This is a genomic window from Flavobacterium rakeshii, assembly GCF_009741375.1.
Taxonomy (GTDB): Bacteria; Bacteroidota; Bacteroidia; order Flavobacteriales; family Flavobacteriaceae; genus Flavobacterium; species Flavobacterium rakeshii.
This window is the reverse complement of record NZ_WOWP01000024.1, coordinates 171,906-229,576: the sequence shown is the minus strand read 5'-3', so window position 1 is coordinate 229,576 and position 57,671 is coordinate 171,906. Positions and strand designations below refer to the sequence as shown.

General features: G+C 37.9%; 55 protein-coding genes (2 of these 55 cut by a window edge). 31 read left to right on the top strand and 24 right to left on the bottom strand.

What is annotated here, in order from left to right; translation table 11 throughout:
* The 10 genes from porV to GN157_RS08450 form a co-directional block, all read left to right on the top strand.
* Positions 1–1,160, top strand: the 3' portion of a protein-coding gene (porV, locus tag GN157_RS08490; RefSeq protein ID WP_157482912.1) for a type IX secretion system outer membrane channel protein PorV. The gene continues 58 nt to the left of window position 1, outside the view; 1,160 of the gene's 1,218 nt are visible here — the last part of the coding sequence; its start codon lies beyond the left edge, outside the window; the stop codon is at positions 1,158–1,160.
* A gap of 208 nt (positions 1,161–1,368) precedes the next feature.
* Positions 1,369–2,370, top strand: coding sequence for a pyruvate dehydrogenase (acetyl-transferring) E1 component subunit alpha (pdhA, locus tag GN157_RS08485; RefSeq protein ID WP_157482910.1), 1,002 nt, complete (start codon positions 1,369–1,371; stop codon positions 2,368–2,370).
* A 2-nt stretch (positions 2,371–2,372) separates the two neighbouring features.
* A complete protein-coding gene (locus GN157_RS08480) occupies positions 2,373–4,010 on the top strand; it encodes a 2-oxo acid dehydrogenase subunit E2 (protein ID WP_157482908.1) in 1,638 nt (545 codons plus the stop codon).
* A 79-nt stretch (positions 4,011–4,089) separates the two neighbouring features.
* Positions 4,090–4,662: a leucine-rich repeat domain-containing protein gene (locus tag GN157_RS08475; RefSeq protein ID WP_157482906.1), complete on the top strand. Its 573-nt coding sequence runs from the start codon at positions 4,090–4,092 to the stop codon at positions 4,660–4,662.
* Between the two features lie 110 nt (positions 4,663–4,772).
* Positions 4,773–5,726, top strand: a complete 954-nt coding sequence (locus tag GN157_RS17835) for a M28 family metallopeptidase (protein ID WP_197429422.1) — start codon at positions 4,773–4,775, stop codon at positions 5,724–5,726.
* Positions 5,727–6,404 carry an SDR family NAD(P)-dependent oxidoreductase gene (locus GN157_RS17830; protein WP_197429421.1) on the top strand — a complete coding sequence of 226 codons (678 nt, stop codon included), beginning with the start codon at positions 5,727–5,729 and terminating at the stop codon, positions 6,402–6,404. It begins immediately after the preceding gene.
* Positions 6,405–6,419: 15 nt separating this feature from the next.
* A complete protein-coding gene (locus GN157_RS08465; protein WP_317163522.1) occupies positions 6,420–7,019 on the top strand; it encodes a SprT-like domain-containing protein in 600 nt (199 codons plus the stop codon).
* 82 nt (positions 7,020–7,101) lie between these two features.
* Positions 7,102–8,166 (top strand): mannose-1-phosphate guanylyltransferase, encoded by a 1,065-nt coding sequence (locus tag GN157_RS08460; protein ID WP_157482904.1) that lies wholly within the window; start codon positions 7,102–7,104, stop codon positions 8,164–8,166.
* Between the two features lie 447 nt (positions 8,167–8,613).
* Positions 8,614–9,246, top strand: coding sequence for a hypothetical protein (locus tag GN157_RS08455; RefSeq protein ID WP_157482902.1), 633 nt, complete (start codon positions 8,614–8,616; stop codon positions 9,244–9,246).
* Positions 9,247–9,259: 13 nt separating this feature from the next.
* The gene (locus GN157_RS08450) at positions 9,260–13,015 is read left to right on the top strand and encodes a gliding motility-associated C-terminal domain-containing protein (RefSeq protein ID WP_157482900.1); all 3,756 of its coding nucleotides are present in this window, start codon (positions 9,260–9,262) and stop codon (positions 13,013–13,015) included.
* A gap of 53 nt (positions 13,016–13,068) precedes the next feature.
* Here GN157_RS08450 and GN157_RS08445 read toward each other — a convergent pair whose 3' ends face one another.
* From GN157_RS08445 to GN157_RS08430, 4 genes are all read right to left on the bottom strand, one after another.
* Positions 13,069–13,872, bottom strand: coding sequence for an ABC transporter ATP-binding protein (locus GN157_RS08445; RefSeq protein WP_157482898.1), 804 nt, complete (start codon positions 13,870–13,872; stop codon positions 13,069–13,071).
* Positions 13,872–14,612: an MlaE family ABC transporter permease gene (locus tag GN157_RS08440; RefSeq protein WP_157482897.1), complete on the bottom strand. Its 741-nt coding sequence runs from the start codon at positions 14,610–14,612 to the stop codon at positions 13,872–13,874. The genes GN157_RS08445 and GN157_RS08440 overlap by 1 nt, the downstream gene beginning before the upstream one ends.
* A gap of 82 nt (positions 14,613–14,694) precedes the next feature.
* On the bottom strand, positions 14,695–15,543 hold the full coding sequence (locus GN157_RS08435; protein ID WP_157482895.1) for a glycosyltransferase family 2 protein: 849 nt from the start codon (positions 15,541–15,543) through the stop codon (positions 14,695–14,697).
* A 95-nt stretch (positions 15,544–15,638) separates the two neighbouring features.
* Positions 15,639–16,163: a methyltransferase domain-containing protein gene (locus GN157_RS08430; protein ID WP_157482894.1), complete on the bottom strand. Its 525-nt coding sequence runs from the start codon at positions 16,161–16,163 to the stop codon at positions 15,639–15,641.
* 101 nt (positions 16,164–16,264) lie between these two features.
* Here GN157_RS08430 and GN157_RS08425 point away from each other — a divergent pair, with 101 nt between their 5' ends.
* A complete protein-coding gene (locus tag GN157_RS08425) occupies positions 16,265–17,734 on the top strand; it encodes a lipopolysaccharide biosynthesis protein (protein ID WP_157482892.1) in 1,470 nt (489 codons plus the stop codon).
* A gap of 65 nt (positions 17,735–17,799) precedes the next feature.
* Here the strand turns inward: GN157_RS08425 and GN157_RS08420 are convergent, their stop codons facing one another.
* The 3 genes from GN157_RS08420 to gcvP all read right to left on the bottom strand — a co-directional run bounded on the left by GN157_RS08420 (position 17,800) and on the right by gcvP (position 22,314).
* Positions 17,800–18,858 carry a 3-oxoacyl-ACP synthase III family protein gene (locus GN157_RS08420; protein WP_157482889.1) on the bottom strand — a complete coding sequence of 353 codons (1,059 nt, stop codon included), beginning with the start codon at positions 18,856–18,858 and terminating at the stop codon, positions 17,800–17,802.
* A gap of 120 nt (positions 18,859–18,978) precedes the next feature.
* Entirely contained in the window at positions 18,979–19,350 is a 372-nt protein-coding gene (locus GN157_RS08415; RefSeq protein WP_157482887.1) for a group III truncated hemoglobin, read from the bottom strand.
* A gap of 114 nt (positions 19,351–19,464) precedes the next feature.
* Positions 19,465–22,314: an aminomethyl-transferring glycine dehydrogenase gene (gene gcvP / locus GN157_RS08410; RefSeq protein WP_157482885.1), complete on the bottom strand. Its 2,850-nt coding sequence runs from the start codon at positions 22,312–22,314 to the stop codon at positions 19,465–19,467.
* 137 nt (positions 22,315–22,451) lie between these two features.
* On the opposite strand from gcvP, the gene GN157_RS08405 reads away from it, so the two are divergent.
* Entirely contained in the window at positions 22,452–23,270 is an 819-nt protein-coding gene (locus GN157_RS08405) for a hypothetical protein (RefSeq protein ID WP_157482884.1), read from the top strand.
* On the opposite strand, the gene GN157_RS08400 is transcribed toward GN157_RS08405, so the two are convergent.
* The 6 genes from GN157_RS08400 to GN157_RS08375 all read right to left on the bottom strand — a co-directional run bounded on the left by GN157_RS08400 (position 23,265) and on the right by GN157_RS08375 (position 26,262).
* A complete protein-coding gene (locus tag GN157_RS08400) occupies positions 23,265–24,167 on the bottom strand; it encodes a TIGR01777 family oxidoreductase (protein ID WP_157482882.1) in 903 nt (300 codons plus the stop codon). The two genes, GN157_RS08405 and GN157_RS08400, sit on opposite strands and share 6 nt — an antisense overlap.
* A gap of 29 nt (positions 24,168–24,196) precedes the next feature.
* Positions 24,197–24,553, bottom strand: a complete 357-nt coding sequence (locus tag GN157_RS08395; RefSeq protein WP_157482880.1) for a hypothetical protein — start codon at positions 24,551–24,553, stop codon at positions 24,197–24,199.
* 70 nt (positions 24,554–24,623) lie between these two features.
* Positions 24,624–25,010, bottom strand: a complete 387-nt coding sequence (locus tag GN157_RS08390; protein WP_157482878.1) for a hypothetical protein — start codon at positions 25,008–25,010, stop codon at positions 24,624–24,626.
* Between the two features lie 11 nt (positions 25,011–25,021).
* Positions 25,022–25,372, bottom strand: a complete 351-nt coding sequence (locus GN157_RS08385; protein ID WP_157482876.1) for a hypothetical protein — start codon at positions 25,370–25,372, stop codon at positions 25,022–25,024.
* Positions 25,362–25,697 (bottom strand): hypothetical protein, encoded by a 336-nt coding sequence (locus GN157_RS08380; RefSeq protein ID WP_157482874.1) that lies wholly within the window; start codon positions 25,695–25,697, stop codon positions 25,362–25,364. The genes GN157_RS08385 and GN157_RS08380 overlap by 11 nt, the downstream gene beginning before the upstream one ends.
* A 61-nt stretch (positions 25,698–25,758) precedes the next feature.
* A complete protein-coding gene (locus GN157_RS08375; protein WP_035129682.1) occupies positions 25,759–26,262 on the bottom strand; it encodes a GbsR/MarR family transcriptional regulator in 504 nt (167 codons plus the stop codon).
* Positions 26,263–26,351: 89 nt separating this feature from the next.
* On the opposite strand from GN157_RS08375, the gene GN157_RS08370 reads away from it, so the two are divergent.
* On the top strand, positions 26,352–26,978 hold the full coding sequence (locus tag GN157_RS08370) for a hypothetical protein (protein ID WP_157482872.1): 627 nt from the start codon (positions 26,352–26,354) through the stop codon (positions 26,976–26,978).
* A gap of 46 nt (positions 26,979–27,024) precedes the next feature.
* Here GN157_RS08370 and GN157_RS08365 read toward each other — a convergent pair whose 3' ends face one another.
* The 4 genes from GN157_RS08365 to GN157_RS08350 form a co-directional block, all read right to left on the bottom strand.
* Positions 27,025–29,055: a M3 family metallopeptidase gene (locus tag GN157_RS08365; RefSeq protein WP_157482870.1), complete on the bottom strand. Its 2,031-nt coding sequence runs from the start codon at positions 29,053–29,055 to the stop codon at positions 27,025–27,027.
* Positions 29,056–29,174: 119 nt separating this feature from the next.
* Positions 29,175–29,399 (bottom strand): hypothetical protein, encoded by a 225-nt coding sequence (locus GN157_RS08360; protein ID WP_157482869.1) that lies wholly within the window; start codon positions 29,397–29,399, stop codon positions 29,175–29,177.
* A 7-nt stretch (positions 29,400–29,406) separates the two neighbouring features.
* Complete coding sequence (gene purE, locus GN157_RS08355; RefSeq protein ID WP_157482867.1) at positions 29,407–29,889, bottom strand: 5-(carboxyamino)imidazole ribonucleotide mutase; 483 nt, start codon at positions 29,887–29,889, stop codon at positions 29,407–29,409.
* 19 nt (positions 29,890–29,908) lie between these two features.
* Positions 29,909–31,063: a 5-(carboxyamino)imidazole ribonucleotide synthase gene (locus GN157_RS08350; protein ID WP_157482865.1), complete on the bottom strand. Its 1,155-nt coding sequence runs from the start codon at positions 31,061–31,063 to the stop codon at positions 29,909–29,911.
* Positions 31,064–31,261: 198 nt separating this feature from the next.
* Here GN157_RS08350 and GN157_RS08345 point away from each other — a divergent pair, with 198 nt between their 5' ends.
* Together GN157_RS08345 and GN157_RS08340 are read left to right on the top strand one after the other, a co-directional pair.
* Positions 31,262–32,725, top strand: a complete 1,464-nt coding sequence (locus GN157_RS08345) for a glycoside hydrolase family 130 protein (protein ID WP_157482863.1) — start codon at positions 31,262–31,264, stop codon at positions 32,723–32,725.
* 71 nt (positions 32,726–32,796) lie between these two features.
* Positions 32,797–34,077: an MFS transporter gene (locus GN157_RS08340; protein ID WP_157482861.1), complete on the top strand. Its 1,281-nt coding sequence runs from the start codon at positions 32,797–32,799 to the stop codon at positions 34,075–34,077.
* Positions 34,078–34,083: 6 nt separating this feature from the next.
* Here GN157_RS08340 and GN157_RS08335 read toward each other — a convergent pair whose 3' ends face one another.
* Positions 34,084–34,647, bottom strand: a complete 564-nt coding sequence (locus GN157_RS08335; protein ID WP_157482860.1) for a hypothetical protein — start codon at positions 34,645–34,647, stop codon at positions 34,084–34,086.
* A 108-nt stretch (positions 34,648–34,755) separates the two neighbouring features.
* Complete coding sequence (locus tag GN157_RS08330; RefSeq protein WP_157482858.1) at positions 34,756–36,741, bottom strand: T9SS type A sorting domain-containing protein; 1,986 nt, start codon at positions 36,739–36,741, stop codon at positions 34,756–34,758.
* A gap of 188 nt (positions 36,742–36,929) precedes the next feature.
* Between GN157_RS08330 and GN157_RS08325 the strand changes: the two genes are divergently transcribed.
* Positions 36,930–37,538: an acyloxyacyl hydrolase gene (locus tag GN157_RS08325; protein WP_157482856.1), complete on the top strand. Its 609-nt coding sequence runs from the start codon at positions 36,930–36,932 to the stop codon at positions 37,536–37,538.
* A gap of 35 nt (positions 37,539–37,573) precedes the next feature.
* Here the strand turns inward: GN157_RS08325 and GN157_RS08320 are convergent, their stop codons facing one another.
* Positions 37,574–38,458, bottom strand: coding sequence for a T9SS type A sorting domain-containing protein (locus GN157_RS08320; protein WP_157482854.1), 885 nt, complete (start codon positions 38,456–38,458; stop codon positions 37,574–37,576).
* A 276-nt stretch (positions 38,459–38,734) separates the two neighbouring features.
* Here GN157_RS08320 and hpt point away from each other — a divergent pair, with 276 nt between their 5' ends.
* The 7 genes from hpt (at position 38,735) to GN157_RS08290 (ending at position 47,501) form a co-directional block, all read left to right on the top strand.
* Complete coding sequence (gene hpt / locus GN157_RS17930) at positions 38,735–39,262, top strand: hypoxanthine phosphoribosyltransferase (protein ID WP_317163526.1); 528 nt, start codon at positions 38,735–38,737, stop codon at positions 39,260–39,262.
* Between the two features lie 18 nt (positions 39,263–39,280).
* Positions 39,281–39,853 (top strand): adenylate kinase, encoded by a 573-nt coding sequence (locus GN157_RS17925; protein WP_035129706.1) that lies wholly within the window; start codon positions 39,281–39,283, stop codon positions 39,851–39,853.
* Positions 39,854–39,868: 15 nt separating this feature from the next.
* Positions 39,869–41,149, top strand: a complete 1,281-nt coding sequence (locus GN157_RS08310; protein WP_157482852.1) for a hemolysin family protein — start codon at positions 39,869–39,871, stop codon at positions 41,147–41,149.
* Positions 41,150–41,232: 83 nt separating this feature from the next.
* Positions 41,233–42,234: a GTPase ObgE gene (gene obgE, locus GN157_RS08305; protein WP_157482850.1), complete on the top strand. Its 1,002-nt coding sequence runs from the start codon at positions 41,233–41,235 to the stop codon at positions 42,232–42,234.
* A gap of 891 nt (positions 42,235–43,125) precedes the next feature.
* Positions 43,126–45,270 (top strand): S46 family peptidase, encoded by a 2,145-nt coding sequence (locus GN157_RS08300; RefSeq protein ID WP_157482848.1) that lies wholly within the window; start codon positions 43,126–43,128, stop codon positions 45,268–45,270.
* A gap of 184 nt (positions 45,271–45,454) precedes the next feature.
* Complete coding sequence (locus GN157_RS08295) at positions 45,455–46,813, top strand: UDP-N-acetylmuramate--L-alanine ligase (protein ID WP_157482846.1); 1,359 nt, start codon at positions 45,455–45,457, stop codon at positions 46,811–46,813.
* 67 nt (positions 46,814–46,880) lie between these two features.
* Positions 46,881–47,501 carry a hypothetical protein gene (locus tag GN157_RS08290; protein ID WP_157482845.1) on the top strand — a complete coding sequence of 207 codons (621 nt, stop codon included), beginning with the start codon at positions 46,881–46,883 and terminating at the stop codon, positions 47,499–47,501.
* Between the two features lie 12 nt (positions 47,502–47,513).
* On the opposite strand, the gene GN157_RS08285 is transcribed toward GN157_RS08290, so the two are convergent.
* Positions 47,514–48,098, bottom strand: a complete 585-nt coding sequence (locus GN157_RS08285) for a DUF1287 domain-containing protein (RefSeq protein ID WP_157482843.1) — start codon at positions 48,096–48,098, stop codon at positions 47,514–47,516.
* An 86-nt stretch (positions 48,099–48,184) separates the two neighbouring features.
* Here GN157_RS08285 and radC point away from each other — a divergent pair, with 86 nt between their 5' ends.
* Complete coding sequence (gene radC, locus GN157_RS08280; protein WP_157482841.1) at positions 48,185–48,883, top strand: RadC family protein; 699 nt, start codon at positions 48,185–48,187, stop codon at positions 48,881–48,883.
* Positions 48,884–48,898: 15 nt separating this feature from the next.
* Here radC and GN157_RS08275 read toward each other — a convergent pair whose 3' ends face one another.
* Positions 48,899–49,453, bottom strand: coding sequence for a hypothetical protein (locus GN157_RS08275; protein ID WP_197429420.1), 555 nt, complete (start codon positions 49,451–49,453; stop codon positions 48,899–48,901).
* A gap of 462 nt (positions 49,454–49,915) precedes the next feature.
* Here GN157_RS08275 and GN157_RS08270 point away from each other — a divergent pair, with 462 nt between their 5' ends.
* The 5 genes from GN157_RS08270 to GN157_RS08245 are packed head-to-tail and all read left to right on the top strand — an operon-like array spanning position 49,916 to position 53,830.
* Entirely contained in the window at positions 49,916–50,548 is a 633-nt protein-coding gene (locus GN157_RS08270) for an ABC transporter ATP-binding protein (RefSeq protein WP_231749095.1), read from the top strand.
* Positions 50,545–51,927 (top strand): ABC transporter permease, encoded by a 1,383-nt coding sequence (locus GN157_RS17920; protein ID WP_231749094.1) that lies wholly within the window; start codon positions 50,545–50,547, stop codon positions 51,925–51,927. Before GN157_RS08270 ends, GN157_RS17920 begins: the two co-directional genes overlap by 4 nt.
* The gene (locus GN157_RS08255; RefSeq protein ID WP_157482838.1) at positions 51,920–52,426 is read left to right on the top strand and encodes a hypothetical protein; all 507 of its coding nucleotides are present in this window, start codon (positions 51,920–51,922) and stop codon (positions 52,424–52,426) included. The genes GN157_RS17920 and GN157_RS08255 overlap by 8 nt, the downstream gene beginning before the upstream one ends.
* A gap of 7 nt (positions 52,427–52,433) precedes the next feature.
* Positions 52,434–53,117: a YjjG family noncanonical pyrimidine nucleotidase gene (locus GN157_RS08250; protein ID WP_157482836.1), complete on the top strand. Its 684-nt coding sequence runs from the start codon at positions 52,434–52,436 to the stop codon at positions 53,115–53,117.
* 2 nt (positions 53,118–53,119) lie between these two features.
* Positions 53,120–53,830 carry a hypothetical protein gene (locus GN157_RS08245; protein ID WP_157482835.1) on the top strand — a complete coding sequence of 237 codons (711 nt, stop codon included), beginning with the start codon at positions 53,120–53,122 and terminating at the stop codon, positions 53,828–53,830.
* Between the two features lie 2 nt (positions 53,831–53,832).
* Here GN157_RS08245 and GN157_RS08240 read toward each other — a convergent pair whose 3' ends face one another.
* The gene (locus tag GN157_RS08240; protein WP_157482833.1) at positions 53,833–55,110 is read right to left on the bottom strand and encodes a replication-associated recombination protein A; all 1,278 of its coding nucleotides are present in this window, start codon (positions 55,108–55,110) and stop codon (positions 53,833–53,835) included.
* 109 nt (positions 55,111–55,219) lie between these two features.
* Between GN157_RS08240 and GN157_RS08235 the strand changes: the two genes are divergently transcribed.
* Positions 55,220–56,053 (top strand): hypothetical protein, encoded by an 834-nt coding sequence (locus GN157_RS08235; RefSeq protein WP_157482831.1) that lies wholly within the window; start codon positions 55,220–55,222, stop codon positions 56,051–56,053.
* A 55-nt stretch (positions 56,054–56,108) separates the two neighbouring features.
* Positions 56,109–56,972 carry a rhomboid family intramembrane serine protease gene (locus tag GN157_RS08230; RefSeq protein ID WP_157482829.1) on the top strand — a complete coding sequence of 288 codons (864 nt, stop codon included), beginning with the start codon at positions 56,109–56,111 and terminating at the stop codon, positions 56,970–56,972.
* Here the strand turns inward: GN157_RS08230 and rlmB are convergent.
* Positions 56,969–57,671, bottom strand: the 3' portion of a protein-coding gene (rlmB, locus tag GN157_RS08225) for a 23S rRNA (guanosine(2251)-2'-O)-methyltransferase RlmB (RefSeq protein ID WP_157482974.1). Its footprint extends 32 nt past the window's final position; the window shows 703 of its 735 coding nt (coding positions 33–735); the start codon falls outside the window, past its right edge — the gene reads right to left on this strand; it ends in the stop codon at positions 56,969–56,971. The two genes, GN157_RS08230 and rlmB, sit on opposite strands and share 4 nt — an antisense overlap.

The window sequence follows — 57,671 nt, the reverse complement described above, 5'->3', positions numbered from 1 at the left end:
AAACAACGACTCAGAGAGTAATTACTACAGGTGTTCCTTTTTTACTGATTGCTGCAGATGCCAGAGCAGCGGGTATGGCAGACCAAGGGGTTGCTACCTCTACAGATGTTTATTCACAGCAGTGGAATCCGGCAAAATATGCTTTTGCGCTTAAAGAATATGGAGGTTCTGCGAGTTATACTCCTTACCTTACTGATATTGCAAACGATATTTCATTAGCCCAGCTAACATTTTATAATAGGTTTAACGAGAGAAGTGCCTTTGGTGCAAGTCTTCGTTATTTTGGTTTAGGTGATATTGAGCTTAGGCAAAATCCTGATGATGAGGCTGTGGTAAGAAGTCCTAATGAACTTGCTTTAGATTTATCGTATTCACTAAAACTTAGTGAGCGTTTCTCTATGGCGGTTGCAGGTCGTTTTATTAGCTCTAATTTAAGAATTCCTGAAACAGCAGGAGGTGGTGATGCCAGTGCGGCAACAACATTTGCTTTTGATGTGGCGGGTTACTATCAGTCTGAAGAGATTCCTTATTCTGATTTTGACGGTAGATGGAGGGCTGGTTTTAACTTTCAGAACATGGGGCCAAAAATCAATTATAATAATGATGACAGCGAAGAAAATGCAAACTTCCTTCCGGCTAACTTAAGATTAGGTGGTGGGTTTGATTTTATCTTTGATGAGTATAATAAAGTTGGGGTAAATGTAGAGTTAACTAAACTTTTAGTTCCTACACCTCCTGCACTTGTTGAGGCGGTAGATGCTAACGGTGACGGAGAGATTACTCAGGATGAGCAGGCAACGGCTAATGCACAATATGCTTCAGATCTTCAGGATTACAGAAACACTGGTTGGGTTTCGGGGATGTTTAAATCGTTTGGAGATGCTCCCGATGGTTTTAGCGAAGAGCTTAAAGAGGTTACTTATTCTATTGGGGCTGAATATAGCTACCAGGATGCATTTATGTTTAGAGTAGGTTATTTTAACGAAAGTGAAATGAAAGGTGCGCGTAAGTTTTTATCACTTGGTGCAGGTTTTAGGTATAATGTAGTTAAAATAGATGTTTCTTATTTATTCTCTGCTTCGCAGGTAAGAAATCCTCTTGAGAATACACTTCGTTTCTCATTATCATTTAATTTTGGAGACGACTACGACGAATATTAGTAGTTAATCATAACAGTAAATAAAAAAGGGATTTGTTGCAAATCCCTTTTTTATTTTGTAGTGCAAAAAAAAGCCTAAAATACTTTGATTTATTTTTTTAGTTATTAACGGGATGTGTTATTTTTGCAATTCGCAAATTTGTGTGAGGAAACTTTTTGCGTCACAATCAAATTTTTTAAAGAACACATTTAGCAACATCTATTAGGAAATGAAAGAAATTACAAAAGAAGTTTATCTGAAATGGTATGAAGACATGCAGTTTTGGAGAAAGTTTGAAGACAAACTTGCTGCTTTATACATACAGCAGAAAGTTAGAGGTTTCCTTCACTTATATAATGGCCAGGAGGCAGTACTTGCCGGAGCCCTTCATGCAATGGACCTTTCAAAGGATAAAATGATTACTGCTTACCGTAACCACGTTCAGCCAATAGGTATGGGTGTAGACCCAAGAAGAGTAATGGCAGAACTTTTAGGTAAAGGTACAGGTACATCAAAAGGTCTTGGAGGATCTATGCACATCTTCTCAAAGGAGCATGGGTTTTATGGAGGTCATGGTATTGTAGGAGCTCAAATTCCTGTTGGAGCAGGTATCGCTTTTGCCGATAAATATTTTGAAACAGGTGGTGTAACCCTTACTTATTTTGGTGATGGTGCTGCGCGCCAGGGATCACTTCACGAAGCTTTCAACATGGCAATGCTATGGAAACTTCCTGTAGTGTTTATTGTAGAGAACAACGGTTATGCAATGGGTACTTCTGTAGAGAGGACTGCTAACCATACAGATATCTGGAAACTTGGTCTTGGTTATGAAATGCCATGTGGACCTGTAGACGGAATGAATCCTGTGAAAGTGGCTGAGGCAATGCACGAGGCTATGGAAAGAGCAAGAAGAGGAGAAGGACCAACTTTCCTTGAAATGAAAACGTATCGTTACAGAGGTCACTCAATGAGTGATGCTCAACACTACAGAACTAAAGAAGAGGTAGAGGAGTACAAAAAAATTGACCCTATCACTCAGGTTCTTGATATTATCAAAGAAAACAACTACGCTACAGAAGAAGAGATTGAAACAATCGACCAGAGAGTGAAAGATCTTGTTGCTGAGTGCGAGAAATTTGCAGAAGATTCTCCGTACCCGGATTTAAGCGTTATGTATGACGTTGTTTACGATCAGGAAAACTATCCTTTTTTACCACATAAATTACAATAAAAATGGCAGAAATTATTACAATGCCACGATTAAGTGATACCATGACCGAAGGGGTTGTGGCTACGTGGCTAAAAAAAGTTGGAGATAAAGTAGAAGAAGGAGATATACTGGCAGAGATTGAAACAGATAAAGCGACTATGGAATTTGAGTCGTTTCATGCCGGTACATTACTTCATATAGGAATACAGGAAGGGGAGTCGGCTCCGGTTGATTCACTTCTTGCAATCATCGGTAAAGAAGGCGAAGATATTTCAGGCCTTCTAAACGGCGGAAGTGCTCCTGCTGCGCCAGCTGCAGAGGAGAAAAAAGAAGAAGCTGCACCAAAAGCAGAAGAGAAAAAAGCTCCTGCGACAGAATTACCTAAAGATGTTAAGGTGGTTACTATGCCTCGTCTTAGTGATACCATGACTGAAGGTACTGTTGCTACATGGCTTAAAAAAGTAGGTGATAAAGTAGAGGAAGGTGATATTCTTGCTGAAATTGAAACCGACAAAGCTACAATGGAGTTTGAATCTTTCAATGAAGGTACACTTTTATATGTTGGAATTCAGGAAGGTCAGTCTGCTCCGGTAGACAGCGTTCTTGCTATAATAGGTCCTGCAGGTACTGATGTTAGCGGTATTGCCGATAACTTTCAGGCTGGTGGTGCCATTGAAGCAAAAGAAGAAGAAAAACCAGCTGAGTCTAATGCAGAAACTGCTGAAGCTCCTAAAGCTGAAGCTGCTGTTGTAACTAACGATGGCGGTAGGATTTTTGCTTCTCCGTTAGCCCGTAAAATTGCTGAAGAAAAAGGTATAAACCTTGGTCAGGTAAAAGGTACAGGTGAAAACGGAAGAATTGTTAAGAAAGACGTTGAGAACTTTACTTCTGCTGCTGCTCAGGCTGCACCGGCTACTCAGGCTGCTGTTGCTCAAGCTCCTGTTGCGCCAGTTGCAAAACCATTTGTTCCTGCAGGTGAGGTAAGTAGAGAGGAAGTTAAAAATAACCAGATGCGTAAAACTATTGCGCGTCGTCTTGCAGAGTCTAAATTCACTGCGCCGGAATACAGCTTAACTGTTGAGCTTGATATGGATAATGCTATCGCAAGCCGTGCTTTAATTAATGCAGTGCCTGATACTAAAGTGTCGTTTAACGATATGGTTATCAAAGCAAGTGCAATGGCGCTTCGCAAGCATCCACAGGTAAATACACAGTGGAAAGATGATGTTACTGTATACAACAAACATATTAGTATTGGTGTTGCTGTAGCTGTAGAAGACGGACTTGTAGTTCCTGTACTTCCGTTTACCGATTTAATGAGTCTTTCTCAAATAGGTGGTAACGTGAAAGATCTTGCAGGTAAAGCAAGAAACAAAAAACTTACTCCAGCAGAGATGGATGGTAGTACGTTTACCGTTTCTAACTTAGGTATGTTTGGTATACAGGAGTTTACTTCTATCATTAACCAGCCTAACTCGGCAATCCTTTCGGTAGGTGCTATTGTGCAGAAACCGGTTGTTAAGGATGGTCAGATTGTAGTAGGTAATACTATGACAGTAACGCTTACTTGTGATCACCGTACTATTGATGGTGCTACAGGTGCTCAGTTCCTGCAAACACTTAAACAATATATTGAGAATCCTGTAACTATGCTTGCATAAGCTACAGATGATTTATTATAGTGAGCCCCCATCCTTTTAGGTTGGGGGTTTTGTTTTGATTTTGAAGTTTTGTAATGTTATGAAGTTTAAAGAGCTTTTAGGAGAGTATAATGATTTAGGTAGAGCCTTAAAAGAGCCTAATCGTGTTAAGAAATTAAATGTTTCGCTTGATTTACAGGAGGATTTTTATTCGGTTGATTTTGCACAGTTTATTAATTTAAGGGAGTTGTATATCCATATGTGGATTGATGCTGAAGATTCACTTCTTCATACTATTGGGTCGCTTACAAAGCTTAAAAAACTATTACTTCTTAATGTTTCTTTTAAAGAGTTTCCTGAGTGGATTTTTAATCTGGTAAATTTGGAGTATCTTATGGTTAGGGGGAACAATCTAAATTATGTTCCTAATGGTATTTCTGCTCTTAAAAAACTCCATACTCTGCGTATTGAAAATTGTGAATTGAAATTTCTTCCGCATGATTTGTTTATGCTGGATAGTTTAAAGGAACTTTCGGTGGTGCATACTCCTGTTGCTATTTTTCCAGATATGCTGCCGAAAAATATTAGAGAACTACGTATTTTGCGACAGGAGGAAGATAGAGAGGAGTTGAGAAAGGAACTTTTTGATTTTCCTAAACTTATTGTGAAATAAGTCTGTTGTTTGTAAATAAGTCGATTAATTCGTTCATTTTTTGAGCAAAGGTCAAACAATAATGCATACTCCGATTTATTTCTTACCTTAGCAAAACCAAAAATAAATCCATGAAAAAAGCCGTCTTTTTAAGTGCATCGTTAATAGCGCTGCTAACATCGTGTGCTGCAAAAAAAAGCAATCCTGAAAACTATCAGGTAAATGAAGAGAGTGTGATAACTACACTTAAGTTTTTAACGTCAGATGAGCTTGAAGGGCGTGATAGCGGTAGCGAAGGTATTGAAAAAGCGGCATTGTATCTTGAAGATGTTTTTGCTAAAAACAATATAAAACCTTACTTTACTACATATAGGGATACATTATCTAACTTCCCTAAGCCGGCTTATAATATAGTAGGTTACCTTGAAGGGAATGATCCTAAACTTAAAAATGAAGTTGTAGTAATTGGTGCTCATTATGACCATGTGGGTATAGGGATGGCAGTAGCCGGAGACAGTATTTATAATGGTGCCGATGATAACGCATCGGGTACTACAGCAGTGGCCGAACTGGTGAATTATTACGCTAAAAAGAAAACCAATAAACGAAGTATTTTATTTTGCTTTTTCTCGGCAGAGGAGAAAGGCTTATTAGGTTCTAAACATCTTTCTGCAAAATTAAAACAGGCTAATATGGATGTTTATCTTATGCTTAATTATGAGATGATAGGCGTGCCAATGCCTGCCGGTAAAGACATGGTTGCTTTTATGACAGGGTACGGAAAATCTAATCTTGCCAATAAAATAAATGAATATACAGGTAAAACGTTTATAGGGTATTATGATTTTGCTATAAAGTACCAGCTTTTCAGAGCGTCAGATAACTATCCATTCTATTCTGAATTTAATATTCCGGCACATACATTCAGTACTACTGATATGGAAAGCTTCCATTATTACCATCAGCCTGGTGATGAATTTGATGAAATGGATACGGCTCACATGACTGATTTTATTCAGCAGATGATTCCCGTTACAGAGAAACTGATTAATGCAGATACCAGAGAAATTGTTTTAAAGAACTAAATGAAAAATATAATAATAACTGGGACAAGTAGGGGAATAGGCTATGAGCTGGCGTTGCAATTTGCGAATGCCGGTCATAAGGTATTAGCTATTTCCAGAAAAGTTCCACAGGCATTTATAGAAAACCAGAATATTTCCTGTCTTGCAGTTGATATTTCTGAAGATGATAATTTGCAAAAAGTGCATGATTTTGTAGCTAATACATGGCATAGTGTAGATGTTTTAATACACAATGCCGGTGCACTTGTAAATAAACCGTTTGAGCAAATTACCGCTCAGGAGTTTGAATATGTTTATAAAGTAAATGTGTTTGGGGTAGCTGCTTTAAACAGGGTAGTGCTTCCTTTTATGCAAAAAGGGGCTCATGTAGTTACTATAAGCAGTATTGGTGGAGTGAAAGGTACAGTGAAGTTTGCAGGACTTGCTGCTTACAGCTCTAGCAAAGGGGCTGTGATAACTTTATCAGAGCTTTTAGCTGAGGAATACAAAGAGCAGGGAATTGCGTTTAATGTGCTTGCTCTTGGTGCAGTAAATACCGAAATGCTTCAGGAAGCATTCCCGGGATATGAGGCGCCGCTTTCGGCTGGCGAGATGGCTAACTATATTTATGATTTTGCCTTAACAGGAAATAAATACTATAACGGAAAAGTACTTGAGGTTTCATCAAGCACACCATAAAGAAAGAATTTTTAAGTGAAACATGTAATAGAGCCTTATTTGCCTGAGCACGCCGTAGACAGCGTTTTTGAGCTGATTAGGGAATATGGTGTTCATCTTAAAATAGTAAACGACAGGGTTACACGTCACGGTGACTATCGTAGGGATGGTAACGGTTATCATCAAATTACGGTTAACGGGAGCCTTAATAAATACAGGTTCCTAATGACACTGATACACGAAATAGCCCATTTAGTGGCATTTGAAAAATATGGACGAAATATCAAACCTCACGGGGTGGAATGGAAGTCTACTTTTCAAAAACTAATGGTTCCTTTTATACGTCCTGAGATTTTTCCGTCTCAGTTGCTGCCCTTACTGGCAAGACATTTCAGGAACCCAAAAGCCAGTAGTGATACCGATGCTACACTGTCAATTGCCCTTAAGCAATTTGATGAAGTGTCAGATAAAAATTATATTTTTGAAATTCCATATGGCAGTCACTTCCGTATCTACAACGGTAAGATATTCCGTAAAGGTGCGCAAAGGGTTAAGCGATATGAGTGTCAGGAGGTTAGTACCGGTAAGGTTTATTTGTTTAATCCTAACGCCGAGGTTGAACTCCTGCCACATTAATTGTTAAATAGAGATTAAAGCGTTTTGAAATTGACTTTTAAATTAAAAACTTTATACTAATACAAAAAACGATTACCATATAATGAACGAAAATTATTATGCTGTTTTAATGGCTGGAGGAGTAGGTTCTCGTTTTTGGCCTGTAAGTACGGTTCAGTTCCCTAAGCAGTTTCATGACATGCTGGGTACTGGTGAAACACTTATTCAAAAAACTTTTTCAAGGCTATCTAAATTAATCCCTAAAGAAAACATACTTGTTTTAACAAACGATATATATAACGATTTGGTACTGGAGCAACTTCCTGATTTGTGTCCGGAGCAAATGGTACTGGAGCCGGCTATGAGAAACACGGCGCCGTGTATTTTATATGCTACTCTAAAAATCAAAAAACTTAACCCTAATGCTGTTATGGTGGTAGCACCAAGCGATCACTGGATTGAGGATGAAGATGCTTTTCTGGATAATGTTCAAAAAGCTTTTGACTGTGCTTTAAAACAGGAGGTTTTAATGACATTGGGTATTCAGCCAACTTTTCCTAATACGGGTTATGGTTATATTGAGTACAATAAACAGGATACAAATTTGATTAAAAAGGTATCTCAGTTTAGAGAAAAACCTGATTATAAAACGGCAAAAGAATTTTTAAACAGTGGTAACTTTTTATGGAATGCAGGTATTTTTATATGGACGGTAGAGTCGGTATTAAATGCCTTTGTAAAATTCCAGCCTAAAATGTACGAGCTGTTTGATGCCGGTTACGAACATTATAATAACCCTGAGGAAAAAGAGTTTATTGAGGAGAACTATGTTAAGGCTGATAATATATCTATTGACTATGCTTTAATGGAAAATGCAGAGAATGTATATGTTCTTCCTGCTTCGTTTGACTGGAATGACCTTGGTACTTGGGGATCACTGCATGAAAAACTGGGTAAGGATGAAAATAATAATGCTGTTGTTAATGCCAGGGTTTTTCTTGAAAATGCTACAAATAATATTATCCGTACTGACTCTGATAAAACTGTAGTTATTGATGGGCTGGATAATTATATAGTGGTAGACCGTGATGATATACTACTTATTTACCCTAAAGAAAAAGAACAGGAAATCAAAAAGATTACTGCTATTGTAACAAAAAACCAATAGACTTTAGTAAAATGCTATTTTGTTAAATTTAACATTTAATTAAGGAATTAAGTGTTAATGCTTTATATTTATTAATGCCAATCAGTAAAGTAGCTTGATGGCCTGTTTTTAGTTTATATCTGTTTCATTTAATAAGTATACGTTTTAGTTAAGTATGTATTTTATGCAACGTATTTCTGGTTTTTGATTACAGGTACTCCTTGCTTATAAAGTTTGGATAAGCTTATTATAGGTTCCTTTTTCATTGTTTTTGTTTTTTCATTACGGATTTAGCCGAAGTTATTTTTAAACAATAAATAGCGATGGGGATTACAACTATTTGTATGGTGAACAGCATCTTATACAATAAGTGCTTGCATGATTATAAAATAGTATATGTAGTATAATGGCTGCATAGCTGTGGAGTAGTGTGCATTTTCTTGAATCAACCAACAAAACCGCTATATAATGAACATAAGCCTTACTGTAAAGCGATTACTTTTTATGTTTTCGCTCCTATTGTTTAGTATGGCAACTTTCGCAAAGTTACCTGATTTTACTTTAACGGTTACTCCAACTGCTCAAACCTGTTTCGGGAATGGTGCTTTGGGTTTTTCGGTACCAGGGGTAAACCCGTTGGCAAGTATAGATTATACCATATACCTTTTGCCCGATACTACAGCTCCCGTAGGAATTATTACTTCATCTGCATACAATAATCTTCATGCCGGAGATTATATGGTTGTAGCTACACAATCCTTATCAGGGCAGTCAAACACACAAATAATAATATCAGAAATGTCTGCTGGTATTTATACTGTAGCGGTTACAAATCCTGATGGTTGTAGTGTAATGGCATCTGTAAATATTGAAAATACTTATTGCAGAATTCCTAGAGCTATATCTCCAGGAGATAGTGATTTTAATAATGAGTTTGACTTGTCTAATCTAGGGGTGCAAAACCTAAAGATATTTAACCGATATGGACTTAAAGTGTATGATAAAGGTGAACTTTCTACAGATACCTATTATTATGTAGTTACACTCTCTGTAGGGAAACAGGTAACCGGATGGGTTTACCTTCAAAGAAGAACAAACTAAACGACTATAAATTATGTATGGAAATTTTACTCAACTAAAACGATTGTTATTTGTACTATCGTTGTTGTTGTCATGTACAGCAACATTTGCCCAGTTGCCTTCATTTACCGTTTCGGCGACAGCAACACCTCAAGCCTGTTTAGGTAATGGGTCTATATCCCTTACCGTGTCAGGGACTAACCCTTCTGCTACTGTTGATTATGCCGTATATTTATTGCCCGATACGACTAATGCAGTAGCTAACACAACCTCATCTACAATAAATAGTCTTGAAGATGGTGACTATCTCATTATTGCTACGCAATCATTGGGAGGAGAATCAAATACAGCCTCAACAAATATTACTATAGCCGATGAAACTGAAGAGCTTTCCTATAGTATTGCCGGCACTAATATATATTGTGGTAATGACGGAGTTTTGTTAATAAATGTTGTATCTGGTAGTGGTCCTTTTACATATGAAATAATGTCGGGTCCGGTTACTTTTCCTGAACAGGCTTCAAATGTGTTTAATAACCTGCCTCCTGGAACATATCAGGTAAGGGTACACGATGCATGTGGTGATGCAGATGTGGTTACTCACCAGTTAATTACAGCTCAGCCGGGCTTTTATATGGAAGATCCGGGACTTGATTATACTGTTCTTCCCTCATGTGATACTGTAAATATAGGTTTTCTGTATACCAATGGGGGAAGTAATACAGAGGTATTTTTCCCTCTTGTATTTCAGTTTACTGTTTATCCTCCGGGAGGAGGTGCTCCTATTATAGTAACTGAAAACGTTGCATCTGGAGACCCAACAGGTATTAATGCTTTAACGACAGAAATTCCTTTCTATAATGATCAGGAATATACTTATGATATACAGATTACCGATAAATGTGGTAATGTTTTTAATCATGATGATGTAGAAGTTGATGACACTATTAATTTCGCCCTTTTTGACAATAACCTTGGGTGTGAGGAATTTATTATGACTATTGCGCCGTCTTTGTATATGCCTCCTTTTCAGGTAACTTTTTTAAGTGCTCCGGCAGGTTTTGTACCGGCTAATTTTAATCCGTCACATCCTACATTTAGTACCCCAGAGGCTGTATACGGTTCTTTTAGCAATCCATTACCTATGGGGAGTTATAGTGTACAGGTTACAGATGCCTGCGGTAATAGTGTAGTTCAGGATATTGAACTTACTAATGAGGGTGAACCTAGTTTTTTAACAAGTGTAAATCCTACAACCTGTTTAGGTCAAATTGATATAGCTTTTGATGCACGTGTTTTAGTGGGGGCAGAAATAATTGCTGCTCCTGATGCATATCCTAATGCATTACCGGATGATGTGTCTGAATTTATATCTGATACAGGAGTGTTATTGACTCATATGCCGATAGGTACCTATACAATTGTAGTTACCGATGCCTGTGGGGACGATTATACACTTGAAATTGAAATTACTCCGTCGGGCGCTGACACAGGATTAACTTTTGATCAACTACCGGGGTGTGCCTTAGGTTATGGATCGGTTAAGTTCTTTATATCTGGTAATAATATTGCTACTGCAGAAATTACTTCTGCTCCGGCTACCTTTACCGAAACACTTCCTTATGATATATCCTTTAATGTTTCAGATGGACAAGTGTATATGAATTCGCTTCCGGCAGGTAATTATACTTTTACAACTATTGATAATTGTGGTATAGAACATGTTGATTCTGTACTAATTGAAGGTTATGAGGATAATCTTGAAAATATAGACATTATACCATATTGTGGATCGTTTGATTTGCAGTTTTCTCATACAGCAAATAGTAACTTTGCTGTTTCCTACTGGTTGCAAAAATATGATGAAGCTACTGATATGTGGGGGCATCCGCTAACAGGCAGTGCGTATACAGAAGGAGGTCAGCCAAACGGTACAAATTCAAAATTAATAGACAACGATGATCCAAACCTTAATTTACCTTATTTGGGACATTTTAGGATAATAAGAGTTTTCTTTGTGTACTCTAATGGTATGGCACCAACAACACGATGTGTTTCTACAATACATGAATTTGATTTTGATGGACAGCCTAAAATTGTTGATATATACAGCCTGCCTTGCGGAAATGATGGTATGTATGTAGCTGTAGAGGCCGAAGGTATAGCGCCTCTTCAATATAGTATTACACAACCCACAGTAATTGATAACGGTACAGATAATGTATTTGCAAGCCTTACCCCGGGTACCTATAACTTTAGGGTTACTGATGCCTGTGGTAATTTTAGAAATGTACAAATGGATATAAGTGATCTTGAACAGGTGGAAATTATTGGTACAGGACTTTGTGACGGTGCCGAAGGGCAACTGGCTGTATCGCAGTTTTCATTCTTTACTTATGAATGGTGGAAAGAGGGAGCTCCAAATACTATTTTAAGTACAGCTAATTTATTAGATTTTACTCCGTTTAATTCTGATACCGATGCCGGAACTTATTATGTGAAAATGACTTCTACCGGAGGGATAGAGTGTGAGCAGGTGTTGGAATATGTTGTTGAACCGGCATCGGCAGCTAATGCCGGAGATGATGATACTGTAACATACTGTAATGATGAGCAGCCTGTAAATCTAAGCGACTTTTTAAGTAACCCGCATGATGAAGGTGGTACATGGACTGATGTTAGCGGTAGTGGTGCGCTTTCGGGTGATACACTAACAACAGCAGGACTTGCAGCCGGTACATATCAGTTTAGGTATCGTGTAACCGATATGTGTGATAATATGGATGAGGCTATCATTATAGTAGAGTTAAGGAATATTCCTGATGCTCCCGAAGCCGATCCTGTAGCCGCTGTGTGTGAAGGTGAGAATGTTCAGCTATCGGCGACTACAGTTCCTAATGCAACTTATGAGTGGATAGGGCCTGATAATTTTAGTTCTACAGATCAAAACCCTATGCTTACAGGAGCCGGAATGACAGCTAATGGTACTTATCAGGTAAGAGTACTTGTGGACGGATGTACTTCATCTTTTGCTTCGGTTGATGTTGGGATAAAAGAATCTCCTGATTTTACTATAAATGGTGATACTTCACTTTGTGAAGGACAGTCTGGTCTACTTAATGTAGCACCGTCTAATTTTGATGAAAATGCGGTGACTTATCAATGGTATTATGAGTCTGATTTACTTGATGGGGTAGATGCTGCGACTATTGAAATATTTGAAGTAGGTCAATACCATGTTGAAGTTAATAATGACGGCTGTGTTAGTGAAGAGGTGATTCAGGTTAACAGAAATACCAATGCTTTTGATGTAGTATTGGATAACGGCTGTAATGATTTTGAATATGTAATAACAGTAGTTAATCAGGGAGAACTTGAGGGGGCTACTTATAGTTGGGCAGGACCGGAAGGATTTAATGCCAGCGGACCGGAAGTAGTAATATCTGAAATGGCGGCAGGAACATATACTGTTGAAGTTACCAATACTGATGGTTGTACGGCTATTGCTTCTGTAGATATAGAGAATACTTATTGCAGAATTCCTAAAGGAATTTCTCCGGGGAATGATGGTATGAATGACACTTTTGACCTTTCTAACCTTGAAGTGCAGGAGCTGCTTATATTTAACCGATACGGACTTAAAGTATATGAGAAAGAAGGCTACCTAAACGAATGGCATGGTCAGTCTGATAAAGGAGATTTGCCTACAGGTACTTATTACTATGTGGCTACCTTATCTGCAGGGAAACAGGTAACCGGGTGGGTTTACCTTAACAGGCAGGAAAATTAATCAGTTATTAATATAGCATAAAAAAAGCTTAGCAATTGCTAAGCTTTTTTTATTTATTCATCTTTAATGTTGAGGTCTTGTTTTCTCTCCTCTTCATCTTCACCAAGCAGGCTTTCGCGTACTTTTTTAAACAGTTCAGACGAGTAAACAAACTCTACTATCGATTTATTTCTTGTTTCAAGGATTTGCTCGTTAGTACCTTCCCACTCCTTAATACCGTTTTTAAGGAAAACAATTTTCTCGCCAATTTGCAGTACCGAGTTCATGTCGTGAGTATTGATGACAGTAGTTATATCATACTCTCGTGTAATTTCCTGTATAAGTTCGTCAATAAGTATTGAAGTTTCCGGATCAAGTCCTGAGTTTGGTTCATCACAAAACAGGTATTTAGGGTTGTTTACAATAGCTCTTGCAATAGCTACCCTTTTTTGCATACCTCCTGATATTTCATTAGGAAACTTATAATTGGCATCAACAAGGTTTACTCTTTCAAGTACCTCGTTTACCCTGTCTTTAATTTCCCTCCCTCTTTTATTGGTAAACATTTTTAGCGGGAAAGCCACATTGTCTTCCACATTCATGGAGTCAAAAAGGGCACTTCCCTGAAATACCATTCCTATTTCGGTTCTAAGGCTTCTTTTTTCATCTCGTGTAAGTTCAGAATATATTCTTCCGTCAAAAGAGATAGATCCTGTATCGGGTGTATGTATACCTAACAGGGTTTTTAGCATTACGGTTTTACCCGATCCGCTTCGCCCTATGATAAGGTTGGTTTTTCCGGTTTCAAATGTTGTCGAAATACCTTTAAGCACCTTGGTATCTCCAAATGACTTCTCTATGTCTTTAATCTCTATCATTAGCTTAAAAGTAATTGTGTTATAATATAGTTTACAGTAATTATAACCACACTGGTCCATACAAATGATGTGGTACTTGCTTTACCTACTTCAAGTGCACCACCTTTCATGTAAAAGCCATGGAAGGAAGGTATTGTTGCTAACAGCATCCCGAAAACAAATGTTTTAAGGAACGCATAAAAAACATGGAAGGGTATAAAATCAGTTTGTATACCTACAAGAAACTGGTCGCTTCCTACAAAACCACCATATACACCTGCAAGCCATCCGCCCATTATACCTAAAAACATTGATATTGCAATCACAAAAGGATATAGTGTGAAGGCTACAATTTTAGGGAATATAAGGTAGTTAACAGCGTTTACACCCATTACCTCAAGAGCATCAATTTGTTCGGTTACCCTCATAGTACCAATGCTCGATGTGATATACGAACCTGCACGACCTGCCATAATAATAGAAATAAAGGTAGGGGCAAACTCTAATATTACCGATTGCCTTGTAGCAAAAGCAATAAGTGATTTAGGGATTAACGGGTTAGTAAGGTTAAGGGCAGTTTGTATGGCAACAACCCCGCCTATAAAGAACGATATGAATGCTACGATACCCATTGATCCTATAATAAGGTCATCTATCTCTTTGAGAATTAGTGACTTCATTACCGACCATTTTGTAGGTTTATTAAAAACCTCCTTAATCATAAGGAAGTATTTGCCTATCTGGTTTAATGCTTTAATCATTTAGTTTAAAAATAAAGGCTAAAGTACCGAATTGTAGCCAGTTTTTAGTATTACTTAATAGTTTTTTAATATGTGCAATTAGTTAAAATAGCTTCTGTTTTATTTTTTTCCAGCGATACTGCCTTATAAATTTTGCCTGTTCTTTAGTTACAAGCATGGGCTTGTTTTCCTTTTTGGCTTTAAAGTATCCGTTTATATAATCGATAAATAAACCGGGCTTGCCTTTTTTCATAGCCAGTTTTAGAGAGGCTATTGCTGTGATAACAAATCCATAACCCAGAGTATAAAAAGCGGCTCCCTGTTTGTAGCGTGCCGTTTTATCATAATTAGCTCCGGTAGGTTTAAGGTGTTTTACTTTTAAGCGTTCCAGGGTAATAACTTCCCAGCCGTAAAATTTGGCAAGGAGTTCATCGGCAGTGTCCCAGCCCATAGCGGTTCTTAACCTGTTCATTTGCAGGAACAGTTCTTTACGGTAGGCTTTAAAAGCGCCACGAATGTGATCTTTATCAGTAAGGCTTTCCAGTATCCATTCACCATTTTTCTCTATATAGGCAAATCCGCCTGCCATACCTGCTTTAGGGTTGTTTTTAAAAACTTCTAATATTGACTCAAAATAATCAGGAGGTAAAATCAGGTCGGCATCCAGTTTTACGATAATATCATATTCTTCATCAATAGTTTCATAACCGGTATTAAAAGCCTGTATAACCTTGCTTCCCGGTAGATGAATAGCATCAGAAGCTTTGTTTACCAGTGATAACCACGAGTACTTATCAGTAAACTCCTGTGCTATTTCGGCAGTCCTGTCGGTAGAGTTATCATTTACCACTACTGCTTTTGCCGGCAATACGGTTTGTGCTGCCAGTGACTGCAGTGTTGCAGCCATGAAAGCTTCCTCGTTATAAGCCGGAATAATAGTGTAATATCTCATGGTTACAGAAGTTGGTGCAAATATCTTTAAAAACTTTCAGTTTATAAATTATTAGCAGCCCTAACTGTAATTATAAGGCAGAAACTTTGTAAAGATTATTTAGCCCTTTCGGCATATACAATGTAGTAACGCGGAACAAAGTGTCTTAATAACGGACGTATGCCCAGTTTTTTGGGAGGGTTGGTCCATTTTTTACGGTCCTTAATTACCCATCCTGTTTTTTCAAGAAGCCAGTCCAGTTGCCAGTCTTCAAACTCATGGTAGTGCCTGTCCCACATATCGGTTTTGCTTCTGTATGCAGGGCTAAACCATAGTCGTAACGGAACCGATATGATAATCTTATCACTTTTTACTTTTTGTAAAATAGTGTAGGGATTTAGTAAGTGTTCAAAAATTTCAAAAGCAGCAAATACATCATAGTCTGTTTCTGTAATGGCACTCTGGTTATTGTCTATATCTTCTCCGCCGGTATTGGTTACAGTATAACCGGCCTCTTTCATAATTTTTGAAAAAGGATTTTCAATCCCAAGGTCAAGCAGGGTATTTGTTGTTGGGATGTGCTTTTTTAAAAAAGCCAGTGTAAGGTTATAGCGCTTGTGCGGAAAAGTCTTTTCGTACATTTTTTATCGAATTGAGTTTCAAAAATATAAAAAAAGTATATCTGTAGTCTCATAAATGAAAAGTATATTTGTTGTTACTTACATACTTTTACACTTAACTATTGGGGAATAAGGTTATACATAAACAGGCATTTTTTTACACTGTAATTAATTACCTGGGAACTGCAATAGGCATTGTTTCGGCATTGTTTATCTATCCTTTGGATTATGGTTTTTCGGGGATTATTAAATTTATAGATTACCTTACCCAGCTTTTATACCCGGTTATGGTGCTTGGTGCATCGCACGCACTCATTAAGTTTTACCCAGCGCTTGACAACCAAAAAAGGAAGCAACTATTTAATTATAGTCTTGTTTCCATAAGTGTGGCATCACTTGTTGTGCTGGTGCTTATTTTTCTGTTTGATAAGCTAACAGGGTATAAGGATATAATATTGGTTTATTTTTCTTTCCCTATAGCTATTTCGTTAGCCTTTATTGATTTGTTTAGAAAGCAGGCACAACAAATGCAGCGACTTGCCGTACCTACACTGTTTGAAAAAATAATGCCGAAGGTGGCATTGCCTTTACTTTTTATCCTGTTACTTAACAATGTGCTTGGAGTAAATGAGTCGTTGTTTTTTTATGTGCTTACCTATGTGTTTATTTTCCTGTTTACAGGGTTTTACCTTTTCAGGTATTTTCAGCCGGGGTATAATTACAGGTTTAAAACACTGTTTGGAGAAATATCAAGGAAGGATTATTTTAGGTACAGTCTGTTTTCTTTTGCAGGAAGTTTCGGTTCGGTACTGGCTTTTAGGATAGACGGTATCGTAGTGTTCAATTTTATATCCGATGAAGCCAATGGTATATTTGGTAATGCGGTAACTATAGCTTCTGCTATGCAGGTGCCGGCTGTAGGATTATTTGCATTGTATGCCCCGATTATTTCCGATTATCTTAAATCAGAGAATTTTAAAGACCTTCATGTGAAATATAAGGAAACTGCAAGGCTGTTGTTTTTTATAGGTGCATTACTGTATAGTTGTATTTTTTTAGGAATAGACGACCTGTTTAGGTTATTGCCGTCTTATGATAAGCTGAGCCAAATGATTCCTGTAATATGTATTTCGGGCTTTAGCGTGCTTATTAATATGGCAACCGGATTCAATACCGAAATCATTACCTACTCCAAATACTACAGGTTTAATATGATTGCCATATTGTGTCTTGTGGGGTTAAATGTTCCGTTAAACCTTTTTGTGGTATATTATACTGACTGGGGTATAGAGGGTATAGCCTGGGCTTCGTTCCTTTCGGTAACTTTATTCAATGCTTTGAAAATGATATTTATTTACAAGAAGTTTGGCTTACTTCCTTTTGATAAAGCATTTGTAAAGATGGGACTGATATTCGGGCTTTCGCTTGCAATAATTTATATTTTGCCGGATGTTGGTAATAACCTCATTAACCTTGTTTACAAAACCGGATTATCGTTACTCATAAACATTATTGCAGTGTATAAACTGAGACTGGTATATCAGGTAAATGTATGGATGGATAAAGCACTTTTATTTACTAAAAAGAAATAACAGATAAATAATAAATAAAAAAGGACAGCCGATAAGCTGTCCTTTTTTTATGTTGTAGTAAAAAATTATACTTTGTACACAAAGGCATTTACGTTCATACCTGCACCTACCGATGCAAACATTACAATATCACCTTTTTGGATTTCCTGATTTTCAAGCTGACCTTTAATTAAAAGATCATATAGGGTAGGGACTGTAGCAACACTACTATTACCCAGTTTATGAATGCTCATAGGCATTACACCTTCCGGTGGAGTTTTTTTATACAGTTTAAAGAAACGGTGAATAATAGCTTCATCCATTTTTTCGTTAGCCTGATGTATCAGTACTTTCTTAACGTCTTCAATAGCTACACCGCTTTTGTCAAGACAGTCTTTCATAGCAAGCGGAACGTTAGTAAGTGCAAACTCATATATTTTACGTCCGTACATTTTAATGTAACGTACATCCGGGTCGTGTGTAACATTGTAAGAATTTCCGAAGAAAAGGAAATACGCCTCATCATGAGTGAAAGAAGCTGTTTCATGTGCCAGTATGCCGCCTTCGTCATCGGTAGCTTCAATAATACTTGCCCCTGCGCCATCTGAATAAATCATGCTGTCACGGTCATGCGGGTCTACCACACGTGATAAGGTTTCGGCACCAATAACAAGACAACGTTTTGCCATGCCTGCTTTGATATAGGCCTGCGCCTGTATAACACCTTCTACCCAGCCCGGACACCCGAATAAGATATCGTAAGCCACACATTTAGGGTTTTTGATTTTCAGGCTGTGTTTAACGCGGGAAGCTAAACTTGGCAGTATATCTGTTTGAATGGCTCCGTTTTTTACATTACCAAAGTTATGTGCAAAAATGATGTAGTCAATAGTTTCCGGGTCTATTTTAGCATCGTCTATGGCTCTTTGTGCAGCAAAATAGGCAATGTCTGAAGTAAGTAGTTCTTCATCAACATAACGACGTTCTTCAATACCGGTTATCTGTTTGAATTTTTCTGCTACCTCTTCGTTAGAATAGGGAAGTGGTTTTCCGCCCTCACCTAAAAACTCGTGTTGAGCAAACTCTAAGTTTGTTACAATCCTGGTAGGGATATAACTCCCTGATCCTGTTATTTTGATATTCATTGCTTGTTTGTTTAAAGCTAAGTTAACTATAAAAACGTTAGATTATCCTTTAAAGTACTATGCAAGCATATAAATTAAGAATATGAAAAAATAAAGCTATTTAAATGATAATTTTATAATTTAAGTAGTGTGAATTTTTATTTTCATTATTGTAGCAATGCTTAGTGCTCTTGTTTTTATTTTCTCAGCATTACTTCCTGAAAACAAATCATCTACCGATTGGTTAAAATGTCCTAGCCAAACGTCAAAATGTGTATTGGTTAGCCTTTCTTTGTTGTTGAGGTCTAAATGTAATTGCATTACATTTTTTTTATAAGTACCTGTATGAAGAACGCTTAATTCCCAAAAATCGGTTAGGTGAGGCAGGTGAGCTTCAAGATCTATTTTAGCAACATCGGTAAATATATAGCTTATGGCAGGGTCGGTTAAAAGGCGGTTGTAAAACTCCCTCATCAATAGTGCTATATCCTCTCGTGTTTCAATATCTTTCATTATACATTGGTATTTAAGGCAAAGTTAGCTACTATAGTATTGTGTTTTTATGATGTAGGTCAGTATAAATAAAAAAGGCTGCCATTAGGCAGCCTTTTCAGGGAAATATATTTCTTATTCTTCCATGTAAGCTTCGATTGGAGCGCATGAACAAACCAGGTTACGGTCGCCATAAGCATCATCAACCCTTCTTACACTTGGCCAGAATTTGTTTTCTGCTAAATATTCAAGCGGGTAAGCAGCTTTCTCTCTTGTGTATGGGAAATCCCATGAATCAGAAGTAAGCATTGCTAATGTGTGCGGAGAGTTTTTAAGTACGTTGTTCTTATCGTCTGCAGAAGCCTCATCGATTTCCTTACGGATAGCGATCATAGCATCACAAAAACGATCTAACTCTTCAAGGTTTTCACTTTCTGTAGGCTCAACCATTAAAGTACCTGCAACAGGGAACGATACTGTTGGAGCGTGGAAACCGTAGTCCATTAAACGCTTAGCGATATCAGTTACCTCAATTCCGTTTTGTTTGAACGGACGGCACTCAATAATCATTTCGTGAGCAGCACGACCCATTTCACCTGTATAAAGTGTTTGGAAATGACCTTTAAGTCTTTCTTTAATATAGTTAGCATTCAGGATAGCGTGGTGAGTAGAACTTGTAAGTCCTTCTGCACCTAGCATAGTGATGTAACCGTAAGAAATAAGACATACAAGAGCCGATCCCCATGGAGCTGCAGAAATTGCAGTGATAGCATTATTACCACCTGTAGCAATTACAGGGTTTGTAGGTAAGAATGGTACAAGGTGAGCAGCCACACATATTGGACCAACACCAGGACCACCACCACCGTGAGGGATAGCAAATGTTTTGTGCAGGTTAAGGTGGCAAACATCGGCACCAATTGTAGCAGGGTTAGTTAAACCTACCTGTGCGTTCATGTTAGCGCCGTCCATATAAACCTGTCCGCCGTTATCGTGAATAATTTGGGTAATCTCTTTAATAGATGCTTCGTATACACCGTGAGTAGACGGGTAAGTAACCATTAAGCAGGCAAGGTTATCTTTGTGAAGTTCTGCTTTTGCTTTTAGGTCTTCTACATCAATGTTTCCGTTTTCAGAAGTTTTAGTAACAACCACTTTCATACCTGCCATGTTAGCAGTAGCCGGGTTAGTACCGTGTGCAGATGCTGGGATAAGAGCAATGTTTCTGTGATCTTCACCTCTTGACTGGTGGTAAGCACGGATAACCATTAGCCCTGCATATTCACCCTGAGCACCAGAGTTAGGCTGAAGTGTAGTGCCTGCAAAACCGGTAATAACATTAAGCTGCTCTTCCAGTTTTTTAAGCATTGTTTGGTAACCCTGAGCCTGCTCTAGCGGAGCAAACGGGTGGATGTTATTCCATCTTGGGTAACTTAACGGGATCATCTCTGCGGCAGCATTAAGTTTCATGGTACATGAACCTAATGAAATCATAGAGTGGTTTAGCGAAAGGTCTTTACGTTCCAGTTTTTTAATGTAACGCATTAAAGCAGTTTCACTGTGGTATTTGTTAAATACCTCGTGAGATAAGAACTCGCTTGTTCTTATTAATGTAGACGGGATGTGTACCGTTTCAGCAAGGGTAGTAACAGCCTCAGCAGTTTTACCGGTAGCTTCAGCAAATACAGCAACAATATCATTAATGTCTTTTAATGAAGTTGTTTCGTTAAATGCGATAGCAACAGTTTCACCATCTATATAGTAGAAGTTAATCTCTTTGTTTTCGGCAGCAGTCTTAACTTTAGCAGCATCAGCTTTAACTACGATAGTGTCAAAGAATGATGTGTTAGTTTGGTAAACACCAAGCTTGTTAAGAGCATCGGCAGTTGTAACAGCGCTGGCGTGTACTTTGTTTGCAATGTACTCCAGTCCTTTTGGACCGTGGTATACCGCATACATACCTGCCATAACAGCAAGAAGTACCTGTGCAGTACAAATGTTTGAAGTCGCTTTTTCACGCTTAATGTGTTGCTCCCTTGTTTGTAGGGCCATACGAAGCGCACGGTTTCCGTTTGCATCTATGGTAACACCAATAATTCTTCCCGGCATACTTCTTTTGTACTCTTCTTTAGTAGCAAAGTAAGCAGCGTGAGGGCCACCATATCCCATTGGGATACCAAAACGTTGTGTAGTACCTACAACAACATCGGCTCCAAGCTCACCCGGAGAAGTTAATTTAACTAAGCTTAATATATCGGCAGCAACAGCTGTCTTAATTTCTTTTTCTTTAGCCTTAGCGATAAATCCGGCATAATCGTAAACCTGACCGTATTTGCCAGGGTATTGCAGGATAGCACCAAAGAACTCTTCAGAGAAGTCAAACTCTTCGTGGTTACCAATTACAAGCTCAACACCAATAGGGGTAGAACGTGTTTGAAGTACCGAAAGGGTTTGTGGTAATATCTCTTCGGAAACAAAGAATTTGTTTACGTTGTTTTTCTTCTGGTCGCGGGTACGAACATCAAATAAAAGTGCCATAGCTTCGGCAGCTGCAGTACCTTCATCAAGAAGAGAAGCATTTGCGATTTCCATACCTGTAAGTTCGATTACGGTAGTTTGGAAATTCAGTAAAGCCTCTAAACGTCCCTGAGCAATCTCTGCCTGGTACGGAGTATAGGCAGTATACCATCCCGGATTTTCAAAAATGTTCCTTTGGACAGCTGCAGGTACAATAGCAGGGTGGTAACCCAAACCAATGTATGACCTGAATATTTTATTTTTTGCTCCTAACTGATGTATGTGGTTTAGATACTCATATTCCGTCATGGCAGGATCCAGGTTTAGCGGAGCCTTTAAACGTATATCATCCGGTAAAGTTTCATAGATTAATTGGTCTATGGATTCGACACCAATGGTCTTAAACATGTGCTGCAGATCATTCTCCCTCGGGCCAATGTGTCTTAAAGCAAAAGCATCTGTTCTCATATGATATTGTTGCGTGTTTTTTAGAGGACACAAAATTAGTTAATTATATCCAAATTTTAATGTCTTTTTTATCGTGATTTTTAAGAATTTTTTAACCTAAACTAAAACCTGTTGAGAGATTGATTATTTTTGTAAGTATGAAAGTATTAAAACGGATATTTGACCTGTATTTACACGGTAGTATGCACGTGGCAATGTCGGTGCTGGCACTGGTGTTAATGACGAACCATATGTTTAACCTTCCGTTCAATTTTCATATGGCGGGTTTTGCCTATTGCGGTACTATGTTTAGCTACAACTTTATGAAGTATGAAAGCTGGTACAGATTTAAGAGGCCAATTAGCACAAACCTGAAAATCATTACGGCATTAAGCGCTGTGGCTTTTGTGGCTGCGGGTGTTTTTTTCATGATGCTGAAACGTCAAACCCAAATCACCGGGATTATCTTTTTTGGGTTAACGGCTTTGTATACGGTTCCTGTATTTCCTAAGCGTCCTAATCTGCGTAACCTCAGCGGTATTAAAGTATATATAGTTGCACTTTGCTGGGCGGGTGTTACCACGCTGATGCCTATTGTTGAGGTAGGTAATGAAATTGTAACCGATCTTATCCTTAAATTCTGTCAGCGATTCCTTTTGGTGCTTATCCTTATCCTGATATTTGAGATAATCGACTTAAGTGAGGATGACCCAATGTTGCGTACCATACCACAAATAATAGGGGTAAAGATGACCAAACTCCTTAACCTGATACTACTATTGCCTTTCTATTTTTTAGAGTTTTTTAAAAGTACTATAGATAATATGCAGCTTATAGTAAATGTAGTACTGGTGGTAGCGACAGCCCTGTTTACTATTTATGCTACTCCAAACCGTAGTAAATACTATACCTTATTTTGGGTGGAGAGTATCCCAATTTTCTGGCTTGGACTAGTGGTGTTGGCTAGTTATTTATAAATTTTGTAAAGCAGTACTTAAATCAGGATAGGTAAATGTAAAACCGTTTTCCTGTAATCGTTTGGAGATTACATTTCTGCTTTTTAAAATAAGTTCTGTTTCGGTGCCTATAATTTTTGCTCCTATTTCAAGCATTGTTTTGCTAACAGGAATAGCAAAAGGAGCTTTAACCTGTTTTACAATTGCTTTCATAAAGTTAGTATTGCGAATAGGGGTAGGGCTTACAATGTTTATAACGCCTTCCGTTTTAGTGTTGATTATAAATTCAACAGCACGGGCAAAATCGTGCTCATGAATCCAGCTTACATACTGCCTGCCATTGCCCTGTTTACCGCCCATCCCTATTTTTGCTAATTTCCTTAGCATAGGGTAGGCGCCTCCGTTTTTACCCAAAACGATAGAAGTGCGCAATGCTGTTTTAAGTGTTTGCGGAGTTTCGGTCTTAAAAAACACCTTCTCCCATGCGCGAGCCACTTTCATTGAAAAGTCAAAGCCCTTATCGCCGTTTACCTCATCCATCTGTTTGTGGTAAGAACCTTTGTAAATAGTAGCTGTAGATGAGTTAAGCCAGTGTTTAGGTGGGTTTTTACATTGTAAAACTGCCTTGTTAAGTATTGCAGTGCTGTTGAGTCGTGAAGCCATAATCTCGTTTTTGTTTCGCTCGTTATACCTACAGTTTACTGATTTACCTGCCAGGTTGATAAGCACGTCACTGTTTTCCAGTTCGGTTTCCCAGTTGCCAAAGGTTCGGGCATTCCAGTGTACATATTTTATATTACCTGTGATGCTTGATTTACCACGGGTAAGGATAATAATCTCATCAACTTTGTTTTTAAAGTGCTCGCTAAGAATGCTGCCGAGAAAGCCTGTCCCGGCAGCGATAATCATCTTTTTCATAACATTTTATAATTAAGGTAAGGTGTGGTTTATTCTTCTTTTGGATTTATAAATTTGTTTATCCTGTAGGTTACATATACAAAGTAGCACGCTATAAGCATAGGGTAAGCGAAGAATATTATTTCATAAAAGTCGTAATGTGATTTTTTTATGTTGATGTATAGCATGATATAAAGTGAATCTAACCCTACAAGCAACCAGTATATTTTTAGCATTTTTTTTAGTTCAAAGTTTATTTTCCTGTAGAATGTGAGGCTGATGCCAATAGCCGTTGTTAATTGTATTATACCTAGTGGTATCATTGCAAGTAGTCCGAAACAGGGAACAATAAAAAGTAATAAATTACATATAAGGAAAAAGCTGTTTATACGGTATATGGATTTCATATTAGTAAGGTCTATTAGGTATAACTTTGTATAGATGTAATGTAATTAAGGTAAGGTGTGGTTTAATATTTTATTGTCTATAGGTTACATACTCTTCAGTTCTGCTTTCTTTTGCTTTTCTTTTTCCTCTAAAAAAGAAGTACAGATTTAAAAACAACATAATACCTAAATAGATAGAGAAACCACCTATTTTATAACTTAGGGTTTCTACCAAGTCCTGATAAGAATTGTCATCAAGACTTATTTTTAAAATCATTAATGCAAAGCCCAGGTTTAAAAGGTAAAATCCGGTTTCAAAAAGTTTGTTAGTGGCATTGGCTATTTCTTCGCGACCTTTAAATATGTCCAGCATAAAAATCTTGCTGTTTTTAAACAGAGTTCGAGATACTGTAAATGTTAGTGCTATAGCAACAGGAAGGTAAATGGCGTAACCGATTAATATTTTTGTAGTTTCCATGATAATTAAATTTAGTCGTTAATAATTTTTTGAATGTATTTGGTTAATATGAATATGTTTAGATAATGTAGTATGCAAAGTATACTGATTATTATGGCCGACTTAACCGCTATGGTTTCTATAAGGCGTTTAAAAGTAATTACGGTTTCCCAGTTTAGTAATGTCATTGCCGCATAGCCTATGTTTACCAGATAGTAGCCTAACAGTAGTATCTTGTTGATACGCAGACATAATTCCTTATCGCCATGCACTAATTCCAACACATAGATGTTTCCGTTTTTATAGCAAATTTTACCCACCACCACGATGATGTAAACAATTATGAGCAGGAAAATGACGTATGTAAGGATATTAAAATTCATTTTTTTTTTTCTCTCTTTTATATAATGTGCGAATGATGTTAAAGTGGTATATAGCCAGTGCTGGGGGGAGAAAGAGTATTGCCTCGTTGTTAGGGTACAGTTTACATAATAAAAAGAATAGTATGGTAAGTGTACTATATATGTATAGATGTACTTCTTTTGGGTTTTTATAAAAGGAAATTATAGCAAGAAGAACCTGTAGTCCGCCTGTAACCATTGTTGAGAGCAAGGCAAATATCAAAAAATCCTGATTAAAAACTCCTAATGTGGCTATTGCAAACGGTAGTGTTACGGCAAAAATGTTTATTCTGTAAATATATTTCATGGTTTATTGTTTATTTGAAACTTTCAGAAAAAAATGAAACTTTCAAATAAAAAAAATGATGTTATTTCATCATCTTCATTAGTAGCTTGGTAAGCCAGTTGTCTTTGTATTCAGTGGCTTTTTCAATTATATTGTCGGTTTTTAAAACAAACTCATAGAGCTTGTCGGTTTGTTCGGCAAAATACTTTCCTTCAGTCGTTTTGGTGTCTACATCGGCAGATACTTCTTTTAAAACTTTAAGTGCCGGTTTAATTTCACGTTTACTGCGCTCTTTGGCAATTTTGATGGCAAGCTCATCAAGGTCTTTCTCAGCTGTAAAGAACTCCCTGCGTTCTCCGTGCTTAAACTCTTTGTATACAATTCCCCAGTCAATAAGGGCACGAATGTTCATGCTGGCATTACCGCGTGAAATTTGCAGTTCTTCCATAATGTCTTCCATAGAAAGCGGTTCGTTACTTACCATAAGCAGGGCGTGTATTTGGGCCATTGTTTTGTTTATGCCCCATTGTGAGCCTAATGCTCCCCAGGTTTGTACGAATTTATTTTTTGCTTCTGTGAATTCCATGTACCAAAGGTATAAACTTATTTTTAAACTTTCAAAAATATATGAAAGTTTATTTTCTTTTAATGGTTATATTTACATAAAAGCTTGCTATGAAATGTGTTATGTTGTTGTTAGTTGCCCTGTTGGCAGTAGGGTGCAAGGAAGAAAAGCACCCTAAAATTGAAATTTATTTATTAAAGCACAGATTAGCCTTTGTTGATGCTGTACCTTATAAAGAAACTTCCAGATATAAGGAGATTGAATATGACAGGGCTAAGGACATTTTTAAAGATGCCCAGTTTGATACAATAAGGGAGGAGGTAGTCTTTGCAGGGCAGTTTGAGGCTGATTCGGTCGATTTACAGTCAGAACCTTTTATTGATGATAGTGATATTAAGGCTTTTGATTTAAAAGCGAATAAGCTTGTGTTGAGTAAAAAGGTTATAAAGCGGATTTGCAATTTATATCCCGATAGGAATTTTGGAGAGCAGTTTGTTATAACTGTTGATAAGGAGCCAATGCTGACAGGTTATTTTTGGAACACGCAATCGGCTGTTAACTGTAGGTGGTATTATATAGAATGTTTGGATAATGAGGCATTTCCTGATAACGGTTTTGATGCAGATATTGTTACCTTATACAGTGGTGTGAATAGTGAAAAGGTAGAGCAGTATGGTTTTACACGACATAAAGAGCTTATCGCGGCCTTTGAGCAAACTCACAGGTTAGTCGAATAAAAAAACGCTGCTAATAATATTAGCAGCATTTTTTTATTTGTAAAGATTAAGATAATAACCCGGCTCTTTTTAATAAAGCTTCCGGTTTAGGTTCCTGCCCTCTAAAACGTTTATAAAGTAGCATAGGGTGTTCTGTTCCTCCTTTAGATAATACGTTGTTCTTAAATTTATCGGCAGTTTCTTTATCAAAAATGCCTTTCTCTTTAAAGAACTCAAAAGCATCGGCATCCAGTACCTCAGCCCATTTATAGCTGTAGTAACCGGAAGAGTACCCGCCCTGAAAAATATGAGAGAATGCAGTACTCATGGCATTTTCCTGTACATCAGGGTAAAGCTGGGTAGGGGAGAACTGTTCGATTTCAAAACTTTTAACATCGCCTATCGCAGCCGGGTCTTGTGCGTGCCAGCCCATATCAAGTAACCCGAAGCTTAACTGACGCATTGTTGCCATACCCTCCTGGAAAGCAGCACTATCCTTTATTTTCTCAATATATTCCATAGGGATAACTTCCCCAGTTTTATAATGGTGTGCAAAAAGCTCTAATGCTTCCGGTTCATAACACCAGTTTTCCATTATCTGGCTTGGCAGTTCAACAAAATCCCAGTATACGCTGGTGCCCGAAAGGTTAGGGTAAGTAGTGTTTGCCAGCATACCGTGAAGGGCATGTCCAAACTCATGGAATAATGTGGTTACTTCATTAAATGTAAGTAGTGATGGTTTGGTTCCTGTAGGTTTTGTGAAATTACATACTATAGAAACATGCGGTCTTTCGTTAACCCCGTTTTTAATGTATTGTGATTTGAATGATGTCATCCATGCTCCGTTACGTTTCCCTTTTCTCGGGAAAAAGTCGGCGTAAAAAACAGCTACAAGATCACCGTTTGTATCTTTTACCTCATAAGTCCTTACATCCTTATGGTACTTATCTATATCCTGAACTTCGGTAAACGAAATGCCATATAGTTTTCCTGCAATTGTAAAGGCTCCGTTAAGCACTTTGTCCAGTTCAAAATAGGGTTTCAGCTTTTCATCATCCAGATTGAATAATTTCTGTTTTAACTTTTCGGCATAGTAAGCACCGTCCCATTTTTCAAGATGATCCAGTTCGTCCAGTTCTTTAGCGAAAGCTGTAAGTTCTGCAAATTCTTTTTGTGCAGCCGGTTTGGCTTTTACTAATAAATCATTTAGGAAAGTGCGTACTTTTTCAGGGCTTTCTGCCATGCGTTCTTCCAGTACGAAGTCGGCGTGCGATTTATAACCTAAAAGATTAGCGCGCTCGTGGCGAAGCTTAACTATTTGTAATACCGTTTCCTGATTGTCGAACTCATTATTCTGAAATCCTTTTGCCCCAAATGCCAGTGCCATTTTTTTACGCAATTCCCTGTTGTCGGCATAAGTCATAAACGGCATGTAGCTTGGGAAGTCCAGTGTGAAAACCCATCCGTCTTTTTCAAGGCTTTTGGCTACTTCATGTGCCGCCTCTATAGCTCCTTCCGGAAGTCCCGAAAGGTCATTCTCATTTGTAATATGCAGTTGGAAAGCATTGGTTTCCGCCAATACATTCTCGCCGAACTTAAGGCTTAGCTGAGAAAGCTCTTTATCAATTTCACGAAGTCTTGATTTTTTATCTTCCGGCAGGTTGGCACCGTTGCGGGCAAAGCTTTTGTATTTTTTTTCCAGTAGTGTGCTTTGCTCCGGTGTTAGTGTAAGGCTATCTCTTTTATCATATACTGCCTTAACCCTTTCAAATAAATCCTTATTTAAACGGATGTCATTACTAAATTCCGAAAGCATAGGCGAAACTTCCATGGCGATTTTCTGAATATCGTCATTGGTTTCTGCCGAATGCAGGTTGAAAAAGATGCCCGATGTTCTGTCTAGCATGTCTCCGCTATAGGAAAGGGCTTCGATAGTATTTTCAAAAGTAGCCTCTTGAGGGTTAGAGATAATTTCGTCAATCTCTTTTTTTGCAGCTGCAATCCCTTCGGTAAAAGCAGGAAGGAAATCTTCTGTTTTTATGGAGTTAAAGGGAGCTGTATCGTGTTTTGTATTAAATTTTTGGGTAAGTGAATTCATAGTTTTGTTTAAGATTTTTTAATCATAACTGTGTTGAAACGGTCAACAACTATACCAAAGGTATGCTTTTTACCCGATGCGTAAAAGCCATAAAAAAAGCTGCCCAATTGGCAGCTTTTTTATTCTTTTTTAGGCAAATTCGTAGACATTTTTGCTTTTATCGAATCAAGTGATTTGTTTTTTGGACTTTCATATTTAGGTTCAACAGGTTCGTTTGTTTCTTCCTTTTCATTCAATATAGATTCGTAGCTAACGCTATCATTAGTCTCAGTTTTTTGCTGAGAGCTTTTACAGCTAATAAATATTGCTGTTGTCGCTATAAATATTAAGATTCTTGCCTTCATAGTTTTGTTATTTTTGTAAACCTTCGGCAGCTTTAAGTACAGCTTCCTTCAGTTTTAATTTGTAAGCGATAATCTTATCTAAAACAGCTTTGTCGTGGCTGCCTACAATTTGTGCTGCAAGTATACCTGCGTTTTTAGCACCGTTAAGGGCTACTGTCGCAACCGGAACTCCTCCCGGCATTTGCAGTATAGAAAGTACACTGTCCCAACCGTCAATAGAGTTACTTGATTTTACAGGTACACCAATTACAGGAAGCGGAGACATAGAGGCTACCATTCCCGGTAAGTGTGCTGCACCACCGGCACCTGCAATAATTACAGATATCCCGTTGTTGTGTGCGTTAGAACTGAAATCTACCAGTTTTTCAGGGGTACGGTGTGCCGAAACAATATCTACGTGTGTCTCTATACCAAACTCCTTTAAAATATCTATGGCGTCCTGCATTACCGGCATGTCCGATATGCTGCCCATTACTACTGCTACTTTCATGTATTATATTGTTTAGGCCTTACTGGCTTATTACTTTAATTGTGTTTTTAACTTCTTCGGCAATTTTTCTGGCAACGGCGATGTCTTCATTTACAATGGTAACGTGTCCCATTTTCCTGAAAGGTCTTGTTTGCTTTTTACCGTAAATGTGTGGTGTAACACCATCTTTATCTAAAATGGTCTCAATGTTTTGGTATAAAACGTTACCTGAATGTCCTTCGGCTCCTACCAGGTTAACCATAATTCCGGCAACTTTACTGTCGGTGTTGCCTAAAGGCAGGTTTAATATAGCGCGCAGATGTTGCTCAAACTGAGATGTGTAGCTTGCCTCGATAGAGTAGTGTCCGCTGTTGTGTGGTCTTGGTGCTACCTCGTTTACAAGGATCTGGTCGTCTTCCGTTTGGAACATTTCCACGGCAAGAAGCCCAACATGGTTAAACGATTCAGATACCTTTAAGGCAACTGCTCTTGCTTTTTCTGCTACAGCATTATCAATACGTGCAGGGCAAATAACATACTCTACCTGATTGGCTTCCGGGTGGAACTCCATTTCAACCACAGGGTATGTTTTTATCTGTCCGTCAGGGTTGCGGGAAACTATAACTGCCAGTTCATTTTTAAACGGAATCATAGTCTCGGCAATACATTGTACATTGGCAACGCCTTCAAAGCTTTCCAAGGTACGGATTACTTTTACGCCGTTTCCGTCATAACCCCCTTCGGTACTTTTCCATACAAACGGAAGTGTTATTTCGTTATTTTCTACCGCTGTTTTAAGGTCGGTAAGGCTTTCAAATCTTTTATAATCTGCAGTGGGTATCCTGTTAGCGGTATAAAAGTCTTTTTGTGTGCCTTTATTCTGTATCTGTTTTAGAGTTTTTGGAGAAGGGTAAACCTTAATGCCTTCGCTTTCCAGTTTTTCCAGCGCGGCTACGTTTACATGCTCAATCTCAAAAGTAAGCACGTCTACCTGTTTTCCAAAGTTGTATACGGTTTCAAAATCCATAAGGTCGCCCTTAAAGAATTTGTTGCTTCCTATTTTGCACGGAGCCTCGTCACTTGGGTCAAGTACATACGTTTGTATGTCAAACTTCCTTGTGTCGTTAAGCATCATTTTACCCAGCTGGCCTCCGCCTAAAATCCCTAATTTAAAATCAGAAGAAAAATAATTCATTTATCGTGTTTCTTTTTTGCTGTGCAAAGATACTTAAAGCGTTAAAATTATTAGTAACCAAAAAACACTTTTATATAAGGAGGCTTTTATGATAAGGGTTTTCGGGTGTTTTTTTGGTTAATTTTAGCAAATAGTCCTCAGTATCATCAAAATAATATTCGTAATTTAGAATTTGCTTTCCCAGAAAAAATTTGATTTATGAGACTGAAAATTGACAGAAAACCTGAAAAAGTACTTCCGGATACAAGACGCGTAATAGCACGCTTTTTTTTTAACGGCGAAGAGAGGGCTGTAGCACTTATTAAAAGAATACTGGCTTTAGAGAAGGATGAGGTATTTGCTATTATTTCACCTTTACTTCAGGATTTTTCCAAAAGGCACAGGAGTATTACCCAAAAACTGATGCGTCACTGCGAACGCGTTAGGCACTATATAGAACTGGCAGGGGCTAATTTCAACGAGCTTGATGAAGACTGTAAACTGCTTATAGGTTCTTATTTTACACATGAGTATTCTATTGAGTCGGCGGCATTTTTTAATCCGTCTATCGTACCCGACCCCGATCAGACTAATCTTGAAGAAGGTCAGCTTCGTGTTATTATCAGTTTTAGGGCTGTGGGTGAGGGGCATGTTTCATCGGTGGTTTTCAGGAGGGCGATTATAGATACTGATGGTTCCATCACCGTGATACGAGCAGGGAAATATATTGATGAGGCCGAAAAGATACATAACCTTGTGTACCATAAAAGACAGTTTTTAAGAAAGGCGATAGAGGCTGATATTAGTGAGTTTTTTATACAGGTAGTTGCCGATAAGCTGGAAGATCGTTTTGATTACAATCAGTTAAAGGGACTGGTGTATGAAGCCCGGGATAAAACCAGCGACCCAAAAGAGATTGCCCAGTATAAAATGATACTGGCGCTTAGTGACAGTTACAGGCGTATAACCTTCTCTAAGGATACTGATATTAGTGACAGGGTTATTTTTCCTATTTCTGATTTTGAAAGTAAAGGGATTGAGGATGCCCGTTTTGTAAAGTTTACTGATGATAACGGACGTACCATTTACTACGCTACCTATACGGCTTATGACGGTGTGCATATTATGCCTAAACTTTTAAAAACAACCGATTTTTATGAATTCAGGACCAGTCCGTTGCATGGTAGCGGGGCGCGTAATAAAAACCTGGCACTGTTCCCCAGGAAGATAAACGGGAAGTATGTTATGCTGTCGCGTATTGACGGTTGGAATAATTACCTAATGTATTCCGATAATATAAATGAATGGGAAGACCCTGTTAAGATACAGGGGCCGGAGTATTCGTGGGAATTTGTACAGATGGGGAATTGCGGTTCACCTATTGAAACCGAATGCGGATGGCTCGTTATTACCCATGCAGTAGGTCCTATGCGTCGTTATACTATTGGAGCTTCATTACTGGATATAGATGATCCGTCAAAAGAGATAGGCAGGTTAAAAGATCCCCTTATTATGCCTAACCCCGATGAGCGTGAAGGCTATGTGCCAAACGTGGTGTATTCCTGCGGATCGATAATACATAATGGCGAACTTATTATCCCATACGGACATTCGGATCATAGTTCGGGGTTTGCATCGGTAAATCTTAAAACCTTACTGGACAGGTTAAAAAGCGGAGGTTAAATAATTGGGTAGTTGTTAATCGCATAATATGCTGTCGTATATTTGCATAGAATTACGCATCTCAACTTTTTATGGAAAATAACAGTACCGGTAACGAATCCGGTTTCTTTAAGAAAAATCCAGTACTTAAAATAAAAGAATTCCGTTCGTTTTTATGCATCCGTTTCGGGCTCATTTTTGCCCTGAACATGCAAATTACCATTATCTTTTATTGGATATATCATCTTACCTCAAATAAACTTGCATTAGGTGGGGTAGGATTATCAGAAGTTATACCCGCAATCACATTTTCTTTTTTTGCAGGGCATTTTGTTGACCTTAATGAAAAAAGGAAAATGGTACTGTTGTGCCTTTCAGCCTATATACTGCTAGGGTTAAGCCTGTTTGTGCTAACCACTCCCTATGCTTTGGAGCGACTGGGTATTCAGTACACTTTGTATAGTGTGTATGCACTTGTTTTTTGTGGCGGGGCAATCCGCTCTTTTATGGGGCCTTCGGTGTTTTCACTTTTCGGACTTGTGGTGCCACGTAAAAATTATGCCAATGCAACAAGCTGGAGTAGTATGGCATGGCAAACCGGATCGGTATTAGGACCTCTTGCCGCAGGGATACTTATTGCTTTTAACGGCATTACTATGGGTATGGCAGCAGTAGTATTTATAGAGTTGTTACTGCTTATCCCAATGTTGAGTATTGGGGTTAAACCGATACTTAAAAAAGAACGCGAACCCATATTGCAAAGCCTTACACAGGGTATTCGCTTTGTGGTTAAAACTCCCGAACTTTTAGGGGCGCAATTGCTGGATATGTTCTCGGTTTTATTTGGTGGTGCGGTAGCGCTGTTGCCGGTTTATCAAAAGGAAATACTAATGGTAGATGAGGTGGGTTACGGTATATTGCGGGCAGCTCCCGGTATAGGGGCATTAATCACACTGGGTATACTGGCATTTTTACCGTTGCGTACCAATCCAGGTAAAAAACTGTTTGTTGCCGTAGGCGGATTTGCCATTTCGATAATCATTTTCGGTATTTCAAAAAACTTTTACCTGTCGTTTTTTATGCTGATGTTCTCAGGTATGTTTGATGCGGTGAGTGTGGTAATACGCAGTACTATATTACAGCTTGTAACCCCCGATCATATGCGGGGAAGGGTAGCATCGGTAAATACCATGTTTGTTAGTTCTTCTAACGAGTTAGGGGATTTTGAAAGCGGCGTTATGGCACACTGGCTGGGAACGGTTAGGGCTGTGGTTGTAGGCGGATGCCTCACGCTGGGCGTAGTAGCTGTTACCTTTTTCTCAGCACCACAACTGCGGAGGTTCGGTTTCCATGAGGAAGAAAAAACGGAGTAGCGAAGTCTATTTCTTTTTAGCTTTTTCAATCTGTTTCAAAATATCTTTTGCTGCAGCTTTATAGGCTGCAGTATGTAGTGGGAATCCCTGTGGGAGTATATGCTTCAGTTCGGGGTATATCCAGTCTTCTTTCTTTCCTATAAGGAAAAGGGTTCGCATGGCATAGGCTTTATTGGCTACTTTGCCTACAGGGTTAATAAGCCAGTCAAAACACGATTCGGTTATCTGGCTAATGTGTTTTCCGTTTAGGAAACCCAATTCGCTTTTTTGGTGCTCCTGTACAGCAAACAAACATATCTTTGATATGGAGCGTATAGCGCTGTCACTTGTAAAGTTTGTCAGGCTATTACAGAATTCATTCAGGTATTCTTTTAACCACTTAATTTTATTTTCAAAAACCAGTTCGCTTATCCAACAGGCTTTATGATGGTTTTTATCTGATGTGTTAAGGGCTGTTGCCATGAGTTGCGGCAACAGGCTTCTGTCGTTAAGTACCATTCCGCTTAGTTCATCCCTTATCGGGCGGTGAGCAGTGCTTTTCTCTATTTTAAGGTAAAAATCAGTGTTCAATGTGTTGCCTACTTAGTGGCGGGAAATTACAAAAAATACACCTGTATAAAAAAACTAAAGGCAAAACATTACGTTTTGCCTTTAGTGCACAAAATTAGGAGATATGGCTTATTTCCTAATGAACATATGGGCTGTTTGGCTGTTTCCTCCCGTAAGTTTTAAAATATAAGTCCCGTTAGAAAGTGAGCTAACATCAATGCTATTGCTGTTAGGGAACGCACCTTTTAAAAGTGTTTTTCCGGTAACGTCTAAAATCCAGTAATCAGTAACTGTATTGTTATCCGGAAGTGTTATATTAAGAATATTTGATGTAGGGTTTGGGTAAAGTGTAACCTGGTTATTGGCTATTGGGTCGTTAATACCAAGCGAGCAATCAGGGTTCATTGTAACTACTACAGGAGTTTCTGATGTGTCTGAAATCGAATTAGAGCAATATTCTGGAGCTGCTTCAACATAATAACTTCCCGGTTCTGTAATTACATAGGTAGCATCGTTAGCACCTTCAATCGCTACACCGTCTTTGTACCATTGTATACTACTGTCATAAGGACTGTTTAGCTCGCATGTAATTGTAGATTCGTCGCAAATCATCCAGGTGAAATTTTCGTCATTCGGAACCACATCATCACTAAAAGTCATTCCAAAAGAAATACCCGCCCAGTTGTAGCTGTCAATCTGTATGGTGTTAGATTCATAAGTTTCTCCGTCAAGAGTAACGACAACTTTAAATAATGATTGATCGTAAGTATACCAATCGTAAGTGAAAGATGCTTCAGTAGCGCCATCTATAGCAATAAACTCATCGTCAGTAAACCAGTATTTGTAATACCACTGGTAAGTATCATACTCCATATCGTTAGTAATCATGGCTGTGCCATCTGTGTAAGGACAAAGCATAGTGTCGCCTGCAATAACCGGAGTTGGGTCAGCCGTAATACATTCAGGATTATCCATTACTACTATAGGTAATGAAGTACTTGTGCTGTTAGGGCAAAAATCAGGGGCTGCAACAACATAGTATGTTCCTGCTTCTGTTATTGTATAGCTTATGTCTGTAGCACCTTCAATTGCTACATCATTTTTATACCATTGTACAACAGTGTAAGGAGATTGTACAGCACTTGTTATAGTACTCTCATTACAAATATAGTAAGCCTGATTATCCGGGTTAAAAGTTACATCGTCACTGGTTTGTGTAGAAACAAGAAGTCCCGCCCAGTTGTAACTGTCAATTTGTATGGTGTTAGACTCATAAGTCTCTCCATCAAGAGTTACTAAAACTTTGAATAATGACTGATCGTAAGTATACCAGTCGTAAGTAAATGATGCTTCATTAGCGCCATCTATGGCAACAAACTCATCATCAGTAAACCAAAATTTGTAATACCACTGGTATGTGTCATATTCTATATTGTTGGTAACTGTAGCTGTACCATCTGTGTAAGGACAAAGCATAGTGTCACCGGCAATAACAGGAGTCGGATCAACTGTAGTACATTCAGGATTATCCATTACTACTATAGGTAGTGACGTACTAGCACTGTTAGGACAAAATTCGGGAGCTGCGACAACATGGTAAGTTCCTGCTTCTGTTATTGTATAACTCGTATTTGTAGCGCCTTCAATGGCTACATCATTTTTATACCATTGTACAACAGTATATGGTGATTGAGTAGAGCTTGTAATGGTGCTCTCATCACAAATATAGTAAGCCTGATTGTCTGGGTTAAACGTTACATCGTCACTGGTTTGTGTAGAGATAATAAGCCCGGTCCATGCATAGCTGTCAATTTGTATGGTGTTAGATTCATAAGTCTGTCCGTCAAGAGTAACTACAACTTTAAATAATGACTGATCGTAAGTATACCAGTCGTAAGTAAATGATGCCTGTGTAGCGCCATCTATGGCAACATAATCGTCGTTAAGAAACCAGTACTTGTAATACCACTGATAGGTGTCATACTCAGTGTCGTTGGTAATTGTGGCTGTGCCGTTAGTGTAAGGACAAAGCATGGTATCACCTTCAATAGAGGGGGCCTGTGCAACCGATAATAACGGTATAAGGCACAAGAAAAATAGTAATAGCTTTTTCATAGATACATAGTTTTTAGTTTGAATAGTAAAATTACTTTTCAGTACTTATTTAACTATTGTTAAAGCCCGGACAAAGTGTGACATTTTTATTTATTAGTGTGACGTTTAAAGTTTATTGTTTTGATAATCAGTTTTTTTTGGGTTTTTGTATAATTTTGGAGTACCAAAAAACCAGTTAAAATTTAAATATGTTCAGATTATTAATGTTATTATGTATTACAGGGGCTTTTGCTCAGGATGTACACAAAAATCAGCAGTTTTATGTAGGAGGCTGTTATGGCTTCGGTAATGAATTTGGTAATAGTAACTATTCTTTTAGTAACAGCTATGTACAAATTCAGTTTTATTACTCTTTTAACCCTTCAAAAAAATGGGAGTACCTTGTGGCTTTCCAGCCCGAAATCAATTTTGCCAAACACCAGTTGCTTAATCCTTATTTTGTAACACCCGATGAACCGGATTATGAACAGAAACGGAGAGAGTTTACACAGTTGAAAAATTTAAATCAGTATGCTTTTAATGTGGCTTTTTTTGCGAAGTATAATTTTTCTAAAAGTATTTCGGCTTATGCAATGTTAAATGTAGGGCCTTCAATTAGTACGAAGGAGACCGAAAGGCTTACTCGTGGTTTTACATTTAATGATGTGTTGGGGGTAGGAGTGGCTTATAATACGGGGAGTGTAATATTTGATGTAAGGCCTAATGTAAGACATGTGTCAAATGCAGGGCTTAACGAATCAAACGCAGGGTTTAATACTTTAAATATATCATTTGGATTTATTGTCCCAATAGGATAAGGCGGATGTAAATTCCGCCTTATTTTTTTACTTTCTTACTTTTTAATAAACAGTTTGGAAATGTAGTTTCCGTTACCTGCAATTTTTATGATGTAAGTTCCGGCGGTAAGCTCTGTTGTGCTAATATTGCTAGTTTGTGAAAGCGTACCGTTAAGTAATGTTTTACCGGTAAGGTCGGTAATAGTGTATTCTTCTAATCCGGAATCTTCAGGTAAATTTACGTTTAGGTGGTTTGTGCTGGGGTTGGGATAGATATTAACAGCGTTGATGTCAATTTTTGAAGCTGTGCTTTTAAGTTCTATTCCAGGGTTACGACCACATTTTATTAAGGTTACATTGATCCCAACTCCCGGTGCTTCTATGTGGTCAGGACACATAGTTGGTGCAGCCTGTACAGTGTACGTTCCTGATTGTGTAATAGCGTATGACGGACTGTTAGCGCCAAGAATGGGTTGCCCGTTTCTAAACCACTGGATATTCGCGGTAAAAGGAGGACTGTTTATTTTTAATACAAAACTGCTGCCGGCACATAAATAATAAGTGCCTTTACTACCATCATAATAAACATCTTTTGAGGGCTCGTAAGTTAAATACATTGGGATCCACATGTGAGTGGCAATAAAAAGAGTGTTTGATTCATAATGTACTCCGTTTAGTTTTGTTTCCAGTTTAATTTCAGATAAATCGTAATAATACCAGTCGTAAGTAAAAGATGCCTGTGTGGCTCCGGGAATGGCTTCAAAAGTGTCACTGTAATAGCCCTTTTTATACCATTGATAAGCTTCGTAAACTGTAGAATTTGCTACTTGTGCAGTACCATCGGTGTTGGGGCATAACATAGTGTCACCTTCAATAGTGAGTTCCTGTCCTGATGCTAATCCGCATATCAGGAACAGTGAAAAAAGTAATAATTTTTTCATAATGAATAATTGGTATTTAATTGGTTTAGCTTTTAAGATAATAAAGCAATATGGGGTAGCAGGTCATTTTAAGATTTTTTTCACTAAAAAACTACAGGTTAATTAAATCTTAAATTTTTGATATTCAGTATATAGATTAGAAAAGAGGTTTAGTTATTGATTCCTCGGACAAAATCCGGAAATATTTGTATAATTTATTACAAAATAATACGGTATATAAATGAGGCAAATTCCTAATTAGTATATTTGCAAATTATATCAAACCTGTTAGTAAGCGTGATACAGCTTCATGATAAACAATTTGTACCCTTTATATCTGCTGCCGAAATTGATAAAACAATAGCCGGAATGGCGCAGCAAATAGAGGCTGATACCAATAATGAGGTTCCTGTTTTTGTAGGGGTGCTTAACGGTGCCTTTATGTTTTTAAGTGACCTTATGAAGCATTATAAAAAGCCTTGTGAGGTAAGTTTTGTAAAATTGGCATCTTATGAGGGAACCCAATCTACAAATACGGTTAAGCAACTTGTAGGGCTGGATAAAAATGTGGAAGGACGCACGGTTATTATAGTGGAAGATATAGTAGATACAGGTAATACAGTAGTAGAACTTGTAAAAATGTTTGAAGGCAGGGGTGTAAAGCAATTAAAAATTGCCAGCCTGTTTTTTAAACCTGAAGCTTATAAAAAAGATATAAAGCTGGATTATACAGGCTTTTCAATCCCTAATAAGTTTATTGTAGGCTATGGTCTTGATTATGACGGACTGGGGAGAAATATACCGGAAATTTATCAACTTAAATAAATATACTAATAACATACAATGGTTAATATCGTACTATTTGGAAAACCGGGTGCAGGTAAAGGTACTCAGGCAGAATTTTTAAAAGAAAAATACAACCTAACTCATATCTCTACCGGAGACGTTTTCCGTTACAATCTTAAAAACGGAACTGAGCTTGGAAAACAGGCGCAGGTTTTTATTGATAAAGGAGAGCTTGTTCCGGATGCATTAACAATCAAAATGCTTCAGGATGAGGTAGAGAAAAATCCTGATACTAAAGGTTTTCTTTTTGACGGTTTCCCAAGAACAGTTGCACAGGCTGATGCCTTAGATGAATTCCTTAAAACAAAAGGATGGGAAGTGACTGCTACAGTTGCACTTGAGGCAGATGATGAAATACTTGTACAACGTTTACTGGAGCGTGGTAAAACCAGCGGAAGAGCAGACGACCAAGACGAGAATCTTATAAGAAACCGTTATCAGGAGTACAACGAAAAAACGGCTCCGCTTATTGAGTACTACAAAGGTCAGGGTAAATTCTTTGCCGTAAACGGTATAGGTGAAATCTCTGAGGTTACTCAAAGGCTAAGCCTTATAATAGATAAGCTGTAACTAAAAGCCTAGCGATTGGAAATAGCCATAATATTATTTTTAATACTGCTTAACGGTGTTTTTTCCATGTCGGAAATTGCACTTATATCAGCACGTAAAAACCGACTGGAAACAGCGGCAAAAAAAGGTAACTCCAGTGCACAAACTGCATTGGATCTTGCCAATTCGCCTAATAAGTTCCTTTCAACGGTACAAATTGGTATTACCCTTATTGGTATTCTTACCGGTATATATAGTGGTGACAAAGTTACCGATGATGTAGAAGCGTTTATTGTTAAGTTTGAAGCCCTTGCTCCATATGCCGATAGTATAGCTGTTGGGGTAGTGGTAGTGATACTAACATTTTTTTCGCTTATACTGGGGGAACTTTTACCTAAAAGGATAGGTCTTACATACCCTGAAAGTATAGCAAGAATGGTAGCCCTGCCTATGAAGTTTATCTCCATAATCACGGCTCCGTTTATATGGTTGCTTACTTCTTCGACCGATTTTTTAATGAAAGTGTTTAACATTCGCCCTACGGCAGATGGTAAAGTAACCGAGGAAGAAATTAAGGCAATTATTAAAGAAGGAACAGAAGGTGGTGAGGTACAGGAAATAGAACAGGATATCATGGAGCGTGTGTTTCATATAGGGGACAGGAAAGTAAATTCCCTAATGACACACAGGAAATCGGTAGCTTACCTGTCTACTCAGTCTGATAAGGAAAGTATAAAAGCTATAATGCTGGAAGAACTGCATTCGGTATATCCGGTATGTGAGGATAATCTGGACGATGTGGTTGGTGTAGTATTGCTAAAAGATATTTTTGCCAATTACGAGAAACCACAGTTCAACCTTCAGGAAATAACCAAAGAGCCGGTATACTTAATAGAGCATACATCGGCTTACAAGGCACTTGAGATATTTAAGAAAACAAAGGTGCACTATGCTTTGGTTACCGATGAATACGGAGTATTCCAGGGTATAATAACCCTGAACGATATTTTGGAAGCGCTTGTTGGTGATGCGTCCGACTTTTACCATGACGAGTTCCAGTTGGTTGAAAATAGCGACGGGACATGGACGGTTGACGGACATTATCCGCTGCATGACTTCCTTACTTATTTTGATCTTGATGAGCTTACTACCGATTATGAGGTAACAACTGTAAGTGGGCTTATAATGACCGAACTTTCATATATCCCTAAACAGGGTGAGAAACTGGCATGGAACCACTTTGAGCTGGAAGTGCTTAAAATGGATGGTGTTAAGATTGATAAGGTAAAAGTAAGATCTATTAGCAAAGAAGAATAGTCTGCGTAAATTTGCAGGCAAACAAACAATAATTGGTGACGGATTGGGTACAGCCCAGCGCCTGAAACCTGAAACATAAAGAAATGACAGAAGGGAATTTTGTAGATTACGTAAAAATATATGTTGCCTCAGGTAAAGGAGGTAAAGGGTCTACTCACCTGCACAGGGAAAAGTTTATTGAAAAAGGCGGACCCGATGGTGGTGATGGTGGTCGTGGTGGTCACGTTTATCTTGTAGGTAATAAAGGGCTGTGGACACTTTTTCACTTAAAGTTTGCAAGACACATTAAAGCCGGGCACGGAGGAGATGGCGGTAGTGCCAGAAGTACCGGTGCCGATGGTGATGATAAGTTTATTGAAGTGCCTCTGGGTACGGTTATTCGTGATAAGGAAACTAATGAGATTTTGTTTGAAATAACCGAACACGGGGAGAAACAAATAATAGCAAAAGGAGGTAAGGGAGGTTTAGGTAACTGGCACTTCCGTAGCTCTACAAACCAAACGCCGCGTTATTCACAACCTGGGTTACCAGGTGAGGAACTTGATGTTATCCTTGAGCTTAAAGTACTTGCCGATGTTGGTTTGGTAGGTTTCCCTAATGCAGGTAAGTCTACACTGTTATCGGTGCTTACATCTGCAAAACCAAAAATTGCCGATTATCCTTTTACCACATTAAAACCTAATTTAGGTATTGTGGCTTACAGGGATTATCAGTCGTTTGTAATTGCCGATATTCCGGGGATTATAGAAGGTGCTGCCGAAGGTAAAGGTCTTGGGCATTACTTTTTAAGGCATATAGAGCGTAACTCTACGTTACTTTTCTTAGTTCCGGCTGATGCCGAAGATATAAAGAAGGAGTATAATATACTTGTAGATGAGCTTAGAAGGTATAACCCTGAAATGCTTGATAAAGACAGGCTGGTAGCCATTTCAAAATGCGATATGCTGGATGATGAGCTAAAAGCCGAACTTAAAGAACAACTTGACGAAGAGCTTAAAGATGTGCCTTATATGTTTATCTCATCGGTAGCCCAACAGGGACTGGTTGAACTTAAAGATAAACTATGGAAAATGCTTAATGCATAAAGAAAGATTTAAATCTTAACGATACATAAAAGAATCCTGAGCACTATGCTCAGGATTTTTTGTTTTTAAATGTTAATGTTTTCTAAAAAAAGTAGTGTTGAGGTTTTAAGGTAGTGACAGCCATGTATATTTGGTTAATCACTAAACTAAAATGTTTGTTAATTAATGGAGGTGTTAAAAAAAATCATATCGTTTGTTTTAGATATTCTTTTTATAGGGCTGCCTGTTTTTATTATTTTTTGGTTCGCATTTGATTTTATAATCTTTAACAGATGTTTTCTTGGTAAAGAGGGGTTAAATGTTTTGTATTACGTGTTGCCCACCATAACAGGCTTGCTGTTGAGTGTAATTGTTGCAGTTTGGGTAAAAAAAATGAATAAGTATGCACAAATGGTTTTTATACTGCTGTCAGCATGTTATCAGTTTGTGTCTTTGTGGTTCACTATAACTGTGTTTTGTGACAAAAATCAAAACCTTAATTTAGATCTTAAAATTTTTGTTTGGATATCCATAGTAATTTCTTTGGGTATAGTTTCGGTTAGAAATTTTAAAAGACTTTCATTTAGAGATATTTCACTTATTAGCGTAGTTTTTTTTATTTGGATGATAGATTTTCTTTTTTTTGAGATAATAGCAGATTTTCTGTTATCACTGCTTTCTAAGGAAACGGTTAGAGGTTTATGTTAAGCCAAACACAAAGATGCAATTAAGCATCTTTTTTATTTTTAAACAGTAAGGAATCATGCGGTTTTTACGTCGTGTTTATTTTACGAAATTCTCAAAAAAGAGGTATATTCGCAGCACTAAAGCAATAAAGTTGATAATAACCGTGTAACAAAATATATAATACGGCTACTTATTGGCTAAACTTTTTAATCTTATAAAAATCAGATGAAAAAACTTATTTTGTTCCTTACCATGTCACTCATGGTAATGCCTGTAAGGGCAGATGAAGGTATGTGGTTTTTAATGTTCATTGAACGTTTAAACCACAGGGATATGCAAAAAATGGGCTTACAGTTAACTGCTGAAGAAATTTACAGCATTAACAACCACAGCCTTAAAGACGCTATTGTACAGTTTGATGGCGGATGTACTGCAGAGGTTATCTCTAAAGAAGGTTTGGTTTTAACAAACCACCACTGTGGTTATGAAGCTATTGCCGAGCTTTCAACTCCTGAGGCAAACTACCTTAGAGATGGTTACTGGGCACCAACAAGAGGCGATGAGCTTAAGCCAAAAAGCCTTTCTGTTCGTTTCTTTGTAAGAATGGACGATGTTTCTAAAAGAATCCTTTCTAAAGTTAACGACAGTATGACTGAAGAAGAGAGACAAAAAGCAATTCAGCAGGAAAGTGCTCTAATTGAAAAAGAAAACAGCGAAGGCGGGAAATATGTTGTTTCTGTTCGTTCGTTCTTTGAAGGTAATGAGTACTACTACTTCGTTTACCAGGATTACAACGACGTTCGTCTTGTAGGTACTCCACCGGAGAGCATTGGTAAATTTGGTGGCGATACAGATAACTGGGAGTGGCCACGTCACACAGGTGATTTCTCTATGTTCCGTATTTATGCAGATGCAAACGGTAACCCGGCAGAGTATTCTCCAAACAACGTTCCGTTAACTCCTAAGCATTATTTACCTGTAAGCCTTAATGGTGTTCAGGAAGATGATTTTGCTATGATATTAGGTTACCCTGGTCGTACTAACCGTTGGATGCCGGCAGCCGGTATTGAGCAAAATGTAAAATATGCTTACCCTGCATGGGTAGAGTCGTCTAAACTGGGTATGGACAGAATGAAGGTTTATATGGATCAAAGCGATGCAGTTCGTCTTGACTATGCTTCAAAATATGCTCAGGTAGCAAACTACTGGAAAAACCGTCAGGGTATGATTGACGCCCTTACAAAACATAAAACTGCCGAAACTAAAGCTAAAGGTGAGGCTAAGTTCAACAAATGGGCTAACAAAAAAGCGAATAAAGACAAGTATGGTGATGTTATTGCTAACATAAACGCATACTATGCTAAGACAAACGAAAAAGCACGTCAGGACAATTACCTTATCGGGCTTTTAAGAACAAGTACTTTTGCTGTATTACCATACAGAGTAGGTGGTGCACTTATGCAGTATGCATCGGCAGGTGAAGCTCAAAGGGCTCAGGTACTACCAAGAATAGAAGAGTTTGTTGCAGAAGAGTATAAAACATTATACATGCCTCTTGAAAAAGATGTGCTTGCTGCTCAGCTTCATTTATATGCTACAAAATCTACAGGATATGATGTAGCTCCGCTTGTAGCTCAATTAGGTAAAGAAAACAACTTTGATTATACTGCTTATGTAAACAACGCATTTGAGAACAGTATATTCAGATCTAAAGAAAGCGTTGAGGAATTCCTTAAAAATCCAAATGCCGAGGCACTTCAAAATGATCCTCTATTCTTACTTTCTAACGACATCCTAACTCAATACAGAGCGGTACCGGATGATATTACTGCTCTTCAGGACAGTTATTCTAAATCTTTCCGTTTAATGGTACAGGGTATGAGAGAAGCTAACCCGAAAGTAAAATACTATCCGGATGCTAACAGTACACTACGTTTAACTTATGGTAAAGTAAGAACTCTTCCTAAAGACAGTCGTAATGATGCTGCTAAAAATTACTACACTACAATGAAAGGTGAAGTGGCTAAATACAAGCCAAATGATCCTGAATTTGACCTGCCTAAAAAACTTATTGAAATGTATGAGGCTAAAGACTTTGGTCGTTATGCAGATAAAGCAGGTTATATGCCGGTAAACTTCCTTACTGATAACGATATTACAGGTGGTAACTCTGGTTCTCCTGTGTTAAACGGTAAAGGTGAGCTTATTGGTCTTGCTTTTGATGGTAACATTGAGGCAATGGCTGGTGACGTAATATTTGATAAAGAACTTCAAAGAACTATTAACGTAGATATTCGTTATGTACTTTGGGTAATCGACAAGTTCTCTGGAGCTAAGCACATTGTAGACGAAATGACTATTGCAGAATAATTTAATTATTATTTGTTCAAATAAAAAACGCCTCCCATATGGGAGGCGTTTTTGTTTTATAAGGGTTTTTATATAGTCAATATCTTGTTGTGCTATGATTTTATTACTTTTGGTATTTAATACTATGGAGCATTATTTTCCCTGTAAGGTTGGGAAGCTTATATAAAAAATAATTTAAAATTAAATGCGTACACATTTTATAGCAATAGGGGGGAGCGCTATGCATAACCTTGCACTGGCACTTCACGAAAAAGGATATGTGGTAACCGGCAGTGATGATGCCATTTTTGAACCATCGCGTACAAGGCTTGAAAATAAAGGGCTTTTGCCTCAGCAAATGGGATGGTTTCCTGAAAAGCTTACTGCCGATATTGATGCCGTAATTTTGGGGATGCATGCCAAAGCCGATAATCCGGAGTTGTTAAAAGCGCAGGAACTGGGACTTAAAATATATTCGTACCCCGAGTTTTTATATGAGCAGTCTAAAAACAAAACCCGTGTTGTTATAGGTGGTTCTCATGGAAAAACCACAATAACCAGTATGATTCTTCATGTAATGAACTACCATGATATAGAGGTAGATTATATGGTAGGTGCCCAACTGGAAGGTTTTGATACAATGGTGCATTTAACCGAAGAAAACGATTTTATAGTACTGGAAGGCGATGAGTACCTTTCGTCACCTATAGACAGGAGACCTAAGTTTCACCTGTACCAGCCTAATATTGCACTTATAAGCGGTATTGCCTGGGATCATATTAATGTATTTCCAACCTATGAGAACTATGTAGAGCAGTTTGAAATTTTTATTGAAAAAATTACCAACGGTGGTATACTGGTTTATAATGAAAACGACCCTGAAGTTAAGCGTGTAGCCGAAGCTGCTTCAAACCCAATTAGAAAACTGCCATACCATACTCCGGACTATTCGGTTGAAGATGGTGTGACATATCTTGAAACTCCCGAAGGTGCTATGCCTATTGAGGTGTTTGGAGAGCACAATCTAAATAATCTTGCCGGTGCTAAGTGGATATGCCAGAATATGGGAGTAGATGAAGCCGATTTTTATGAGGCTATAGCTACTTTTAAAGGGGCGAGTAAGCGACTGGAGAAAATAGCCGAGAACGGTAAAAATGTTGCTTATAAAGATTTTGCTCATTCGCCAAGTAAGGTGGCTGCTACTACAAAAGCGGTTAAGGATCAGTACCCTGACAGGAAGCTTATTGCCTGCCTTGAGCTGCATACTTACAGCAGTCTTAATGCCGAGTTTTTAAAAGAGTATGAAGGTGCTTTAGATAAGGCCGATGTGGCTGTGGTTTTCTACTCACCGGAGGCTGTGAAAATAAAACAGCTTCAAGAGGTTACCTACGAGCAGATAGCGAAAGCTTTTAATAGGGAAGACCTTATTATTTATACCAACCCGGAGGCTTTTAAAGAGTATTTATTTCACTTGAAATATGATACCGAAGGCGTAGCATTGCTACTTATGAGTAGCGGTAACTATGGCGGACTTAATTTTAACGATGTGAAAACACTTATTTAATTTTTTTTAAGCAATATAATAAAGTTTTTGTAGTTAATAATTTACAAAATAAACCAATTAAATTGCTATGAAAAAAATTTTAAGTATTATGGCTTTGGCAGCCATAACTATGTCATGTTCTGATGACGAAAGTAATTCTGAACCAGAATTTTTTAACCTTAATCAGGGTAGTGTTTGGGTCTATAAAAAGTACCGTATAAACAATGAAGGTGTTGAAGCCTTTGAAGAAAAAATAGATAGTGTAACTGTTTCAGGAACGCAAATGTTTGACGGAGAAATTTACTCAAGACTTGTGCATAAAGAGTATTCCGGGACAAATCTTGTTGATGAGCATGATGAGTTTTTACGTGTAAACGAAAACGGTTCACTTGTAAATGAAATCGGCTACATAATTCATTCTGGTGAACGTAATTATACTTTTAGTTATGACAGGATAGGAGAGACTGAACTAAACGGGGAAATGAGTTATAGTTTGCAAGAGGTTAAAGATGTGGTTGTTGAAGGGCAAAATTATACTGTGTATCCTTATGTAGGTGTTTTTGACCATTTTTATGATGACTATCTTGATGGTGTAGCTACCTTTTATTATTTTCAAAAAGGTATAGGTAAGATTGTTCAGCACGGCAGATATATGTCGTCACCTATCGCAGCCGAAGAATACAGGCTTATTAGTTATGATTTAAAATAAAAAAAGAGGGACTTAATGTCCCTCTTTTTTGTACCGGTAGTGCCCGCTTACAGAATAGTCAAAGAGGCAGTCTTCTAAAACTTGTCCGCTGCCTATATTGTGTACAATCATATAATTGCCTGATTTTCCTTTTTTGTTTACTACAATCCCAATGTGGGGTAGGTTGCCATTCAGCATCCAGGTAACAAGGTCGCCCGGTTTGTAATCACTTCCCTTTTTTGTTACGGTTAATTTTTCTCCTTTACGGGTAAAAAAGGTTTGAAGGTTAGGTACCCTACGGTGGTCAATATTAGTATCTGTAGATTTTAGCCCCCACGACTTAGGGTATTTTGAGAAGTTAGCCTTCATGTCCTCATGTACTTCTTTTTGCAAATCAATGTCCAGTTTACGGTAAGCGCGTATCACAACATCAGTACATACACCGGTGTGTGCAGGGACATCGCCGTTAGGATATTTGATTTTTACATAAGAAGGGTCATACCTTACATAGTCTTCGGTAAGGGTAATTGCAGCATCCGAAAGGCGTTCGTAGAAGTCTTTTTCTACATCTGCCTTAAAAATGGAACCGATAAGGAATAATAGTAAAAGTTGCTTCATTAATAAGGTGTTTAGTAGGTTAACGTAATATTTTTATAAAATAGTATGTAGTTTTTAATTAAATTCGTAAACCTTACTTTAATAAAATGGAAGAAACCACAGGAAGCTTCTCAATAAAATATTGGGCAGAAGACGATAAACCACGAGAAAAACTAATACTTAAAGGTAAAACAGCTCTTAGTGATGCCGAACTCATAGCTATACTTATCGGGTCGGGCAGCCGCAATGAAAGTGCTGTTGAACTCAGTAAACGTATCTTAAAAAGTGTCGATAATAATCTTAATGCTCTCGGAAAACTATCGGTTAAACAATTAATGACCTTTAAGGGAATTGGGGAAGCAAAAGCGGTTACTATAGCTGCTGCTGCCGAACTGGGACGAAGGAGAAGGGAGGAAGATACAGTCGACCTGAAAAAGGTAACATCCAGTAAAGCGGTTTACGAAATCATGCAGCCACTTATAGGCGAATTACCACATGAGGAGTTTTGGGTATTGTACCTTAATAATTCTAATAAAGTAATATACAAATCCCAGCTAAGTAAAGGTGGTATAACAGGCACTATAGTAGATGTTCGTTTGGCATTTAAACTGGCACTGGAACATAATGCTACAGGAATGATATTGGTACACAATCATCCTTCGGGAGCATTACAGGCTAGTGAGCCCGACAGGCAAATAACTAAACAAATGCAGCAGGCAGGGCAAAGTCTTAGTATAAATATCCTGGATCATGTTATAGTAACCGAGAAAGCCTATCTCAGTTTTGCCGATGAAGGGATGTTGTAACTGATTGTTTTGGGTTTAACGTATTTCAAAATGTATGTGGTCGTCATGTCTTATAGCATGGCATCCGTGAAATTTTATCTTGTTTGAGGTTAATTCCATTCGTGCTTTTAAATGGGGTTCTATAAAAATTTTATCTGTAGCTGTTTCTTTCGCTATGATATTTATAAGCGCCCTGTTTCTTTTCTCGTCAAAAGTAAATTTACCTGCATTTCCCTGCGGAACAATTTTATGTAATATACTGTAATGCCAATATCCTTTCTCGGTACAGGTTTGAGGAATGTTGGTTTCGTCTCCTTTTGGTTTTTCATATACACCATAACCTATAAAGGAAGGGGCTGTTTTGTTTACTTCCTTTCCTGTGTTGTCTTTGTAAAGAAAAGCTAAATCCAGTTTCTTTCCGTCATTATGGCTTAAGTGTGGCAGCAAAGGGTAACCGTTATAAAAAGGGAAGTTGGCGTCTAAATAGGAAATAACTGTATTTGGATATTCCTTATTCATTTTTTCAGATATACTTTCAATGCTTTTTTTTAATTGAGGAGTTACATAATTTCTGTTTAGTAAGCATGTCATTATATTTAAAGGCTTAACGCTGTTGTTTGAAAACACAGGTAGAGCTACCCTGCCGAAAACCTTGGCTAAAGGTGGAGTGATAACAAAAGATACAAATGAGTAAAGAACTAAAAATCGCAAAAGGAAAGATATTTTTGAATTTATCTTTTTTAAAAATTTTGGATTTATTAATAATGCAATGATATATACAATTCCTCCTGTTTGGGTAAGTATAGTTAGTAAAGCAATTATTGTAATATGGAAGCAGGCTTTTAAGAACTTCATTTTTTTATGATGTGATTAAAGTAGGTGTTGGTTAGTCAAATATAAGTTTAAGTCTTTAAACAAATGAGCAGATTTTGTCTTGTACGATAATGTTTTTATTTAAAATTAATTTAATGCGGCGAAATAGGGTAAATGTTAGGTTAATGCCGTTTTATTATCGCCCTATTTTCGCTAACTTGCAGGGCGTCTAAATAAAGAATGATGATTACTACAAAAGATATTCGCTTTTCCTATGGTAAAGGCACCTCTTTTCAGTTTCCCAATATAGTAGCCTCAAAGGGAGACAGTTTGTTAATAACAGGAGGGTCGGGGAAAGGTAAAACTACATTACTGCATATTCTTGGAGGCTTACTAAAACCGGAATCAGGAGATGTGCTTATAGATGAAACAAACCTGTCGTCTCTTTCAGACAGGAAACTGGATCATTTTCGCGGTAAAAATATAGGGTTGGTATTACAACAGGCCTACTTTGTGGCATCACTAAGTGTACTGGAAAATGTGGTGCTGGCATCATGGCTGGCAACAGGTCATCAGGCAGCCGAAAAGGCAAAACAGCTTTTGGAACAGTTGGATCTTAAAGATCACTTACATAAACTGCCATCACAGTTAAGTATAGGTCAGCAACAAAGGGTGTCAATAGCCCGTGCGCTAATCAACGAGCCTAAATTACTGCTTGCAGACGAGCCTACTTCAAGTCTGGATGACGAAAATGCCTATAAGGTAGCCGATATGCTTTCGGGGTTGGCAAAACAATTTGGAACTGCTTTGGTAATAGTTACTCACGACCAGAGGTTAAAAGACCGTTTCCCTAATCAAATCACTTTATCATGATTACTAAAATTGCCTGGAAAAATATATGGTTCAAGCCGCTTAATACTATACTAAGTATAATATTGTTAACGGCGAGTGTAGCTATAATTACCCTGCTTATATTGCTGCAGGATCAGTTTGAGAAAAAATTCAACGATAATATAGACGGTATAGATATGGTGCTTGGTGCTCAGGGTAGCCCATTGCAGCTTATACTGTCATCGGTTTATCAGGTAGATGCACCTACCGGTAATATTGATTATGCCGAAGCTAAACAATGGATGAACCACCGCTTTGTGGAAACAGCTATACCATTAGCCTTTGGTGATAATTACCATGGATTCAGGATAGTGGGAACAACTCCCGAATATCTTACAAAGTACGGAGCAGAGTTAAGTGAAGGAAAAGTATTTGAGCATAATTTTGATGTGGTTGTGGGGAGTGCTGTGGCACAAAAAATGAACATTAAGGTTGGCGATAAGTTTTTCGGTTCTCATGGTGATTCTGAAGAAGGAGAGGTGCACGAGGATCATGCCTATATAGTAACGGGTATTGCTTCTCATACAGGGAAGGTGGTAGATAATTTAATACTATGTAATATACCTAGTGTTTGGGCGATGCACGATCATGAGCACGAACACAATCATGATGAAGAAGGAACAACAGAGGCGCATAATCATGATGACCACAATCATGACCATCATGACCACGAAGCAACCGAAGAGATGCATAATGATGAGGGACATGCTGCGGCAGAAGAGGCTCATCACCACGACGATGACCATGATCACGACCATCACGCTGAAGAAGCTCACGCCCACGACCATGTAGATGTGCCGGTAAGCGAAGAAGGAAAAGAGATTACGGCTGTATTACTTAAGTTTAAAAGTAAAATGGCAATAGTTACCTGGCCAAGGTTAATACCTCAAAACACAAAAATGCAGGGAGCACTTCCTGCTATAGAGATAAACAGGCTGTTTACACTATTTGGTATCGGGTTAGATGCTTTGCAGTATTTGGCTTATGGTATAATGCTTATATCGGGTATCAGTATCTTTATTGCTTTGTTCAATACGCTTAAAGAGAGAAAGTATGAGTTTGCTTTATTACGTGTTAACGGGGCAAGTAGGCTTCAGCTATTAATGCTGGTGCTTATAGAGAGTCTTTTACTTTGTGTAACCGGATATATTTTTGGAACGATTGTTGGACGATTGGCATTAAGCCTTATTTCGGGTTCGTCTGAAAGCGAATTTAAAATTTCGTTCAATCCCTTAGAGTTTGTGTGGGAAAAAGAGGGATATTTATTCCTGCTCACTATCTTTGTAGGGGTTTTAGCAGCGGTTATACCTGCGGTTAAGGCTTATGGTTTAAATATTTCTAAAACACTGGCAAATGCGTAAAAATTATTTAGTAGTAGCAGTTATTATGTTCTCGGGGTTAATGTTGATGTCTATGCGTACACCATCTGTAAACGCTTCGGGTTTTATAAAGCAATCAAGGGTTAAAGACAATGTAGAGGTTTTTGCAGATACACTATCGTGGAAACTTCTGGGTGAAATAAAATATGTAAAAAAGGCGAGTGATGATTATCCTGAGGGGGTAATGTTTCCGGTAGTGAATTCAACACTAAAAGCAAAAAGCAAAAAGACTATAGTGATGAGTGGTTTTATTATCCCTATAGACAACAAAGCGTATGCACTTAGTAAAAACGTTTTTGCATCTTGTTTCTTTTGTGGTCAGGCTGGACCTGAAACCATTATGGGGATTAAGTTCAAGGATCCTAATATGAGACTGAAAACCGACCAGTATGTAACACTACAGGGAACTTTTAGGTATAATGACAGTGATGTGGACGACTGGATTTATCATATTGAAAATGCCGTTATAGTAAAACAATAATCAGTTTATGAAACTTTCCGAAAAGAAAGCTGTTTTTTTTGATCTTGACCATACCCTATGGGATTTCGAGAAAAACTCAGCTCTTACTTTTGAAGCCATATTGCAAAAGCATGAGGTAGGAGTGAATATTCCTGAGTTTATAAAGTTGTATATTCCCATTAACCTTAAATACTGGAAAATGTTTCGTGATGGTCATATAGGTCAGCAGGAGCTAAGGTATAAAAGGCTAAAGGAAACTTTTGATGCTGTGGAGTACAGTATTGATGATGAACTTATAAATACCCTGTGGGAAGATTATATAGAACTACTCCCTACTTTTAACCATTTACACGATGGTGCGGTAGAAATATTGGAGTATTTAAGTGCTAAATATAGTCTTCATATAATAACAAATGGGGTACAGGAGGTAGGTAAGCTTAAAAACTCTCAAATTCATCATTATTTTGAAACAGTAACAAATTCTGAGCATGCAGGGTACAAGAAACCCGATGCCAGGATTTTTGAATATGCTTTAAAAGCAGCTAATATAGAAAAGCCTCACGGTGTTATGGTAGGTGATTGTATTGAGGCCGATGTACAGGGCGCTTTAAATTGCGGACTGGACGCTATTTATTTTAATGAAAACAAACTGGCGGTAAAAGAAGGGATATCCCAAATCAATCACCTGCTGGAGTTAAAAAACTTTCTCTAATTATGAAAAAACTTATCCTTCTTGCTTTATTAATTTTTGCTTCATCGGTTAAAGCGCAAAGTACAGATATTAGTGATTATAAATATGTGGTTATTCCTCAAATCTTTGACTTTCTTACAAAGAAAGATGAGTACAATCTTAATACTATCACTAAAATGATGTTTGAGAAAAAAGGGTTTGAAGTCTATTTTTCCGGCGAAGAACTTCCTTTTGAAGCAAAAATGGATCGCTGCAAAGTACTGTATGCTGATTTGGTTGCAAATTCTAAGTTTCTCTCTACCGGTATTACAATAGTAGTGAAAAACTGTGTAGATCAGGAAGTATTCAAATCAGACGAAGGATTAAGTAAAGAAAAAGAATTACGAAAAGCATACTATTCAGCTTTAAGAGATGCTTCTCAGTCTTTTAAAGCCTTAACCTATGAGTATAAAGGAGATAAAGCAACACCTCATGTAGCTACAAAAAAGGAAGATGGTACTTCTGTTAAAAAAAGCGATAATCAGTTGTATGCTAAGCCTACATCATATGGTTATGAACTACTTGATAAAACCGAAAAATCGGTTCTTAAAATGTATAAAACGTCACAGCCAGATTCTTACAGTGCTAAAATGGAGGATGTAACAGGAGTTGTATTCAAAAAAGATGAAAAATGGATTTTTGAATATTACCTTAATGATGAGCCTGTGACCCAGGAACTTAATATTAAGTTTTAATATTAGTAATTATACTTGTCTCTCCACCTGTTTTTAAGAAAATCACGGGTGGCATTTTCACGACTGTTATTTCCGGGTTCATAAAAAGCCGTACCTTTTATATCATCCGGTAAAAACTCCTGATCAACAAAGTTATTGTTGTAATCGTGTGCATATTTATATTCTTCGCCATAGCCCAGTTCTTTCATTAATTTGGTAGGAGCATTGCGCAAGTGTAACGGTACAGGTAAATCACCTGTTTGTTTTACTGCCTGTTGTGCTTTGCCAATAGCCATGTATGAAGCATTACTTTTTGGTGAAGTAGCAAGGTAAACAGCACACTGACTTAATATAATTCTTGATTCAGGGTAACCAATGGTTGAAACAGCCTGAAAGGTATTATTAGCCATTATTAGTGCTGTAGGGTTCGCATTGCCAATATCTTCAGATGCTGAGATAAGCATACGCCTTGCAATGAATTTTAAATCCTCACCGCCTTCAATCATTCGGGCAAGCCAGTAAACGGCACCGTTAGGATCGCTCCCTCTAATTGATTTAATAAAAGCAGAGATAATATCATAGTGCTGCTCTCCGGTTTTGTCATACATCACCGTATTTTTTTGAGCAAGATGCATAACCCTATCGTTGGTTATTATAATATCATCTCCTTCAGATGCATTAATAACCAACTCAAATGTGTTTAGGAGCTTTCTCCCGTCACCGCCCGAAAGTCTTAGTAAAGCTTCGGTTTCCCTAAGGTCTATTTTTTTCTGTTTCAGTATTTCGTCGGCTTCCATAGCTCGGTGCAATAAAGCCTCTAAATCATCTTTAGAAAAAGCATTAAGCACATATACCTGACATCTTGACAATAATGCAGGGATTACCTCAAAACTCGGATTTTCGGTAGTTGCACCTATTAATGTTACCCATCCTTTTTCTACCGCAGCTAACAGTGAATCCTGCTGTGACTTACTGAAACGATGAATCTCATCAATAAAAAGAATAGGATTTTTAGAAGTGAAAAGTCCGCCGCTTTGTTTGGCTTTTTCAATAACATCACGCACTTCCTTTACACCCGAATTAATTGCACTCAGTACATAAAAAGGTCTTTTGGATTCTTCGGACATAATTTGCGCCAGCGTAGTTTTACCCGTTCCCGGAGGGCCCCATAATATTAATGATGGGATTACTCCGCGTGCAATTTGATGGGTTAACGATCCGTTTGGACCAACTAAATGCTGCTGACTTATATACTCAGATAATTGTGTAGGGCGTATGCGTTCTGCTAAAGGTGCTTCCATGGTGTAAAATTACAGAATTGTGGTATTATGGAGAAGAGTATTAGTATACTTTTATACTACAGCTTTGTTAAGCTCGTTTTCAAATAATAAATTATACAATTACAATAATATGTCTGCTCGCCTTACGAAGATTTTTTTATTATGTATTCTTGGTTACTATCAAATCATTAATGCGCAAAAGCTTCCTTTAAAAGTTTTATCGTTAAAGGATTCTTTGGCAATTGAAAAAGTTAATGTATTTGTAGACGATAAATTTATTGGTGAGACTAATGCTCATGGTGAATTAACTGTCAAGATAAGCTTCAATAAAATCAGGCTGACACATGTATCGTATGAATTACTGGAGGTTGATAGCCTTGCGTTAAGGATGAAGTCTTTGGTTTACCTAAGACCTTCACAGTATGAGTTAAATGAAGTGGTAATAGGAAAGGAAAGAGATAAGAATTATTCTCCGGTTAATTTTGGATGGAATGATAAAGCGGCGACTTTTATACCTTTTGAAGATAAAGGAATTATAAAGAAAATTAAATTCAGGGTAAGGGATTACAGTGGTGTGAAAGGGTTAAAGTATTTACCTTTTAAAGCTAATATTTACACTGTAGGTGACGATGGAAGACCGGCAGTTCCGCTAATTGAAAATGATTTGTTAGTGGAGAATGAGAAGGGGAAAAATTGGGCTGGAGCAGATGTCACAAATTATAATATTAAAGTCCCAGAAGAAGGATTGTTTTTAGTTTTTATAATACCTGAAAGAGAATTTTATGATATTGATTTTATTCAGGCTAAAGTAGGTGTTATATCTGCTGTTCCTTTGTTGAGCCGAGCTTCGAGAACAGATGATAGATTTTCATACAGGCTTGAATATGCTTCGGATTGTGAGTGTTATATGTGGCTTTTTGAGAAACACCATTATTTCAGGATGGATGTTGAATATGTTAAGTGAAACTGACAAAATTACAGAGGTTTAATAATGGTTGTATTTTTGATTTGTAAACATCATGATTAATAACCAGCAAGACAACCAATTTAAATTTTCACCTTCTGTACTGGCATGGCCGCTTTACTTTGTATTGCTGCTATGGATAGTGTTTTGGGCTGACGGAAAGTTTCACCTTCATTTAACCGAATTTGGTATTTATCCGCGCACATTAAAGGGCTTGAGAGGGATAGTGTTTAGTCCGTTTCTGCACGGTAGTCTTGAACACTTGTATAATAACTCTATTCCGTTATTGGTGCTTATTGCCGGGTTAAGGTATTTTTACCGTAAGCAGGCGTTACAGGTTCTTGTATATGGAGTGTTGCTGTCGGGCTTTATTACTTGGTTAATAGGGAGGGAGTCCTATCATATTGGTGCAAGCGGACTCATATATGTACTGGTGAGCTTTATGTTTTTTAAAGGAATGCAAAGTGGTTATTACAGGCTGGTAGCTCTTTCGCTTTTAATTGTGATGTTTTACGGAGGTATGATTTGGTATGTATTTCCAGATATTGAAGAAGGGATATCGTGGGAAGGGCATTTAGGCGGACTTATTACCGGTATACTTTTCTCAAGAATTTATTCTACACCACAATATAAAAAACAAATTACTTACGATTGGCAAAGACCTGATTTTGATCCCAGCCAGGATCCCTTCATGAAGCGCTTTGATGAGAATGGTAATTTTGTAAACCCTCCTAAACCTGAACCTGAGGAAGAACTTACCGATGGACATGGCGAGCCGGTTACACAGGTTACACAAGGTAATCTTAGTACGGCATCACATACACACAATGCGCCGGTGTTTCGTATAGTTTATAATTATATCCCTATACCGGCCGAAGAGGAGGGGGGAGGAGATATAGAAGAAGAAAAGGCAGACTAAAGTCGCTGCCTTACTGCTTCATATAAAAAGGCGCCACAGGCAACCGATACATTTAAGGATGAAATAGTTCCAAACATAGGTAGTTTGGCTTTTTCGTCTACTATTTTTAAAACACAAGGATTGATTCCTCTGTCTTCAGATCCCATTATAATTGCTACAGGTTCATTAAAAGCTACATCATAAATGGTGCTTTCGGTTTTCTCGGTCGCTGCTATTGTTTTAATGCCCGATCCCTGTAAGTGGAAAATAGCATCCTTAATATGCTCAACCTTACATATAGGTACATTGAAAACCGCTCCTGCCGATGTTTTAACTGTATCACCATTCACTGGTGCCGATCCCTGTTTCTGGATAATAATGCCGTCAACTCCCGTACATTCGGCAGTTCGGATAATTGCTCCAAAGTTACGGGCATCAGATAATTGATCCAGTATAAGGAAAAGAGGAGTTTTACCACTTTCTAAAACAGTTTCAACAAGTGTTTCTAAATTATGGAAGCTTACAGGTGCAATAGTAGCCACAGCTCCCTGATGGTTGTTGTGTGTAAGCCTGTTTAGTTTTTCTACCGGAACATAACTAAAATTAACGCTGTTTTTCTTTATGGTTTTCATCAGTTCACGCATCAGGTCTCCCTGAGCGTCTTTCTGAATAAAAACCTTATCAACTTCCTTACCGGCATTTATGGCTTCCATAATGGCC

Coding starts and splice junctions, on each gene's coding strand:
- pdhA (WP_157482910.1), top strand. CDS start 1,369: ATGAAAGAAATTACAAAAGAAGTTTATCTGAAATGGTATGAAGACATG.
- GN157_RS08480 (WP_157482908.1), top strand. CDS start 2,373: ATGGCAGAAATTATTACAATGCCACGATTAAGTGATACCATGACCGAA.
- GN157_RS08475 (WP_157482906.1), top strand. CDS start 4,090: ATGAAGTTTAAAGAGCTTTTAGGAGAGTATAATGATTTAGGTAGAGCC.
- GN157_RS17835 (WP_197429422.1), top strand. CDS start 4,773: ATGAAAAAAGCCGTCTTTTTAAGTGCATCGTTAATAGCGCTGCTAACA.
- GN157_RS17830 (WP_197429421.1), top strand. CDS start 5,727: ATGAAAAATATAATAATAACTGGGACAAGTAGGGGAATAGGCTATGAG.
- GN157_RS08460 (WP_157482904.1), top strand. CDS start 7,102: ATGAACGAAAATTATTATGCTGTTTTAATGGCTGGAGGAGTAGGTTCT.
- GN157_RS08455 (WP_157482902.1), top strand. CDS start 8,614: ATGAACATAAGCCTTACTGTAAAGCGATTACTTTTTATGTTTTCGCTC.
- GN157_RS08450 (WP_157482900.1), top strand. CDS start 9,260: ATGTATGGAAATTTTACTCAACTAAAACGATTGTTATTTGTACTATCG.
- GN157_RS08445 (WP_157482898.1), bottom strand. CDS start 13,872: ATGATAGAGATTAAAGACATAGAGAAGTCATTTGGAGATACCAAGGTG.
- GN157_RS08440 (WP_157482897.1), bottom strand. CDS start 14,612: ATGATTAAAGCATTAAACCAGATAGGCAAATACTTCCTTATGATTAAG.
- GN157_RS08435 (WP_157482895.1), bottom strand. CDS start 15,543: ATGAGATATTACACTATTATTCCGGCTTATAACGAGGAAGCTTTCATG.
- GN157_RS08430 (WP_157482894.1), bottom strand. CDS start 16,163: ATGTACGAAAAGACTTTTCCGCACAAGCGCTATAACCTTACACTGGCT.
- GN157_RS08420 (WP_157482889.1), bottom strand. CDS start 18,858: ATGAATATCAAAATAACAGGATCAGGGAGTTATATCCCTACCAGGATT.
- GN157_RS08415 (WP_157482887.1), bottom strand. CDS start 19,350: ATGAAAGATATTGAAACACGAGAGGATATAGCACTATTGATGAGGGAG.
- gcvP (WP_157482885.1), bottom strand. CDS start 22,314: ATGAGAACAGATGCTTTTGCTTTAAGACACATTGGCCCGAGGGAGAAT.
- GN157_RS08405 (WP_157482884.1), top strand. CDS start 22,452: ATGAAAGTATTAAAACGGATATTTGACCTGTATTTACACGGTAGTATG.
- GN157_RS08400 (WP_157482882.1), bottom strand. CDS start 24,167: ATGAAAAAGATGATTATCGCTGCCGGGACAGGCTTTCTCGGCAGCATT.
- GN157_RS08395 (WP_157482880.1), bottom strand. CDS start 24,553: ATGAAATCCATATACCGTATAAACAGCTTTTTCCTTATATGTAATTTA.
- GN157_RS08390 (WP_157482878.1), bottom strand. CDS start 25,010: ATGGAAACTACAAAAATATTAATCGGTTACGCCATTTACCTTCCTGTT.
- GN157_RS08385 (WP_157482876.1), bottom strand. CDS start 25,372: ATGAATTTTAATATCCTTACATACGTCATTTTCCTGCTCATAATTGTT.
- GN157_RS08380 (WP_157482874.1), bottom strand. CDS start 25,697: ATGAAATATATTTACAGAATAAACATTTTTGCCGTAACACTACCGTTT.
- GN157_RS08375 (WP_035129682.1), bottom strand. CDS start 26,262: ATGGAATTCACAGAAGCAAAAAATAAATTCGTACAAACCTGGGGAGCA.
- GN157_RS08370 (WP_157482872.1), top strand. CDS start 26,352: ATGAAATGTGTTATGTTGTTGTTAGTTGCCCTGTTGGCAGTAGGGTGC.
- GN157_RS08365 (WP_157482870.1), bottom strand. CDS start 29,055: ATGAATTCACTTACCCAAAAATTTAATACAAAACACGATACAGCTCCC.
- GN157_RS08360 (WP_157482869.1), bottom strand. CDS start 29,399: ATGAAGGCAAGAATCTTAATATTTATAGCGACAACAGCAATATTTATT.
- purE (WP_157482867.1), bottom strand. CDS start 29,889: ATGAAAGTAGCAGTAGTAATGGGCAGCATATCGGACATGCCGGTAATG.
- GN157_RS08350 (WP_157482865.1), bottom strand. CDS start 31,063: ATGAATTATTTTTCTTCTGATTTTAAATTAGGGATTTTAGGCGGAGGC.
- GN157_RS08345 (WP_157482863.1), top strand. CDS start 31,262: ATGAGACTGAAAATTGACAGAAAACCTGAAAAAGTACTTCCGGATACA.
- GN157_RS08340 (WP_157482861.1), top strand. CDS start 32,797: ATGGAAAATAACAGTACCGGTAACGAATCCGGTTTCTTTAAGAAAAAT.
- GN157_RS08330 (WP_157482858.1), bottom strand. CDS start 36,741: ATGAAAAAGCTATTACTATTTTTCTTGTGCCTTATACCGTTATTATCG.
- GN157_RS08325 (WP_157482856.1), top strand. CDS start 36,930: ATGTTCAGATTATTAATGTTATTATGTATTACAGGGGCTTTTGCTCAG.
- GN157_RS08320 (WP_157482854.1), bottom strand. CDS start 38,458: ATGAAAAAATTATTACTTTTTTCACTGTTCCTGATATGCGGATTAGCA.
- GN157_RS17925 (WP_035129706.1), top strand. CDS start 39,281: ATGGTTAATATCGTACTATTTGGAAAACCGGGTGCAGGTAAAGGTACT.
- obgE (WP_157482850.1), top strand. CDS start 41,233: ATGACAGAAGGGAATTTTGTAGATTACGTAAAAATATATGTTGCCTCA.
- GN157_RS08300 (WP_157482848.1), top strand. CDS start 43,126: ATGAAAAAACTTATTTTGTTCCTTACCATGTCACTCATGGTAATGCCT.
- GN157_RS08295 (WP_157482846.1), top strand. CDS start 45,455: ATGCGTACACATTTTATAGCAATAGGGGGGAGCGCTATGCATAACCTT.
- GN157_RS08290 (WP_157482845.1), top strand. CDS start 46,881: ATGAAAAAAATTTTAAGTATTATGGCTTTGGCAGCCATAACTATGTCA.
- GN157_RS08285 (WP_157482843.1), bottom strand. CDS start 48,098: ATGAAGCAACTTTTACTATTATTCCTTATCGGTTCCATTTTTAAGGCA.
- radC (WP_157482841.1), top strand. CDS start 48,185: ATGGAAGAAACCACAGGAAGCTTCTCAATAAAATATTGGGCAGAAGAC.
- GN157_RS08275 (WP_197429420.1), bottom strand. CDS start 49,453: ATGACATGCTTACTAAACAGAAATTATGTAACTCCTCAATTAAAAAAA.
- GN157_RS08270 (WP_231749095.1), top strand. CDS start 49,916: ATGATGATTACTACAAAAGATATTCGCTTTTCCTATGGTAAAGGCACC.
- GN157_RS17920 (WP_231749094.1), top strand. CDS start 50,545: ATGATTACTAAAATTGCCTGGAAAAATATATGGTTCAAGCCGCTTAAT.
- GN157_RS08255 (WP_157482838.1), top strand. CDS start 51,920: ATGCGTAAAAATTATTTAGTAGTAGCAGTTATTATGTTCTCGGGGTTA.
- GN157_RS08250 (WP_157482836.1), top strand. CDS start 52,434: ATGAAACTTTCCGAAAAGAAAGCTGTTTTTTTTGATCTTGACCATACC.
- GN157_RS08245 (WP_157482835.1), top strand. CDS start 53,120: ATGAAAAAACTTATCCTTCTTGCTTTATTAATTTTTGCTTCATCGGTT.
- GN157_RS08240 (WP_157482833.1), bottom strand. CDS start 55,110: ATGGAAGCACCTTTAGCAGAACGCATACGCCCTACACAATTATCTGAG.
- GN157_RS08235 (WP_157482831.1), top strand. CDS start 55,220: ATGTCTGCTCGCCTTACGAAGATTTTTTTATTATGTATTCTTGGTTAC.
- GN157_RS08230 (WP_157482829.1), top strand. CDS start 56,109: ATGATTAATAACCAGCAAGACAACCAATTTAAATTTTCACCTTCTGTA.